General features: G+C 66.3%; 47 protein-coding genes (2 of these 47 only partly in view). 26 read left to right on the top strand and 21 right to left on the bottom strand.

Translation table 11 applies throughout. From position 1 onward, the window contains the following. The 3 genes from FHS47_RS12840 to putA all read right to left on the bottom strand — a co-directional run. A protein-coding gene (locus FHS47_RS12840; RefSeq protein WP_167028454.1) for a hypothetical protein crosses the window boundary here: on the bottom strand, positions 1-376 show its 5' portion. 176 nt of this gene lie to the left of the window's left edge; only the first 376 of its 552 coding nucleotides appear in the window; its start codon is at positions 374-376; its stop codon lies off the left edge, out of view. Between the two features lie 117 nt (positions 377-493). After that, entirely contained in the window at positions 494-1,429 is a 936-nt protein-coding gene (locus tag FHS47_RS12835; RefSeq protein ID WP_208381989.1) for a 2OG-Fe(II) oxygenase, read from the bottom strand. A gap of 1,205 nt (positions 1,430-2,634) precedes the next feature. Next, a complete protein-coding gene (gene putA, locus FHS47_RS12830) occupies positions 2,635-5,787 on the bottom strand; it encodes a bifunctional proline dehydrogenase/L-glutamate gamma-semialdehyde dehydrogenase PutA (RefSeq protein WP_167028448.1) in 3,153 nt (1,050 codons plus the stop codon). 147 nt (positions 5,788-5,934) lie between these two features. On the opposite strand from putA, the gene FHS47_RS12825 reads away from it, so the two are divergent. Genes FHS47_RS12825 through FHS47_RS12810 form a run of 5 tightly spaced genes read left to right on the top strand, consistent with a single transcriptional unit; the run spans position 5,935 to position 10,040 of the window. Beyond that, complete coding sequence (locus tag FHS47_RS12825) at positions 5,935-6,417, top strand: DUF2244 domain-containing protein (RefSeq protein WP_193569829.1); 483 nt, start codon at positions 5,935-5,937, stop codon at positions 6,415-6,417. 20 nt (positions 6,418-6,437) lie between these two features. Further along, positions 6,438-7,346 carry a cytochrome c oxidase subunit II gene (gene coxB, locus FHS47_RS12820; RefSeq protein ID WP_167028445.1) on the top strand — a complete coding sequence of 303 codons (909 nt, stop codon included), beginning with the start codon at positions 6,438-6,440 and terminating at the stop codon, positions 7,344-7,346. A gap of 27 nt (positions 7,347-7,373) precedes the next feature. After that, positions 7,374-8,987 carry a cytochrome c oxidase subunit I gene (gene ctaD / locus FHS47_RS12815; RefSeq protein WP_167028442.1) on the top strand — a complete coding sequence of 538 codons (1,614 nt, stop codon included), beginning with the start codon at positions 7,374-7,376 and terminating at the stop codon, positions 8,985-8,987. Between the two features lie 3 nt (positions 8,988-8,990). Further along, a complete protein-coding gene (locus tag FHS47_RS19940; RefSeq protein ID WP_282097578.1) occupies positions 8,991-9,116 on the top strand; it encodes a hypothetical protein in 126 nt (41 codons plus the stop codon). Positions 9,117-9,149: 33 nt separating this feature from the next. Next, positions 9,150-10,040, top strand: coding sequence for a cytochrome c oxidase subunit 3 (locus FHS47_RS12810; protein WP_167028439.1), 891 nt, complete (start codon positions 9,150-9,152; stop codon positions 10,038-10,040). A gap of 47 nt (positions 10,041-10,087) precedes the next feature. Here FHS47_RS12810 and FHS47_RS12805 read toward each other — a convergent pair whose 3' ends face one another. The 3 genes from FHS47_RS12805 to polA form a co-directional block, all read right to left on the bottom strand. Beyond that, complete coding sequence (locus FHS47_RS12805; protein WP_167028436.1) at positions 10,088-11,800, bottom strand: hypothetical protein; 1,713 nt, start codon at positions 11,798-11,800, stop codon at positions 10,088-10,090. 11 nt (positions 11,801-11,811) lie between these two features. Continuing rightward, positions 11,812-13,728 (bottom strand): hypothetical protein, encoded by a 1,917-nt coding sequence (locus tag FHS47_RS12800; protein ID WP_167028433.1) that lies wholly within the window; start codon positions 13,726-13,728, stop codon positions 11,812-11,814. Between the two features lie 511 nt (positions 13,729-14,239). After that, on the bottom strand, positions 14,240-16,969 hold the full coding sequence (polA, locus tag FHS47_RS12795) for a DNA polymerase I (protein WP_167028431.1): 2,730 nt from the start codon (positions 16,967-16,969) through the stop codon (positions 14,240-14,242). 116 nt (positions 16,970-17,085) lie between these two features. Here polA and FHS47_RS12790 point away from each other — a divergent pair, with 116 nt between their 5' ends. Next, positions 17,086-17,619: a DUF2782 domain-containing protein gene (locus tag FHS47_RS12790; RefSeq protein WP_167028427.1), complete on the top strand. Its 534-nt coding sequence runs from the start codon at positions 17,086-17,088 to the stop codon at positions 17,617-17,619. 111 nt (positions 17,620-17,730) lie between these two features. On the opposite strand, the gene FHS47_RS12785 is transcribed toward FHS47_RS12790, so the two are convergent. Then, on the bottom strand, positions 17,731-18,429 hold the full coding sequence (locus tag FHS47_RS12785) for a glutathione S-transferase (RefSeq protein ID WP_167028424.1): 699 nt from the start codon (positions 18,427-18,429) through the stop codon (positions 17,731-17,733). 153 nt (positions 18,430-18,582) lie between these two features. Here FHS47_RS12785 and FHS47_RS12780 point away from each other — a divergent pair, with 153 nt between their 5' ends. Beyond that, positions 18,583-19,542 (top strand): bile acid:sodium symporter family protein, encoded by a 960-nt coding sequence (locus FHS47_RS12780; protein WP_167028421.1) that lies wholly within the window; start codon positions 18,583-18,585, stop codon positions 19,540-19,542. 134 nt (positions 19,543-19,676) lie between these two features. Here FHS47_RS12780 and purH read toward each other — a convergent pair whose 3' ends face one another. The 3 genes from purH to FHS47_RS12765 all read right to left on the bottom strand — a co-directional run bounded on the left by purH (position 19,677) and on the right by FHS47_RS12765 (position 22,597). Then, on the bottom strand, positions 19,677-21,266 hold the full coding sequence (gene purH / locus FHS47_RS12775) for a bifunctional phosphoribosylaminoimidazolecarboxamide formyltransferase/IMP cyclohydrolase (RefSeq protein WP_167028418.1): 1,590 nt from the start codon (positions 21,264-21,266) through the stop codon (positions 19,677-19,679). 57 nt (positions 21,267-21,323) lie between these two features. Next, positions 21,324-21,557, bottom strand: coding sequence for a helix-turn-helix domain-containing protein (locus FHS47_RS12770; protein ID WP_167028415.1), 234 nt, complete (start codon positions 21,555-21,557; stop codon positions 21,324-21,326). Positions 21,558-21,781: 224 nt separating this feature from the next. Continuing rightward, positions 21,782-22,597 carry a zinc-ribbon and DUF3426 domain-containing protein gene (locus FHS47_RS12765; protein ID WP_167028412.1) on the bottom strand — a complete coding sequence of 272 codons (816 nt, stop codon included), beginning with the start codon at positions 22,595-22,597 and terminating at the stop codon, positions 21,782-21,784. A gap of 75 nt (positions 22,598-22,672) precedes the next feature. On the opposite strand from FHS47_RS12765, the gene prmA reads away from it, so the two are divergent. Beyond that, positions 22,673-23,572 carry a 50S ribosomal protein L11 methyltransferase gene (gene prmA, locus FHS47_RS12760; protein ID WP_167028409.1) on the top strand — a complete coding sequence of 300 codons (900 nt, stop codon included), beginning with the start codon at positions 22,673-22,675 and terminating at the stop codon, positions 23,570-23,572. A 50-nt stretch (positions 23,573-23,622) separates the two neighbouring features. Here the strand turns inward: prmA and accC are convergent, their stop codons facing one another. The 7 genes from accC to cutA form a co-directional block, all read right to left on the bottom strand. Then, the gene (gene accC / locus FHS47_RS12755) at positions 23,623-24,990 is read right to left on the bottom strand and encodes an acetyl-CoA carboxylase biotin carboxylase subunit (protein WP_167028406.1); all 1,368 of its coding nucleotides are present in this window, start codon (positions 24,988-24,990) and stop codon (positions 23,623-23,625) included. Between the two features lie 11 nt (positions 24,991-25,001). Beyond that, positions 25,002-25,463 (bottom strand): acetyl-CoA carboxylase biotin carboxyl carrier protein, encoded by a 462-nt coding sequence (gene accB / locus FHS47_RS12750; RefSeq protein WP_167028403.1) that lies wholly within the window; start codon positions 25,461-25,463, stop codon positions 25,002-25,004. A gap of 53 nt (positions 25,464-25,516) precedes the next feature. Beyond that, entirely contained in the window at positions 25,517-25,966 is a 450-nt protein-coding gene (gene aroQ / locus FHS47_RS12745) for a type II 3-dehydroquinate dehydratase (protein ID WP_167028400.1), read from the bottom strand. A gap of 143 nt (positions 25,967-26,109) precedes the next feature. Further along, positions 26,110-26,664, bottom strand: coding sequence for a DUF1415 domain-containing protein (locus FHS47_RS12740; RefSeq protein ID WP_167028397.1), 555 nt, complete (start codon positions 26,662-26,664; stop codon positions 26,110-26,112). Beyond that, the gene (locus tag FHS47_RS12735; protein WP_167028394.1) at positions 26,661-27,200 is read right to left on the bottom strand and encodes a TlpA disulfide reductase family protein; all 540 of its coding nucleotides are present in this window, start codon (positions 27,198-27,200) and stop codon (positions 26,661-26,663) included. Before FHS47_RS12735 ends, FHS47_RS12740 begins: the two co-directional genes overlap by 4 nt. Continuing rightward, positions 27,197-29,428 (bottom strand): protein-disulfide reductase DsbD, encoded by a 2,232-nt coding sequence (locus FHS47_RS12730; protein WP_208381988.1) that lies wholly within the window; start codon positions 29,426-29,428, stop codon positions 27,197-27,199. Before FHS47_RS12730 ends, FHS47_RS12735 begins: the two co-directional genes overlap by 4 nt. A 49-nt stretch (positions 29,429-29,477) precedes the next feature. Beyond that, on the bottom strand, positions 29,478-29,822 hold the full coding sequence (gene cutA / locus FHS47_RS12725) for a divalent-cation tolerance protein CutA (protein WP_167028391.1): 345 nt from the start codon (positions 29,820-29,822) through the stop codon (positions 29,478-29,480). A gap of 197 nt (positions 29,823-30,019) precedes the next feature. Here cutA and groES point away from each other — a divergent pair, with 197 nt between their 5' ends. The 3 genes from groES (at position 30,020) to FHS47_RS12710 (ending at position 33,242) form a co-directional block, all read left to right on the top strand. Then, positions 30,020-30,313 carry a co-chaperone GroES gene (gene groES / locus FHS47_RS12720; protein WP_167028388.1) on the top strand — a complete coding sequence of 98 codons (294 nt, stop codon included), beginning with the start codon at positions 30,020-30,022 and terminating at the stop codon, positions 30,311-30,313. A gap of 102 nt (positions 30,314-30,415) precedes the next feature. Continuing rightward, entirely contained in the window at positions 30,416-32,059 is a 1,644-nt protein-coding gene (gene groL / locus FHS47_RS12715) for a chaperonin GroEL (RefSeq protein WP_167028385.1), read from the top strand. Between the two features lie 880 nt (positions 32,060-32,939). After that, on the top strand, positions 32,940-33,242 hold the full coding sequence (locus FHS47_RS12710) for a 2Fe-2S iron-sulfur cluster-binding protein (protein WP_167028382.1): 303 nt from the start codon (positions 32,940-32,942) through the stop codon (positions 33,240-33,242). A gap of 5 nt (positions 33,243-33,247) precedes the next feature. Here the strand turns inward: FHS47_RS12710 and FHS47_RS12705 are convergent, their stop codons facing one another. Next, positions 33,248-35,143 carry an LTA synthase family protein gene (locus tag FHS47_RS12705; RefSeq protein ID WP_167028379.1) on the bottom strand — a complete coding sequence of 632 codons (1,896 nt, stop codon included), beginning with the start codon at positions 35,141-35,143 and terminating at the stop codon, positions 33,248-33,250. A gap of 165 nt (positions 35,144-35,308) precedes the next feature. Between FHS47_RS12705 and glnE the strand changes: the two genes are divergently transcribed. From glnE to FHS47_RS12685, 4 genes are all read left to right on the top strand, one after another. Continuing rightward, positions 35,309-38,206: a bifunctional [glutamate--ammonia ligase]-adenylyl-L-tyrosine phosphorylase/[glutamate--ammonia-ligase] adenylyltransferase gene (gene glnE / locus FHS47_RS12700; RefSeq protein ID WP_167028376.1), complete on the top strand. Its 2,898-nt coding sequence runs from the start codon at positions 35,309-35,311 to the stop codon at positions 38,204-38,206. Between the two features lie 49 nt (positions 38,207-38,255). Then, the gene (locus tag FHS47_RS12695) at positions 38,256-39,188 is read left to right on the top strand and encodes a nucleoside hydrolase (protein WP_167028373.1); all 933 of its coding nucleotides are present in this window, start codon (positions 38,256-38,258) and stop codon (positions 39,186-39,188) included. 86 nt (positions 39,189-39,274) lie between these two features. Then, positions 39,275-39,520: a type B 50S ribosomal protein L31 gene (locus FHS47_RS12690; RefSeq protein WP_090056306.1), complete on the top strand. Its 246-nt coding sequence runs from the start codon at positions 39,275-39,277 to the stop codon at positions 39,518-39,520. Positions 39,521-39,785: 265 nt separating this feature from the next. Further along, entirely contained in the window at positions 39,786-41,081 is a 1,296-nt protein-coding gene (locus tag FHS47_RS12685; RefSeq protein ID WP_167028370.1) for a citrate synthase, read from the top strand. Positions 41,082-41,136: 55 nt separating this feature from the next. Here FHS47_RS12685 and FHS47_RS12680 read toward each other — a convergent pair whose 3' ends face one another. Both FHS47_RS12680 and FHS47_RS12675 read right to left on the bottom strand, forming a co-directional pair. Beyond that, a complete protein-coding gene (locus FHS47_RS12680) occupies positions 41,137-41,793 on the bottom strand; it encodes a hypothetical protein (protein ID WP_167028367.1) in 657 nt (218 codons plus the stop codon). A gap of 57 nt (positions 41,794-41,850) precedes the next feature. Next, positions 41,851-44,409 carry a penicillin-binding protein 1A gene (locus FHS47_RS12675; RefSeq protein ID WP_167028364.1) on the bottom strand — a complete coding sequence of 853 codons (2,559 nt, stop codon included), beginning with the start codon at positions 44,407-44,409 and terminating at the stop codon, positions 41,851-41,853. A 236-nt stretch (positions 44,410-44,645) separates the two neighbouring features. Here FHS47_RS12675 and FHS47_RS12670 point away from each other — a divergent pair, with 236 nt between their 5' ends. From FHS47_RS12670 to FHS47_RS12620, 11 genes are all read left to right on the top strand, one after another. Next, positions 44,646-45,704, top strand: coding sequence for a pilus assembly protein PilM (locus FHS47_RS12670; protein ID WP_167028361.1), 1,059 nt, complete (start codon positions 44,646-44,648; stop codon positions 45,702-45,704). After that, entirely contained in the window at positions 45,704-46,459 is a 756-nt protein-coding gene (locus tag FHS47_RS12665) for a PilN domain-containing protein (protein ID WP_167028358.1), read from the top strand. The genes FHS47_RS12670 and FHS47_RS12665 overlap by 1 nt, the downstream gene beginning before the upstream one ends. Beyond that, on the top strand, positions 46,456-47,112 hold the full coding sequence (gene pilO / locus FHS47_RS12660) for a type 4a pilus biogenesis protein PilO (RefSeq protein WP_167028356.1): 657 nt from the start codon (positions 46,456-46,458) through the stop codon (positions 47,110-47,112). Before FHS47_RS12665 ends, pilO begins: the two co-directional genes overlap by 4 nt. Continuing rightward, complete coding sequence (locus tag FHS47_RS12655; protein WP_167028353.1) at positions 47,112-47,639, top strand: pilus assembly protein PilP; 528 nt, start codon at positions 47,112-47,114, stop codon at positions 47,637-47,639. The genes pilO and FHS47_RS12655 overlap by 1 nt, the downstream gene beginning before the upstream one ends. A gap of 91 nt (positions 47,640-47,730) precedes the next feature. Further along, positions 47,731-49,935 carry a type IV pilus secretin family protein gene (pilQ, locus tag FHS47_RS12650; protein ID WP_247741469.1) on the top strand — a complete coding sequence of 735 codons (2,205 nt, stop codon included), beginning with the start codon at positions 47,731-47,733 and terminating at the stop codon, positions 49,933-49,935. A gap of 592 nt (positions 49,936-50,527) precedes the next feature. Next, a complete protein-coding gene (locus FHS47_RS12645) occupies positions 50,528-51,520 on the top strand; it encodes a MoxR family ATPase (RefSeq protein WP_167028347.1) in 993 nt (330 codons plus the stop codon). Beyond that, entirely contained in the window at positions 51,517-52,437 is a 921-nt protein-coding gene (locus tag FHS47_RS12640; protein WP_167028344.1) for a DUF58 domain-containing protein, read from the top strand. Before FHS47_RS12645 ends, FHS47_RS12640 begins: the two co-directional genes overlap by 4 nt. Next, the gene (locus FHS47_RS12635; protein WP_167028341.1) at positions 52,437-52,919 is read left to right on the top strand and encodes a DUF4381 domain-containing protein; all 483 of its coding nucleotides are present in this window, start codon (positions 52,437-52,439) and stop codon (positions 52,917-52,919) included. Before FHS47_RS12640 ends, FHS47_RS12635 begins: the two co-directional genes overlap by 1 nt. After that, the gene (locus FHS47_RS12630) at positions 52,912-53,892 is read left to right on the top strand and encodes a VWA domain-containing protein (RefSeq protein WP_167030104.1); all 981 of its coding nucleotides are present in this window, start codon (positions 52,912-52,914) and stop codon (positions 53,890-53,892) included. Before FHS47_RS12635 ends, FHS47_RS12630 begins: the two co-directional genes overlap by 8 nt. Continuing rightward, positions 53,889-55,784: a tetratricopeptide repeat protein gene (locus FHS47_RS12625; protein ID WP_167028338.1), complete on the top strand. Its 1,896-nt coding sequence runs from the start codon at positions 53,889-53,891 to the stop codon at positions 55,782-55,784. The genes FHS47_RS12630 and FHS47_RS12625 overlap by 4 nt, the downstream gene beginning before the upstream one ends. Before the next feature lie 2 nt (positions 55,785-55,786). Continuing rightward, positions 55,787-57,487 carry a BatD family protein gene (locus FHS47_RS12620; protein WP_167028335.1) on the top strand — a complete coding sequence of 567 codons (1,701 nt, stop codon included), beginning with the start codon at positions 55,787-55,789 and terminating at the stop codon, positions 57,485-57,487. Between the two features lie 6 nt (positions 57,488-57,493). Here the strand turns inward: FHS47_RS12620 and FHS47_RS12615 are convergent, their stop codons facing one another. Next, positions 57,494-57,671, bottom strand: the final stretch of a protein-coding gene (locus FHS47_RS12615; protein ID WP_167028332.1) for an O-acetyl-ADP-ribose deacetylase. Its footprint extends 329 nt past the window's final position; 178 of the gene's 507 nt are visible here — the last part of the coding sequence; its start codon lies beyond the right edge, outside the window; it ends in the stop codon at positions 57,494-57,496.

The following is a 57,671-nucleotide window of genomic DNA, read 5'->3' as shown; positions in this document are numbered from 1 at the left end:
AAAACGGGCTGCCCGCGTCCTTGCCGTAGAGCATGAAGAGCGAACGGATGTTCGTCTCCGACGTCGGCGGCAAGACAAGAGAGAACGTGATGCGGCTCCAGGGTTGGTCGAAATGCAGCATGAGGTTCGCGAGCGTCCAGTCCTCATGGGCTCCCAGCACCATGCCCGAAGTCAGTTCGTCGTCCTGCTCGGCCGGGCGCACGACGGCCACGCCTCCCAGAGGAAGCTCCACCCGGAAATGATCGAGAACGAGCGGATTTTCCGGCGAGATCTGCTGCGGGGGAAGGTGGTCGAAGCTTTCGCTGGCGCTTTGCGCTGCGGTGGTGGAACAGGTAAAGACGGCCATCGTTGCGATGGCCAGGTTTTTCAGCTGCATGCTTTTCTGGCTCTCCTGAAAACAAAACCTGTCGCGACGCGCGATGCGCTCGAGGCAGCAGGAAAGCGTATCTGCTGCCGTATTTGTGCACTGCACGAATACGGCAGCGCGGGGCGATTACCGCGAGGCTGAAATGCGTCGGCGGTAGCGTACGTACAGGCGCTTCATCAGATAGAGGATGTGACCCGCGATTCCCTTGTCCTGAGCCTGGAGAAGACGTCCGTTCTCTTCGTACAGATTCTTCATGTGCGAGTCGCGCACCGAGATCAGCTCGCGCAGGGTGGCCACGTCGGACTCGGTTAGCGTATGACCGGCACTGAAGTGCTCCGGAAGCTGCCGGTTGACGTAATGCGTGGTGTGCCGCTCTGCCGTTTCCTCGGCCGGGCGGTCCTTGGTGTAGAAGTACAGCGCGATGGACTTTCGCGACAGGTCGGGCCTGTCGGCGGGCAGTCGGATCGGATCGAATCCGTGCCAGCTCGATTCGGTGGTTTCGAAGATGACGCAGCGATTGAACAGCGGCGTCACGCGCACGGATGGCTGGGGGTCGGCGTAGGGATCACGGTACAGCTCCAGGAGGCCGCCCCAGTCCGTCTGCCATTCCCGGTTGAGATAGACGATGAGGTTGAGCCGGCGATGCCAGCGCTCGCTTGGATGGTAGTTGAAGTCGATGTGGGCACTGAGCGGCTGTCCATTGCGATTCTCGTGAGTGCCGCCGCCAAGGTAGAAGGGGTCGTACAGGAGTCCCTCTATGCCGGTGATCCGCCCGATGTAGGCAAGGAACTCAGGTGTCTGGATAACTTCGTCGAGCCGGCGATAGGCCGGTCCCAACTGCGGCATGGCGTCGACGGTCGACTTGCCACCCGGACGACCGTCGTCACCGATGTAATTCCCCTTCTCGAACGCGGGAAATTCACGCAGCAATTCGTCGGCGAACGTGGGCTCCAGGAAATCGTCGATGACCACGTGACGAAACGGCTGCGCTTCGGCGAACGTGCGCGCGTGGTTCCCTTCGCTCTGACGGACCGAGGGATTGACGATGGCTTCGTGACTCACTTGGAAGGTTCCGCTCCTGGATGCTTTCGACATTGTAGAGCTTGAGAATGGCTCTTCGCAGGACTTATCACGGGCTCGGCTTTGCCATCGCGTCACGCTCGGGGCATAGCGGCAGGAGCCCTCGGCCGTCGCCCTCGTCGCTACGCTGCGGTGTCGCTTGGGAAAGGAGGGCCGCTGCGCGGCCAGTGTCCTATGGCTTGCGCCCCGGCGCGCACGGACGGTCGGCGGGGTTTTCCGACTCGACATCCCTGTCTCGGCGGAAAAGGCCGGCCATCCTGGCCGGCCCCCTTCGGGCCTTGTCCGCCGACCGCCCTCACCTCCGCTACCCGCGCCGAGGGCGACGGCCGAGGGCTCCTTCGGACACCGGGGTGTTGTGCAAGGAAAGCCAGCGCGCTCTTGTCGGCGGCAGGACTTCGATATTTTTCGTCCGGCAACCTTTTCTTCGTGAGCAGTGAACGCAGTAGATATTCCTACTCGCCTCGCTTGCGCGCCTCCTGCGACAACCGCTCGTACTCATCCCATTCCTTCATTCGTGCCGGGTAGTCGTTCCGCTCCTTCTCGCAATATACGTCGAGCTTCGAAGGTGTTTCCTTCTCAGCACATCTAAGAACGCACTGATCGCACATAAATCGGCATAAGAGGCGACGGTTTGCTACCTGCGGAGACGATTGCACTGGGATACGCCGCAACCAGTGCAAATGATGGAAGCAGAACATTTTTTGCGGGATGGCCGGCGTCACGCGCTGGGCATGAGACCCTTACAAAGAGCGACAAGACGTTTGTCGTCTGGCGCCCAGCCAAGGCGGATTGTGCTTCCTTTTGAGTTGACCCAGCGCCCGGAAGAGCTCTCGGTCGTTCCCCTCGGCGCGGGTAGCGGAGGTGAGGGCGGTTGGCGGACAAGGCCCGCAGGGGACCGGCCAGGATGGCCGGTCTTTTCCGCCGAGACAGGGATGTCGAGTCGGAAAACCCCGCCGACCGTCCGTGCGCGCCGGGGCGAAGCAATAAGACACTGGCCGCGCAGCGGCCCTCTTTTCCCAAGCGACACCGCAGCGTAGCGCCGAGGGGAATGGCCGAGGGCTCTCGCCGCCACGCTCAGGCCCCAATGCGATGGCGAAGCCGAGCCCCACGCAGCGAACCTTTCGCAGAGCGTGAAGAAAAAAGGCCACGCTCTCGCGAGCGTGGCCTTGCTTTCCAGTGAGCGAGATTTACTCGCCGATCGTCAGCAGCGAAGCGTTGCCGCCGGCGGCCGTGGTGTTGATGGTGAGCGTGCGCTCGCCCGCGAAGCGGAGCAGATAATGCGGACCGCCGGCCTTCGGGCCGGTGCCCGAGAGGCCTTCGCCACCGAACGGCTGCACACCGACCACCGCGCCGATCTGGTTACGGTTGACGTAGCAGTTGCCGACGCGGGCACGGCTCTGGATGAACTCGATGGTGTCGTCGATGCGGCTGTGCACGCCCAGCGTGAGGCCGAAGCCCGTGCCGTTGATCTGGTCGACCACCTTCTCGAGTTCGGAGCCCTTCCAGCGGATCACGTGCAGCACCGGCCCGAAGATCTCGCGGGTGAGCGTTGCCAGCGAAGGGATCTCGTATGCGCGCGGTGCGAAGAACGTGCCGTGCGCCGTGCTTTCCGGCAGCGGCACTTCGGCGATCTTTTTCGCCTCGCGCTCCATGCGCTCGACGTGCTCGACAAGGATCTTGCGCGCGTCCTCGTCGATCACCGGGCCGACGTCGGTCGAGAGCAGGCCCGGATCGCCGACCTTCAGCTCGGCCATGGCGCCGGCGAGCATGTCGATGACCTTGTCGGCGATGTCTTCCTGCACGAACAGCACGCGCGCGGCGGAGCAGCGCTGGCCGGCCGACTGGAAGGCGGAGGCGATCACGTCCTTCACGATCTGCTCGGGCAGGGCGGAGGAGTCGGCGATCATGGCGTTCTGGCCGCCGGTCTCGGCCACCAGGGCGGCGATCGGCGCGTTGCGCGCGGCAAGCGCGCGGTTGATCGCCCAGGCCGTTTCCGTGGAGCCGGTGAAGGCCACGCCGGACACGCGCGGATCGCGGGTAAGCGCCGCACCCACGGTGGCGCCGTCGCCCGGCAGGTATTGCAGCACGTCGGTCGGGACGCCGGCGGCGTGCAGCAGCTTCACGGCTTCATGGCCGATGAGCGAGGTCTGCTCCGCCGGCTTGGCGATAACCGAATTGCCGGCGGCGAGAGCCGCGGCCACCTGGCCGAGGAAGATGGCCAGCGGGAAGTTCCACGGGCTGATGCACACGAAGACGCCACGCCCGTTGAGGAACAGCTGGTTGCTTTCGCCGGTGGGACCGGGGAGCTGCTCCGGCTGGCCGAACAGGCGGCGCGCCATGGTGGCGTAGTAGCGCAGGAAGTCGGCGGCCTCGCGGATCTCGGCGATGGCGTCGGGCAGGCTCTTGCCCGCCTCGCGCACGCACAGCGCGATGAATTCGGCGCGGTTGTGCTCGAGCTGTTCGGCAGCATGCTCGAGGATCGCCGCGCGGCTTGCCGCCGGAAGGCGGTCCCAGCCCGGCTGCGCCTTCACGGCGGCGGCCAGTGCCTTGTCGACCATGCCGGCGTCGGCGTTCTCCACGGTGCCGACGATGCGGCGGCGATCGGAGGGGTCGGTCACCTCGATCCTCGTGCCGGAGACGGCGCCGCCGGCGACCAGCGGCGCGGCATTCCAGGGGCCGCTGTGGCGGTTCACGGCATCGGCGAGTTCGTTGAGCTCGTTGTCGTTAGCGAAGTTCATGCCCATGGAGTTCTTCCGAAGTTCACCGTAGAGATTGACCGGCAGGGGGATGCGCGGGTGGGGGATGGACGCGAAGCCGCGGACGATCTCGCAAGGGTCGGCCACGAGATCGCGCACCGGCACGCTCTCGTCCACCACGCGGTTCACGAAGCTGGTGTTCGCGCCGTTCTCGAGCAGGCGGCGCACCAGGTACGGCAAGAGATCCTCGTGGCTGCCCACGGGGGCGTATACGCGGCAGGGGACGTTGAGCTTGTCCTTGCCGATCACTTCCGCATAGAGGTCGGCGCCCATGCCGTGCAGGCGCTGGTTTTCGTACGGACGGCCCTGGGCGATATGGTGGATCGCCGCGATGGTATGGGCGTTGTGCGTGGCGAACTGCGGATAGATCGCGTCGGTGCCGGCGGCGAACAGGCGGCGCGCGCAGGCGAGGTAGGACACGTCGGTGTTGGGCTTGCGCGTGTACACCGGGTACCCGGGCAGGCCGCCTTCCTGGGCGCGCTTGATCTCGGCGTCCCAATAGGCGCCCTTCACCAGCCGCACGAACCAGCGGCGGCCGGTGGCGCGGGCCTTTTCGGTCACCCAGTCGATGACGAACGGCGCGCGCTTCTGGTACGCCTGGATCACGATGCCGAGACCGTTCCAGCCTTCGAGCGACGGGTGTTCGAAGACGTCGCCGATGATGTCGAGCGAGAGTTCGAGGCGGTCGGCTTCCTCGGCGTCCACCGAAAGCGCGATGCCGTTCTTGAACGCGAGCTGCGAGAGTTCGAGGAGCTTCGCGCCGAGTTCGGCACGGGCGCGGGCGCGATTGCCCACCTCGTAGCGCGGGTGCAGCGCGGAAAGCTTCACCGAGATCGACGGGGCTTCCAGGTTGTTCGGGAACGGGCCGCGTGCGCCGAGCGCGTTGATGGCGTCGCGGTAGTCCTGCTGGTAGCGCTCCGCGGTGGCCTGGGTGAGGGCCGACTCGCCGAGCATGTCGTACGAATAGCGATAAACCGCGTGTTCCTTTTCGCTGGAGCGGTCCAGTGCTTCCTTGATGGTACGGCCCATGACGAACTGGTGGCCCATGATCCGCATGGCCTGGCGCACGGCAAGGCGCACCACCGGCTCGCCCGCGCGGCCGACCAGACGGCGCAGGGCGGACGTGAAGTCGTGGCGGGTTTCCTCGGCGAGGTTCACCAGGTGGCCGGTGAGCATCAGGCCCCACGTGGAAGCGTTGACGAACAGCGACTCGCTCTGGCCAAGGTGCTTCTTCCAGTCCGCTTCGCCGAGCTTGTCGCGGATGAGCTTGTCGGCCGTGGCCTTGTCGGGAATGCGCAGCAGCGCCTCGGCAACACACATCAGCAGCACGCCTTCCTCCGAGGAAAGGTCGTACTGGCGCATGAAGGATTCCACCGCGCTCTGGTCCTTGGCCCGCGCGCGAACTCGCGTGACCAGGCCGGCCGCCACGTCGATGACTTTTTCGCGCTCGGTCGGCGGCAACGTGGCCTGGGCCAGCAGGTCGTTCACGGCCTCGGTTTCGTCGCGCAGCCAGGCGGCGGTGATGCGCGCTCGTGCCGGCTCTGCGCCGGCCGGAAGTTCGGGACTGAGGATGGTCGGGTTCACGTGGGCGTGTGGGGGGCGAGGAAGACCGCCCATTGTAGGGGAGCAAGCCCCTTCGTGTGTTATTGCGGGGTCTTACGGATGCGACAACTTGTCCCCGGCATCCCTGGCGCCCTATCATCCCAATGTTCCAGGCACGCTTAGGCTCCCATGATCGTGCTTCGACCGACCGCCGCGGGTCACCCGCGCGTGTTGTGGCTGCGGCCCAACCGTGCGCTGGACAGGCGCGGTCTGCGTCGACTGATCATCGGCCTTGCGGCGATGGCCCTGGCGACGGCGACACTCGGTGCGTGGCAGGGGAACGTGTTCGCTCCCTTCTTCGCTCTGCTGGAGGCCTTCGTCGTGGGTTTCGCGCTTGGCGCGGCCTGGCGGGCCGGCGGCAGGGGTGAGCGCATCGCGATCGGTCCGGATACGCTGGAGGTGCGTGCCGTGCCGGGACGACGGACGGTCCGCTTCCAGACATACTGGGTGCGGGTCGGGCTGAAACCGGGGGACGGACGACAGCGTCTGTTGCTCACGTCGCACGGCAACGAGCTGGAAATCGGGGCCTTCCTTGGGGAAGAGGAAAGGACCGAGGTGTCAAGGAAACTCATGGTGCTGCTGTCCGAAGTCTCTGGCCAGACGCGCAGGTAGGTTCAACAAAGGTGCAAGACATGACATCTGGCGGCATCGGACGATCTGTATCGGCGTGGGCGGCGGGCGCCTTCGCGCTGTTCGGGGGAGCGGCGTGGGCCAATCCCGAACCGAACCAGCTGAACATGACCAAGGGCGTGGCCGAGTGGTCGCCCTATGCCATGCACATGGTGGCCCTGTGGGTCTGCGTCGTGATCGGCATCGTCGTCTTCGGCGCCATGTTCATCGCGATGTTCCGCTTCCGTAAGTCGCGCGGCGCCGTCGCCGAGAAGTGGTCGCACAGCACCAAGCTCGAAGTGGTCTGGACGGTCATCCCCGTCATCATCCTCATCTTCCTGGCCCACCTGGCCACCGGCGGCCTGACCTCGTTCGCCGACACCACGAATTCCGAGATGACCATCAAGGTCACCGGTTACCAGTGGAAGTGGCGCTACGACTACGTGGATTACAAAGGCAAGGGCGTCGACAAGGTCGGCTTCATGTCGAAGCTGGAGGAAACCTCCAATCGCACCCGCCAGCTGAAGTCCAATCTCGACCCGGCGAAGATCCAGGTCGACGGCTACGCCACCTACCTGCTCGACGTGGACAAGCCGCTGGTCGTTCCCACCGACACCAAGATCCGCTTCGTCATCGTCGGCGGCGACGTCATCCACTCCTGGTGGGTGCCGGCGCTGGGCTGGAAGATGGACGCGATCCCCGGCATCGCCAACGCGGCCTGGACAAAGATCAAGGAGCCCGGTGTCTACCGCGGCCAGTGCGCCGAACTCTGCGGCCAGGACCACGGCTTCATGCCCATCGTGGTGAAGGCCGTGCCCAAGGCCGAGTTCGAACAGTGGCTGGCGGCGCAGGAAGACGAGGCCAAGGTGCAGAAGGCCGCGCAGACCGCGCAGACCGCCCCGGCAGCTCCCGCCCCGGCCCCCCAGGGTTAACCCGAACGTTTAGGTAGAGGTAAGGCCATGGCGCACGCAGCCACCCACGACCACCACGATCACCACGGGGCCCCCAAGGGGTTCTTCCAGCGTTGGGTGATGTCCACGAACCACAAGGACATCGGCACGCTGTATCTGATCTTCTCGCTGACGATGTTCTTCATCGGCGGCGCCTTCGCGATGGTTATCCGCGCGGAGTTGTTCAAGCCGGGCATGCAGCTCGTGCAGCCGTATTTCTTCAATGAAATGACGACGATGCACGCGCTGGTGATGATCTTCGGCGCCATCATGCCGTCGTTCGTGGGCCTTGCGAACTGGATGATCCCGCTCATGGTCGGCGCGCCGGACATGGCGTTGCCGCGCATGAACAACCTGTCGTTCTGGATCATGCCCTTCGCGTTCCTGCTCCTGCTGTCCACGTTGTTCATGCCCGGCGGTGGCCCCGCCGGCGGCTGGACGATGTATCCGCCGTTGTCGCTCCAGGGCGAGTCGGTGGCTTATGTGATCTTCGCCGTCCACCTCATGGGCATCAGTTCGATCATGGGCGCGATCAACATCATCGCCACCATCCTCAACATGCGCGCTCCGGGCATGGACCTGCTGAAGATGCCGGTGTTCGTGTGGAGCTGGCTGATCACGGCGTTCCTCCTGATCGCGGTGATGCCGGTGCTCGCGGGTGCCGTCACCATGCTGCTGACGGACAAGTACTTCGGCACCAACTTCTTCAATGCCGCCGGCGGCGGCGATCCGGTGCTGTTCCAGCACATCTTCTGGTTCTTCGGGCATCCCGAGGTGTACATCATGATCCTGCCGGCGTTCGGGATCATCTCGGAGATCATCCCCACCTTCGCCCGCAAGCCGATCTTCGGCTACCGCGCGATGGTGTTCGCCATCGCCTCCATCGCCTTCCTCTCGTTCATCGTCTGGGCGCACCACATGTTCGCCGTGGGCCTGCCGATGGGCGCCGAGATCTTCTTCATGTACGCCACGATGCTGATCGCGGTGCCCACGGGCGTGAAGGTGTTCAACTGGGTGTCCACGATGTGGGGCGGCTCGATGACCTTCGAGACGCCGATGCTGTTCTCGATCGCCTTCGTGATCCTGTTCACCATCGGCGGTTTCTCGGGCCTCATGCTCGCGCTGGCCCCGGCGGACTTCCAGTACCACGACACGTACTTCGTGGTGGCGCACTTCCACTACGTGCTGGTGACCGGCGCCGCCTTCTCGATCATGGCCGCCGCGTATTACTGGCTGCCGAAGTGGTCGGGCAACATGTACAGCGAGACCTGGGGCAAGATCCACTTCTGGTCGAGCGTCATCTCGGTCAACGTGCTGTTCTTCCCGCAGCACTTCCTGGGCCTTGCCGGCATGCCGCGCCGCATTCCGGACTACAACGTGGCCTTCGCCAACTTCAACATGATCAGCTCCATCGGCGGCTTCTGGTTCGGCGCCTCGCAGCTGATCTTCCTGGGCGTGGTCATCCACTGCGTGTTCTTCTCGAAGAAGAAGGCGGCCGACCGCTCGTGGGAAGGCGCGAAGGGCCTGGAGTGGACGGTACCGTCGCCGGCGCCGTTCCACACGTTCGACGTTCCGCCGGTCATCCATGACGACGAACTCGCCCACGGCAACACGGAACACTGACCGATGCAGGACACGACGGAAGCCGCATTCGAGGCGCGCCGCAAGCGCGCCCGTCGTACCGCCCTGCTGGCGGGCGGTTTCGCGGTAGCGGTGTTCGTGCTCTCCATCGTGCAGATGCTGAAGGTCTGACCGGCCAAACCAAGATATCCACGGGAAACCACCATGGGTCACCAGCAACAAGACGTCTACTTCGTACCGAGCAAGAGCTACTGGCCCATCGTGGCCGCGGTCTCCATGTTCGTCACCGTGTTCGGTGCCGCGCATTGGCTGAACGCGCAGCCGGGCCAGGGCGGCTTCGGCAAGCCGCTCTTCTGGGTCGGCATCGCCATGATCCTGGGCATGTTCTTCGGCTGGTTCCGCTCGGTGATCAACGAATCGATGGCCGGCAACTACAACGGCCAGGTGGACCGCTCGTTCCGCATGGGCATGATGTGGTTCATCTTCTCCGAAGTGATGTTCTTCGGCGCCTTCTTCGGCGCGCTGTTCTATGCCCGCATCTTCTCGGTGCCGTGGCTGGGCGGCGAAGGCCATGGCGTGCTCACCCACCAGTTCGTCTGGCAAGGGTATGAAGCCGCATGGGGTGCCAGTGGCGGTGGCGGTCCGGAGAAGATCGGCGGTGCGTTCCAGACGATCGGCGCCTGGGGCCTTCCGCTGCTCAACACGCTGATCCTGCTGTCCTCGGGTGTAACGATCACCATTGCGCACCACGCGCTCAAGGCGGGCCATCGCAAGGCGCTGCTGATCGGCCTCGGTGCCACGGTGCTGCTGGGCTGCCTGTTCCTGTGGTTCCAGGCGCACGAGTACGCGGAAGCGTACGAGCACTTCAACCTCACGCTGGGCAGCGGCGTGTACGGCGCCACGTTCTTCATGCTCACGGGCTTCCACGGCATGCACGTGACCCTGGGCACGATCATGCTGGCGATCATCTGGGTGCGCTGCGCGAAGGGCCACTTCACGAAGGACGACCACTTCGGCTTCGAGGCCGTGGCGTGGTACTGGCACTTCGTCGACGTGGTCTGGCTGGCGCTCTTCCTCTTCGTCTACGTGCTCTGATCCGAAAGAACCCGCCGCGAGGCGGGTTTTTTTCATCCCCCCGGGGCTCAGCCCACCTCGAACACGCAATCGAACAGGATCGCGCAGGCGCAGGTGCCGACCTCGGCGACGTTCGCCGAGGCCACGATGCCGCCCAGGCGCCGCGCGGCGGCGACGGGGTCCGCGCCGACGGGCGAATTGTCCAGGGATTGCGCAACGACGACTACGCCCCAGGTACCGCGCGTGGCGATCCTGGGCAACGCCAGTGTGGCGCTGTAGTACTGCGATCGCGCCTTCCAGCGGGACGGGTCGAGCTTTCGCTTGTCCACGCAGATACCTGCGAGGTAGCAGTCCCCGGAAGCCGCAGCGACCGTCACGCGAACGATCTCGGGCCCGGTCAGCGTGAGCGTCTGGGCCACCCCCGGCGGACCCGAGGTCACCGCCTGTTCGACAGCCACGCCGTTCGCGCTGTAGGCCGTAGCGTGCACCGGCTTGTCCGAAGGCACGGCCTCGACCTCGACATGCGTGCTCGGCGGGCACGCAATGCTGATGCCCGATGGCGTCGGCAGGCGCAGCCAGCTGCCTTCGAGCACGGTGGCGTCTTCGCCGCTCCAGAGCCGGAAGACGCTGGTGACGTAGGGGAATCCTATCTGCGCGATCCCTTCCACTTGCGGCTTGAATCCGTGCACGCAGATTGGAGTGGCGGTGTAACCGATGCGGGCATCGTATTTTTCGCAGGGACCGCCGGTGAGCATGACGCGCTTGACGGTGCTGTCGGGATCGGCCAGGGGGAAATAGTGCGCCACGACGAAGTATGCCTCGTCCTTGCGCGAAGCCGCGGACCACAGTTCGGCGCATGTCGTGACCGTTCCACCCGGCGCGTAGGTCGGCCGGTCGGTGAACACGCGCTTCCCGATCAACACGTGTTCGTTCGGTCTGTCTTCGGTGCTCGTCCCATGAGTGATGCCCGCCGTGGTGTGGCGCGCATAATCCCAACGCGCCTTCGTGCTCCATTGCCTTCCCGGGAACGGCATGCGCGGCAGCTTCGCCTCGGCACCCATCTGCTCGTGTGTCGTCAGCGCGCCCGACGCCGGGACGTCGGTCGTTCGTTGTCCCCAACGCGTGGGATCTTCTGCATCGGACAGCGCGGCGGCGGTCCAGGCGGCGGCGGCGGCGCTTGTCAGTATCGCCGTCGCCGGACTTGGCGCTGTCCATGTGAACACATAGAACGCAGGCCCGCAGTAGAGCACTTCCAGGGAGGCGGCGAGGTAGTTGCTGATCGACAACCACGGCTGGATCACATCGTTGCCGGTCTCGTCGCCATAGACGTGGGCATTGGACAGGGCCATCGCCCTACCGTCCACTGTGTCGAAGCAGATGCCGCCAAGCGTGCCGTAACCCGTGGGAAAGGAATGGAAGTCACTCAGCACCGTTGTCGACGTGCCGCCGACCAGGGGGTCTTCCTTGTCGCCTCCGCGGCCCCCGGTGGGTGTCTTTTGTGATGGTCCCGCGGCAATGCGCCACAACTTCCACTCCTCCACATCGGTGGGATAACCGCCCACCTCCGCCGGTACCGGCTCGCTCCCAGCGGCGCGCACCGCGGCCTCGCCGGCGTGCTTCGTGCGAACGTGGTAGCGGAGCGCGGCCACCATGCGGGGTTTGCCCGCAACGTGTTTCAGCCCCACCCCAACACAGACGATATTCGGGTCGTCGGCAAGGCGCTGGCCTTCGGTGGCGGCGACATCGGCCAGCGCGAGCATGCCCGAGTGCTTCTTCTTCATGATCTGTCTCCTCAGGCAAAGCGGATGCCGAGTTGCGTCATGACGTCTTCGATCCGGCAGGCCAGCGCCGACGATCCGTCGTCGGTCACCGGTCCCCCGTGGTTGAGAGCGACGATCGCGTTCGTCCCCCGCTGGAGCCAGAGCGACCCCGAGTCGCCTGCGCACGAGAGGCCGTCGGTGGTGTCTTCGTCTTGCGAAATCGTGAGTTGGTTGAGAAGGAAGATCGAACTGCCGTCATGGTTCAGCCGTGGCGCAACCGGTATGACGTTCGTGATGAGTGCGCCGATGCCGATGCCGCTGCGCGCGCCGCTCTTGTAAACGCGCAAGGCATCCTTCGCCGCCGGGTCGTCCGGATGGTCGTGGAGGTTCTGCAGGAGCGCGTTGATCTGGGCATTGGACAAGACCGTTCCCGGACTGTCGAAATGCCCGCCCAGTCCCACAATCGGCATGGCCGTGTAGAACTCGCCCGGCTGTGCATCGAGGAACGAGAACACGTCGGGCGACAAGGTGCGGCTGCCGTTGAGCGCGGCGACGGCGGCATCGATGGAGCCAGGATCGTTGGGGCCGGGCGGGATGGACGGCCTGGCGTCGAGGGCGTTGAGCACGGAACGCGTCATGGTACCGATCACCACGCTGTCCGCACGGTTGGCGAGGTCGGCCACGGCGGAAGCGGCGGCGGCCAGCGACAGGATGATCGCGACGATAGCCAGCAATACCTTCCACCATGGATCGTCGTAGGGAATGGGTCCGTACTGCCCTGCAAACGGCGCTCGATAGGCCACCGTGTAGTCCATGACGGTGGGCCACGCGAAGAAGCTCAAGTCGGGGCCGCAGCCCTTCGTCCAGTCCTCGCAATGGCATCCCCCGTCGCCGGCGCAGCAGCGCGAGAGGTCCCGCCATATCGCGCAGATATCCACCTCTTTGCCTTCCAGGAAAGCACGCAGCCGTTCGCGGATACGTTCCAGTTCGGACTGGTCGCAGCACGTGCCCGCGCCGCCGTCGCGGCCATCATGCAGGCGGCGTGCGCGACCCATCGCACGTTTGAACGTGCCGTAGTCCACCACCAGGTGCCGGATGTTCGCGGTCAGCGTGCCCACGTCGCATCGCGCCACAAACGTGCCGGTCGCGTCGTCGTATGTGGTGCGCGATACCTGGATAGGAGCCTTCGCCTTGGGGCTTATGAGCGCGATGTCCTCCGCGCCGGCATCGCTGTCGACCTGGACCTCGACCATATGCTTTCGCACCTGCGCCCGCGATACATCCACCTTGAAGTAGATGAGCCGCGAGGCACCGGGAAGCAACGCACCGACGGCGACGCGGCCATTGACGACACGCTGCCCCACGGATGACTGCTCGTCGGGCGTCCAGGCGTCCACGACGTCCACGCCGCCCGCATGCAACCATGCGCGGGACCGGTCGCTGAGCCCGACGCGTGCGGAAACCGGCCACGCGAGGCCGAAGATATTGGTGATGCGGACGGCCATGAAGTAGCGTCCGAGGGTCGCTTCGAAAATGCCTTCCGGCATCGCCTGCATCGTCTCCGGCCGGATCGCGAACGGTGGCACGGGTTGCGACACCGCCCCCAGCTTGTCGAGCCTGACGACCAGGTCATTGAAATCGCGATCGCTGCCCTCGGTGGTGTTGTCTTCGGAGCGCACGATGTATTCGAGACGCACGCCGGAGACGGAAGAGGTCGCCTGCAACACGCTTCGCGACCAGTTGCCGTCGTCGTCACGGTGTTCTATCCGCAGACTCCAGGGAGCGCTGCCCGAATCAAAGACTTGCGTGCTGGCGCCGGGTGCGCCGGGCAGCGTGTTCGTGCCTGCCTGGGTTCCTTCGGCGACGACACGCTGCGCCCAATCGGCATCCTTCGAAAGGACGGTGATGCGCCAGTCGCCCACAAAGCTGAGTGTCGTGATATCGGTCATGCGTTCGCCCTCCCTCCGACGACGCGATGAACGATTCCCCCGATCAGATTCAAGCGCGAATCGCGCGCGACGGACATCCCGCATGCGGCCAATGCGCGAAAGGCGTAGACAAAATCGGAAAAAGAAACATGGGTCGTCATGGCGCGACGACGATGTCGTGGCGAAAAACCCGAAGGCCCGGCTCGGCGCAAGGAAAAAAAAGCCCCGAGAGCCAGGGGAGCTCTCGGGGCCCGGAGGACGACCGGACCCAGGGGAAGATCGGGCCGTCCGCAGGGTGACTCCAGGGAGGTGGAGTCCACCGATGGGACGCCGTTGCGTGCGTCCGTATGTATTGACGTTTGGGCGGGCCGGAAGTTGCAGCCTGGCCGGGCGAAAGTCAGTATCCGTTCAGTAAAGAGTTAAGAGTGAACCGTTAGCTGCCGCCGCTTGCCGGAGGGATGAGGCTCGATTTAGCGTTCACGGTTCACGGTTCACGGTTCACGGTTCACGGTTCACGGTTCACGGTTCACGCTCAATGCGCTTCGTCCCAGTTCGCGCCCACGCCGATATCGACCTGGAGCGGGACGCTCAGGGTGGCGGCCCCCGACATGCGCTGCTCGATGCCGGCCCGGACTTCGTCGACGGCGTCTGCCCGAACCTCGAAAACCAGTTCGTCGTGCACCTGCATGAGGAGACGCACGTCGTCGCGCGGCTCGATCCAGGCGGCGACGGCGATCATGGCGCGCTTGATGATGTCGGCGGCGGTGCCCTGCATGGGGGCGTTGATGGCCGCGCGCTCGGCACCCGCGCGGAACGCCTGGTTCCGTGACTTGAGGTTTTCCAGGTACAGGCGCCGCCCGAACAGGGTCTGGACGTAGCCGTCGCGATGCGCCTGTTCCCGCGTGGCGTCCATGAACGCGCGTACGCCCGGATAACGGGAGAAATAGCGGCCCATGTAATCGGAGGCCTCGCCGCGGTCGACGCCCAGCTGGCGGGCCAGTCCGAACGAGCTCATGCCGTACATCAGCCCGAAGTTGATGGCCTTCGCGGCGCGGCGCTGGTTCGCGGTGACTTCCGCGGCGGGAACGCCGAACACCTCGGCCGCCGTGGCGCGGTGCACGTCGCCGCCTTCCTGGAAGGCACGGACGAGGCCCTCGTCCTTGGACAGGTGGGCCATGATGCGCAGTTCGATCTGCGAATAGTCCGCCGCCAGGATGCGCCAGCCCTCCGGTGCGATGAATGCCTGACGGATGCGCCGGCCTTCTTCGGTGCGGACGGGGATGTTCTGCAGGTTCGGGTCCGAGGAACTGATGCGGCCCGTGGCCACGGCGCCCTGGTGATAGCTGGTGTGCACGCGGCCCGTGCGTGGATTGACGATGCCGGCAAGCTTGTCGGTGTAGGTGGAGCGCAGCTTCGCCAATCCGCGGTATTCGAGGATGAGTCGCGGCAGTTCGTGCATGTCGGCGATGGCTTCCAGGGCTTCCTCGTTGGTGGAGGGTTGGCCCTTCGGCGTCTTGATCTTGGCGGCGAGCCCCAGCTCGTCGAACAGCACGGCCTGGAGCTGCTTCGGCGAGTCCATGTTGAAATCATGGCCGGCCGACGCGTACGCCTGCTGCTGCAGTTCGACCATGCGCTTGCCGAGTTGCTGGCTTTGCAGGCGAAGCTCGTTCGCGTCGATGAGCACGCCCGTGCGCTCCATCTTGGCCAGCACCGGCACAAGGGGAATCTCGATGTCGGTGTACACCGAGCGCAGCGAAGGCTCGGCTTCCAATTGCGGCCACAATGCCTGGTGCAGTCGCAGGGTGATGTCGGCGTCCTCGGCCGCGTAGCGGCACGCGGTGTCGCAATCCACCTGCGAGAACGGTATCTGCTTCGCGCCCTTACCCGCGACCTCTTCGTATTTGATCGTGGTGTAGCCGAGGTAGCGCGATGCGAGGGAGTCCATGTCGTGCCGCGTCGCCGTGGCGTTCAGCACGTAGGACTCGAGCATGGTGTCGTGCGCCAGGCCGCGCAGGGCAATACCGTAATGCGAGAGGATGTTGATGTCGTACTTGCCGTGCTGGCCGACCTTCGGCCGTGTCGGATCTTCGAAGATAGGCTTCAGCGCACCGAGTACATGTTCCGGCGACAGCTGCGTGGGCGCCCCCGGGAAGTCGTGCGCCAACGGTACATAAGCGGCCTTTCCGGGCTCGACCGCGAGCGACAGACCCACGATGTCGGCCTGCATCGCGTCGATGTTCGTGGTTTCGGTGTCGAACGCGATCAGCGGCGCCGTTTCGAGTTTCTCGAGCCACGCCGCGAAGCGGCTTTCGGTCAGCACGAGTTCGTATTCGCCTTCCCCGGCGAAACCGGGCGTTACCGCCGAGGCCGCAGGTGCCGACGAGGAGGCGGTGGCAGCGGGCGCAGGGGCGGCGGTGTCGGCCGTGTCCAGATCCTTCAGCGCGGCCTTGAAGTCGTAGCGTGTATAAAGCTCGCGCAAGGCCTCGACGTCGCGCTCGCGCATGTGGAGGTCGGTCGGGCCGTGATCGAGCGGCACGTCCGTGCGGATCGTGACCAGTTCGCGAGACAGGGGAAGGCGGGGGATCGCCGCGCGCAGGTTCTCGCCGATCTTGCCGCCGATCTTGTCGGCGTTGGCGAGCAGCGCATCGAGGCTGCCGTATTCGCCCAGCCACTTGGCGGCCGTCTTGGGCCCGCACTTCTCGACACCGGGCACGTTGTCGATGCTGTCGCCCATGAGGGTGAGGTAGTCGACGATCTGCTCCGGCCGCACGCCGAACTTCTCCACGACGCCGTCGATGTCCATCGTGGTGTTGCTCATGGTGTTGATCAGCACGATGTGCGCGCCGACCATCTGGGCGAAGTCTTTGTCGCCTGTGGAGATGATGGTGTCGATGCCCTGTTCCGCGGCCTGGCGGGCCAGGGTGCCGATGACATCGTCGGCTTCCACGCCCGGTACGCAGAGGATCGGAAAGCCCAGCGCTCCCACGATCTTCATCATCGGTTCGATCTGTGCGCGCAGCTCGTCGGGCATCGAGGGGCGGTTGGCCTTGTACTGGGGATAGAGGTCGTCGCGGAAGGTTCGCCCTGGGGCGTCGCATACGAAGGCCACGTAGTCCGACCCGGCCTTCATCGTCGTGCGCAGCATGTTGACGATGCCGAACAGCGCACCCGTGGGCTCGCCGAAGGTGTTGGTCAGGGGAGGCAGCGCGTGGAAGGCGCGATACAGGTACGAGGACCCGTCGATGAGGGTGAGCGTAGGCATCCCCGGATTCTCTCACGGCCGCGCGCGAACCGTCCGTGTGCGAGGCCTTGTCCGGCATCAATGTCCGTACATATCGGAATTGCTATCCTCCTCGTCCCGAAAGGAGGACTTCCCCCATGAACCGCTTGCATGCCCTCGCCGCCGCGCTCGCGCTGGTCCTGGCCGTACCCGTCGCCGCGCAGGACGCCTCCTCGTTCAAGCCGGCCCCGCCGCCGCCAGGCCTGAACGATCCGGGCGTGAAGGCCGGCGAGCCCGACCGCTCGGGGCAGAAGCCCATCGAGCGCCCTGTGCCCTACGACCAGGCGCAGGACGGGAAGACCACCCCGGCCACGTCGGACGCCAATCGGAGCCAGTCCGGGTCCGCCGTGGCCCTGCCGTCCATGCAGGACAACGGGGGCGTCGATGCGCAGGGCAACCCGCCGCCGACGCTGAGCCGGTCTTACGACCGCGAAGGCACCCATGTCGACGAGTTCACCATGGGCGGCAAGCCATACATGGTGGTGGTGACGCCGAAGAACGGCGTGCCCCAGACCTACATGCTCGACCAGTCCGGCAAGCCCATCCACGATCCGAAGAACGGCCCGGTGAGCCCGGTGTTCTACAAGGTCTACGAATGGGGCAAGGCACCGAAGCCGGCCGGTTCGGACTGAGACTAGGCTCTGTGGGAGCCAAGCAAGCTTTTTTGTGGGAGCCGCTTCAGCGGCAATGGGTGCTCGCGACAAGGTGGCCCGCTGCCGCGGCATAGCCGGCTCCCACATGGCTCAGCCGTCCAACTCGGGGTAGTGCCTGAAGATGCCGTTCGTGTTGAACGGCACGCGCCTCTCGGAGGCGAGATAGGCGGCGACATTTGGCCGATCGGCCACGCGCTTCGCCAAGTCGCGCAGCAGCGGCACCTTCTGCTTCTTCATGGCTTTCGGGAAGGCATATTCCAGTCCCGCCATGATCTGGAACAGCGACAGGTCCACGTAGGAATGGCTGCGTAGCGGGTATCTTCCACCGCCGCGGTCCACCGCTTTCTCGAAGTAATGGAGGAACTTCGGAATGCGCGACTCACGGAAGTCCTTCGCACGCTTTTTCGCTTCCTCGCGCTGGTCTTCGTAATAGAGGGAGCCCGCCACCGGATGATGCACGTCGTGCGCCTCGGCCACGAGGTCGGTGATGGTCAGTTCCAGCTGGTGCGCATAGATGCGCGCGGATTCGCTGTCCGGTACTAGGTCATGCCGTGGTCCGAGGTACTGCAGGATGTTGGCCACCTGCGCGATCACGAGGCGCCCCGACACGAGGAAGGGCGGTGCGAAGGGCAGGGCGCCCGCGTGCTCGCCTTCGAGGAACGGGGTCATGACGTCGTCGCCCTCGACGCGGGCCACGTCGGTGTAAGCGGCGCCGGCATCCTCGAGGCACAGGCGCACGAACTCGCCACGGCCCTGCAGGCCCGTCCAGTAATACAGCTGGTAGCTCATCGCGCTCCCTCCTGCCGTAAAGCCCCCGAGCCTGCCATCGCCACGCTGAAGCAAAAGTGAGGGCCGGCGGGCAGTGCGGTGGGAAGCGCATCCCACATTTACTTTGGGGCACGGAAGGGTTGCAATGCCTGCTTTCGCCGATCGTTCTGCCGCATGCGCCGCTTCCTTCCCGATGGTTTCACCCTTTCCCTCGTCCTGACGGTCGCACTGGCCAGCCTGCTGCCCTGCCGCGGTGCGGTGGCCGACGTCTTCGAGATCGTCACCGACCTCGCCATCGCGCTGCTGTTCTTCCTGCACGGTGCCAAGCTGCCTCGCGAAGCCGTGCTGGCGGGCACGAAGAACTGGCGCCTTCATGCGACGGTGCTTGCCAGCACATTCGTCCTTTTCCCGGTACTGGGGCTCGTGCTGCGACCGGTGCTCGCGCCCCTGGTCACGCCGGACCTCTACCTCGGCATCCTGTTCCTGTGCACGCTGCCGTCCACGGTGCAGTCGTCCATCGCCTTCACGTCGATCGCCCGCGGCAACGTACCCGCGGCGGTGGTAGCGGCGTCGGCGTCGAGCCTGCTCGGTATTTTCATCTCGCCGTTGCTGGTCGGCCTGTTGATCGCCGGCACCGGACATGGCGGGATGTCGTGGCATTCGGTGGGCGCGATCGTGGTGCAGCTCTTCATTCCGTTCGCCGCCGGGCAGATCGCGCAGCGCTGGATCGGCGGCTGGGTGCGTGCGCACGCCAGGCTGCTCGGCTTCGTCGACCGGGGGTCGATCCTGCTGGTGGTCTATACGGCCTTCAGCGCAGCGGTGCTGCAGGGACTATGGCACCGCTTGCCGCCGCCGGTACTCGGCGGGCTTGTCGTCGCGAACGCGGTGTTGCTTGCGTTTGCGTTGCTGGCGACGCGCTATGGCTCGCGTGCGCTGGGCTTCTCCCGCGAAGACGAGATCACCATCGTCTTCTGCGGTTCGAAGAAAAGCCTGGCCGCCGGCGTGCCGATCGCCAAGGTGCTGTTCGCAGGACATCCGTTGGGCATGATCGTGCTGCCGATCATGCTGTTCCATCAGATCCAGTTGATGGTCTGCGCGGTGCTGGCGCGCCGCTACGCGTCGCGCTCATCGTAGGAGCGCGCCCTGCGCGCGACATGTTTTTGCGCCTGTCTTCAAGCTAGCGCGCTAGCTCCAAGGCATGGCCTCAAAACATGTCGCGCGCAGGGCGCGCTCCTACAGTTCAGTGGCTGAATTGGCGCAATCCTGGCTCAATGCCGGAAGTGGCGCACTCCGGTGAACACCATGGCCATGTCGTGTTCGTCGGCGGCGGCGATCACTTCGTTATCGCGCATCGAGCCACCGGGCTGGATCACCGCACGAATGCCCGCGGCGGCCGCGGCATCGATGCCGTCGCGGAATGGGAAGAATGCGTCGGAAGCCATGGCGCTGCCGGGCACCACGAGGCCGGCTTCCTCGGCCTTCAGGCCGGCGATCTTCGCGCTGACCACGCGGCTCATCTGTCCGGCACCGATGCCGATGGTGCGGTGGTCTTTCGCGTAGACGATCGCGTTGGACTTCACCATTTTCGCGACACGCCAGGCAAATAACATGTCGTCGAGCTCGGCCGGCGTGGGTTGCCGCTTGCTCACGACCTTGAGTTCGTCGCGGCCCACCTGGCGATGATCGGCGGTCTGCACGAGCAGGCCCGAGCCCACGCGCTTCACGTCGTGCGTGTTGCGCCCGTCGCCCATGGGGATTTCCAGCACGCGCACGTTGGCCTTCTTCGCGGCTTCGGCCACTGCGTCCTCGGCCACCTGTGGTGCGATCAGCACTTCGACGAACTGCCGCTTCAGGATCGTTCTGGCCGTTTCCGCGTCGAGCGGACGGTTGAAGGCGATGATGCCGCCGAAGGCGGAGGTGGGATCGGTGGCGTAAGCCAGTTCATAGGCCGCCAGGGGATCGGCGGCCACGGCCACACCGCACGGGTTGGCGTGCTTCACGATCACGCAGGCCGGCGCGTCGAACTGGCGCACGCATTCCCAGGCGGCATCGGCGTCGGCGATGTTGTTGAACGAGAGTTCCTTGCCCTGGAGCTGGCGGAAGGTGGCCAGCGTGCCCGGCGCCGGATAGAGGTCGCGGTAGAAGGCGCCCGCCTGGTGCGGGTTTTCGCCGTAGCGCAGGTCCATGACCTTCACGAAGCGGCCGTTCGACTGGGCCGGGAATTCGGCGCGGCCGGCGATGGCCGTGTGCGTCTCGTCGAGGCTGAGGCCGGAGAGGTAGTCGCTGATGGCGCCGTCGTAGTCCGACACCCGGTTGAACGCGGCGACCGCGAGGCGGAAGCGCGTGGCGCGCGAGAGGCCGCCCTTGGTTTCGATTTCCGCCAAGGCCTCGTCGTACTGCGCGGGATCGGTGAGCACGCCCACGTCGTTCCAGTTCTTCGCCGCCGCGCGAAGCATCGCCGGGCCGCCGATGTCGATGTTCTCGATGGCGTCTTCCAGCGTGCAGGCCGGATCGGCCACGGTGCGCTCGAAGGGATAGAGGTTGAGCACGAGAAGATCGATGGGAACGATGCCGTGTTCGGCCATCACCGCGTCGTCGGTGCCGCGGCGGCCGAGCAGGCCGCCATGCACGCGCGGATGCAGCGTCTTCACGCGGCCAGCCATGATTTCGGGGAAGCCGGTGAGGTCGCCCACGTCGCGGACGGGAATGCCGGCCTCGCGCAGCGCCTTGGCGGAGCCGCCGGTGGAGAGGATTTCAATGTTCGCGGCGGCGAGGCGCCGGGCGAGTTCGGTCAGGCCCTGCTTGTCGGAAACGCTGACGAGCGCGCGGCGGACGGGAACGAGATCGGGCGTGGGCATGGGCAATCCGGGGAGGAAAGCGCGCCATTATAGCCGCCCGGGCGGACGGCGGCCGGATCAGGAGATGCCGTGGGCGGCCAGCTTCTTGCGCAGGGTGGCGCGGTTGATGCCGAGCGCCGCGGCGGCGCGGCTCTGGTTGCCGTCGTGGAAGGAGAGCACTTCGCGCAGGAGGGGGCCTTCGACCTCGCGGATGACGAGGGCATGCAGGCCTTCGCCGCACTCCGTGTCGCCGATGTCGGCCAGGTAACGACGTACCGTGCGGCTGACGCATTCGCTGAGGGCGCTCTGCATGGAGGTTTCGTTTGCAGCCTCGGCAGCAGTCAGTCTCACAGCGTTCAAGGCATTCCCCTCTCGCAGGCCGGGGCGAATGCTCCGGTCGGTTCTTGTCGTATCGTCGCTTGGGTGGCGGCCCGGACACACCTCGTCGGGGTGGGTCGGACGTCGCGAAGGGGACCGAGTGTACTCGCCCCGGACGACGAAGTGCAGGCTTGCAAAAAGAAAATTTTTCGAACGGCTCAGTCGAACGTGAACGCGAAAGCGACGGCCTTCTGGCCCGGGTCTTGCACTTCGAACACCATCGCCGTGGTTGCGCCGGCAGCCAGTCCGCGCGCCCGCGCGCCCGCGTCACCCACGTAGTCTTCGGGCCGGAAGCGGCGCATCGCGAGATGCTTTCCGTCGGCGTCCGAAAGCACGATGGTCACCACTGGATACGGCTGCGCGAATGCGGCATCGTTTCGCACGCTGGCGGTGATGAGCAGGCCGTCGTTCACGGAGGGATGTTTTTCCACGTCGCGAGCGAGAAGGCGAAGGCGTTCGGGTGCGGACACCAGCGGCAGGCGGCATCCAAGGAACGCGCAGCCGGTTTCGATCAGCGGGCCCACCGTGGGATCGGCGATGAGCGCGTCGCGCTTCGCCCATGCGAGCTGCATGCCGAGGCCAACGACGAGCACCATGCACACGGCGACCCACGCCGCGGTACGCCAGGAACGCCGCCGTGGCTTCGCGAAGCGCGGCGTGAAGGTCAACTGCGAGAAGTCTTCGCCGATGTCTTCCGCCACGGCGGGCTCGGATGCCGTCTCGGGTGGCTCGTCGACGGGCTCGGGTGCCGCCGGGCGCGGGCGGAACACCGCCACGTCGGCCAGCGGCGGGTCCTGGTCCAGCGCGTGTTCGGCAAGCCGGGTGAACGGTTCCGGTGGAAGGTGCGCCGCAAGGGTGCCCAGCGCGTTGAAGACCGCGTCGCAGTGGCCGCAGCGCAGGCACCCGCAAGCGGGAACCAGCTGTTCCGCTTCCAGCTTGTAGACCGTGAGGCATTCCGGGCACTGCGTATACATCCTTGAAGTCTAGCGCGCGGTGCCCGTGCGCGCCCGGTAGAATCGTGGACCCGCCCTCCGGTACTGGCCCCCACGATGCCCTGGCTCGAACTTTCCCTCACGATCCGTGCCGCCGAGCAGCCGCGTGTCGAAGCCGCGCTCGAAGATCTCGGCGCCCTGTCCATCACCTTGCAGGACGCCGATGCCGAGACGCCCGACGAGGAGGCCATCTTCGAACCGGGGGTGGGCGAGATCCCGCTGTGGAACCAGATCGTCCTGAATGCGCTGTTCGACGCCGACGCCGACAAGCGCGGCCTTACCGCGGCCATCGCCGACGACTTGCCCTTCATCGAACCCGCGCAGATCGGCTGGCGCATGGTGGAAGACCAGGACTGGGAGCGCGCGTGGATGGACCAGTTCAAGCCGATGCCGTTCGGGCGCCGGCTGTGGGTGTACCCATGGAACATCGAGCCGCCCGAGGATGGCGGCATCGTGGTCGTGCGTCTCGACCCCGGCCTGGCCTTCGGCACGGGTACGCATCCCACCACCGCGATGTGCCTGGAATGGCTCGACGGCCAGCAACTGGCGGGCAAGCACGTGCTCGACTACGGCTGCGGTTCCGGCATCCTCGCCATCGCGGCCTTGAAGCTGGGCGCTTCACGCGCCATCGGCATCGACAACGATCCGCAGGCTTTGCTCGCCTCGCGCGACAATGCGGAGCGCAACGGAGTGCACGGCGATCTGGACGTCTATCTGCCCGGCGAAGCGCCGGAGGCGCTGGCCGATGTGCTGGTGGCGAATATCCTCGCCGGCCCGCTCGGCGAACTCGCACCCACCTTCGCCGCCGCGGTGAAGCCCGGCGCGCCGTTCGCGCTATCGGGCATCCTGCACGGCCAGCACGAGGAACTGCTGGCGCGCTACGCCGAGTGGTTCGAGGGGCTGGAAGTGCGCACGCTGGAGGACTGGGTGCGGATCAGCGGATTCCGTAAAGTGTGAACCGTGAACCGTGAGCTCTACGTTCTAGCGCACGGTTCACTGTTCACTGTTCACGCCCCTGCGGGCGGTGTTTCCTTCTGCTCGGCCATGCGTTTTTCCAGATAGTGGATGTTCTGTCCACCCTGCTGGAAGCCGACGTCGGCCATGATGCGCTGCTGCAGTGGGATATTGCATTTCACGCCTTCGATCACCGTTTCCGCCAGGGCCATGCGCATGCGAGCGATGGCGGTGGCGCGATCCGGGCCGTGCACGATGATCTTGCCGATCATCGAGTCGTAGTTGGGCGGAATGCGATAGCCGTCGTAGAGGTGCGTGTCCACGCGCACGCCGGGGCCGCCCGGCGCCTCGAAACGCTTCACCGTGCCGGGGCTGGGCATGAAGGTGTCCGGGTCCTCGGCGTTCACGCGGCACTCGATGGCATGGCCGGTGAGCACGACGTCTTCCTGGCGAATGGACAGCTTGTGGCCGCTGGCGATCAGCAGCTGCTCGCGCACGAGGTCGATGCCGGTCACGAGTTCCGTCACCGGATGCTCCACCTGGATGCGGGTGTTCATCTCGATGAAGTAGAAGCGGCCGTTTTCGAACAGGAACTCGAACGTGCCTGCGCCGCGATAGCCGATGCGGACGCACGCGTCGACGCACACCTTGCCGATCTGCTCGCGCAGTTCAGGCGTGATGCCAGGCGCCGGCGCTTCCTCCACCACCTTCTGGTGGCGGCGCTGCATGGAGCAGTCGCGTTCGCCGAGGTGGATGGCGTTGCCCTGGCCGTCGGCGAGCACCTGGATTTCCACGTGGCGCGGATTTTCCAGGAATTTCTCCATGTAGACCTGATCGTTGCTGAAAGCCGCCTTGGCTTCCTGCTTCGTCATCACGATGGAGTTGGCGAGGTGGGCCTCGGTGCGCACCACGCGCATGCCGCGGCCGCCGCCGCCGCCCGCGGCCTTGATGATCACGGGATAGCCGATCTCGCGGGCGATGCGGATGTTCTCGTCCACGTCGTCGCCGAGCGGGCCGCCGGAACCCGGCACGCACGGCACGCCCGCGGCCTTCATGGCGCGGATGGCTTCCACCTTGTCGCCCATCAGGCGGATCACGTCAGCCGTGGGGCCGATGAAGACGAAGCCCGACTTCTCCACCTGCTCGGCGAAGTTGGCGTTTTCCGACAGGAAGCCGTACCCCGGATGGATCGCGCCGGCGTCGGTGATTTCCGCCGCGGCGATGATCGCCGGAATGTTGAGGTAGCTCTCGGCCGAGGGACCCGGGCCGATACATACCGATTCGTCGGCGAGGCCGACGTGCTTGAGGTTGCGATCGACGGTGGAATGCACCGCGACCGTCTTGATGCCGAGCGCGTTGCACGCGCGCAGCACCCGCAGCGCGATTTCGCCGCGGTTGGCAATGACGACCTTCTCGAGCATGCGTCGTGGCCTCAGGCGATGACGAACATGGGTTCGTCGAATTCCACCGGCTGGCCGTTCTCGACCAGGATGGCGACGACGGTACCGGCAACGTCGGCCTCGATCTGGTTGAACATCTTCATGGCTTCGATGATGCCCAGCGTCTCGCCGGCCTTCACCTGCTGGCCGATGCTGGCGAACGCCGGAGCGCCCGGCGTCGAGGCGGCATAGAAGGTGCCCACCATCGGGGCCTTCACCACATGGCCCGGCGGCAGGCCGGGTTCGGCGGCGGGGGCGGACGGCGCGGCAGCCGGTGCGGCCGCGGCGGGTGCCGGCGCCACGGGCGCGGCGATCATCTGCGGCGCGGCCACGGCGACGCCGCCCTTCGGCACGCGCGAGAGACGGACCACTTCCTCGCCTTCCTTGATTTCCAGTTCGGCGAGGTTGGATTCCTCGAGCAGGTCGATGAGTTTCTTGATCTTGCGCAGGTCCATGGGACAAACCTTCTGGTGGTTGGGCGGGCGCGCCAGGCGCGCCACGAAAGGATTCAGACCGCTGGGACGGCGAGTCGGAGCAGGACGGCTTCCAGTGCCAGACGGTAGCTGTCGCCCCCGAAACCGCAGATCGTGCCGGCCGCGATGTCCGACACATAGGAGTGGTGGCGGAACGGCTCGCGGGCGTGCGGATTCGACAGGTGGATTTCGATGAACGGAATGGCGACCCCGGCCAGCGCGTCGCGCAGGGCGATCGAGGTGTGGGTGAAGGCCGCCGGATTCAGCAGGATCCACGCCGTGCCCTCGTCGCGCGCCTGGTGGATGCGGCCCACCAGTTCGTGCTCCGCGTTCGACTGGAACCAGCCCAGGTCGTGTCCGGCTGCCTGGGCGCGGGTCTGGAGCGACGTATTGATGTCGGCCAGGGTCTCGCGGCCGTACACCGAGGGTTCGCGCACTCCGAGCAGATTGAGGTTGGGTCCGTGCAGGACGAGGATCCTGGCCACTGTTCACCTTTTAGCGGGTCCGGCTCCCCCGGTTCGCGGCGCAGTGTGCGCCTGTCGCCGCAGGTTGTCCAGTTCGATGGAGTTCGGCGCAGTTCGCTGGAGATCGAGACTTTCCACACGCAGCCGTATGGAAACGGACGCTCCTACGGGTGCTGGAAAAGCTTCCGCCAACCCTCGTGCCCCAGCTTCTCCAGCGTTTCCATGTTCGTTTCGAAGATCGCGGCGGCGTCGGGGAACGCGGCCACCGCGCGGTCGATGCTGGCTTCGCGCAACAGGTGCAGGGTCGGGAAGGGCGAGCGGTTGGTGTAGTTGGTGATGTCGTCGGCCGCCGTGCCCTCGAACTGGAAATCCGGATGGAAGCTGGCCACCTGGATATCCCCTTCCAGCTGCAGGTCGGCCACCGTGGCGTCTGCGACCTCCAGGAATTCGTTGAAATCCATGAAATCGGCGAGCACGCAGGGGTGGATCAGGAGCGTGGTGTCCACCGCCTCGGGATCGGTGTCGCGCAGCAGTTCGAGCTCGCGCACCAGGTCGGCGTGCAGTTGCAGCGGTTGCTGCGCGTCGCTTACGACATACCTCACCTGTCCCTTCCGCTGCACCGCCTTGGCGAAGGGACACAGATTGAGGCCGATGACGGCGCGTTCCAGCCAGAGGCGCGTGGCCTCGATGGCTTCGTCGCGAGTGGGCGGGGTATTCATGGTGGTGTCCCTAGCCATTCGTCGAGTTCCTCCTGGCTGAAGGTGCCCAGCTTGCGCCGCACGATACGCCCATCGGTACCGATGAGAACGCTATAAGGCAGCACACGGCGCGTGTTGCCGAACGACAGCGAGCCGCCCGGCGCATCCGTATCGGCAAGCAGTACGGGGTAAGCCACCGGACGCACGGCGAGAAAACCGCGCACGGCCCCCGCGGTGTCTTCGGCGACACCGACGACGGCCACGTTCCGGTCGCGATAACGCGCGGCGTTCTCGCTCAGCAAGGGCATCTCGCGCCGGCAGGGCGCGCACCAGGTGGCCCAGAAGTTCACCAGCACGCGCTTGCCGCGCCAGTCGGTAAGCTGGCGCGGCTTGCCGTCGACCGTGAGGAAGGTAGCGTCGGGCGGAAAGTCGCCCACGTCGGCCACCGTAAGGCCCTGCGGCGGCGGCGGATGGAGCCGCCGGTGTTCGAGATAGAGGCCTGTCGCCGCCGCGGCGACGGCCAGGGCGACGATCCAGGGCGTCGGACCGCGGATCATGGGCGGGCGGCTGCCTCGAGCGCTTTCTCCACGGTGTCGTAGGTGAGCACGGTGGACAGCTTCGTGCCTTCGCCGCCGCCCTTCGGGTACACCACATAGAGCGGCACGCCCACGGAGTGGTACTGCTCGAGGAAGGCGGCGATGGTGGCGTTCACGTCGGTCCAGTCGCCCTTCATGTACACGGTGCCGGTACGTTTCAGGAGGGCGCGGAAGGCGTCGGTATCCAGCACCGCATGCTCGTTGGCCTTGCAGGTGATGCACCAGTCGGCGGTCATGTCGACCAGCACCGGCGTGCCGGCGGCGCGCAATTCGGCGAGTTTCGCGGGCGAGTAGGGCACCGAACCGTCGGCCGCCGTCGTGACGGTTTGCGGTGCAGGCAGCCCGTGCACCATCCAGAGCGCGGCGGCGGCGCCGATGGCGAGCACGCCCGTGAACGCCCAGGACAGCGCCCGGCCGCCGCGGCTGCGGCCGTACCACCACAGTGCCATGGCCAGCAGCACGCCACCGGCCAGCACGAGCGCGGCGGCATCCGCACCGCGCTGCTTCGTCAGCACCCACAACAGCCACACCGCAGTGAGGTACATCGGGAAGGCCAGTGCCTGCTTCAGCGTTTCCATCCAGCGTCCCGGTCGCGGCAGAAGTCGCGCGACCGCGGGCACGAAGCCGATCACGAGGAAGGGCAGCGCGAGGCCCAGGCCCAGCGCAAGGAAGATCAGGAAGGCCACGGTCAACGGCGCGGCGAAAGCGAAGGCGATGGCCGAGCCCATGAACGGCGCCGTGCACGGGCTGGCAACCACCACGGCGAGCACGCCGGTGAAGAAGTCGCCCGAACGGCCCGAACGCGCGGCCAGCCCGCTGCCCACACCGCCCAGCGAACCGCCGATCTCAAACACGCCGGACATCGACAAGCCCACAGCGAGCATCACGTAGACGAGCACACCGATGGCCAGCGGCTGCTGGAACTGCGCGCCCCATTGGATGCCGTGGCCCGCGGCGCGGATGCCGACGATGATCAGGCCGAGCACGGCGAAGGCCACGAGCACGCCGGCCGTGTACCAGAGCGCGTGGCGGCGTGCGGCCGCATGGCTCTCGCCACTTTCCAGCACGGTGACCGCCTTCAGCGAAAGGACGGGCAGCACGCAGGGCATGAGGTTCAGCACCAGACCGCCGAGGAGTGCGAGACCGATGGCGGCGATGAATCCGACCGGCGCATCGCCGCCCGGCGCCATGCCCGGCGGGGGCGGCGTCGGGGCCACCTCGGCGGGAGCGGCGGTGGGCTGAGGGGTCTCGGTGGCGCTGCCGACCGAGGCCGTTCCGGCAGCGAGGTCCACGTTCACGCGGCGCTTCATCACCGGATAGCAGATGCCGTTTTCCAGGCAGCCCTGGTAGGACACGTCCACGGCCAGGGAGGTGGCCTTCGCGGCCCCTTCCAGGGGTACGGGCAGTTCCACCTGGTCGAAGTAGACGATGGTGTCGCCGAAGTGCTCGTCGTGGTGCGCGGTGCCGCTGGGCCATTCCGGTTCACCGGCGCTCACGCCGGCCGGAGAGACCACGGCGATCTGCGTCTTGTCGCGATACAGGTAGTAGTCCTTCGGCATCGTCCAGCGCAGCAGGAGACTGCCGTGGTCCTTCACCAGCGCCTCGAAGCGGAAGGCCTGCTCGGCGGGCAGGGGCTGTGCTTCGCTACCCTGCGTGCCCGCAGTGGGCGCTCCGAGCAGCGCCGCGGCATTGGCGGGCGGCGTGGCGGCTGCCGTCGTGGGGATGGTGGACGGTGCCCCGATCGCCAGCGTCAGATGCTCGGTGTTCGGCGGGTAGCAGATCTTCGGCTCCACCTCGTGGCAGCCCTGGTACTGGACGTTAAGCGCGATCGTCTTTGCACCGGCGTCGGCCAGGGTGTAGGGCACCGTGGCCTCGATGTCGCCGTGGTAGATCTCGACGTCGCCCAGGTACTCGTCGTGCTCCTTCAGGCCGGCGGGAAGCTTCGGCTCTCCGAGCTTCACCGCCGCCGGGTCCGCCGCGGCGATCTTGATCCGGCCCCGGTAGAGGTAATAGTCCGGCGCGATGCGCCAATGGAGCTTCACCGTGCCCGGTTGGCTGGCGTCCGTCGTGAGATGGAAGGCCTGGGTGACAGGCAGGAGTTCCTGCTCGTCCTGAGCGAGGGCCGGAAGGGTGGCGAACAGGCCGAGGCCGGCGGCGAGGAGCAGCGCGCGGCGGACAACAGACATCATGTCGACTCCATGGATCGATACGGCGACGAAACCGCGACAACGTCGGTCATTATGACCGGGCGATTCCGGATTGGCTTGCACGCGTCTCGGCTTCCAGCCAGGCGAGGTAAGGTGCGTGGCCTTCCACCAGGGGGAGGGCGACCACCTCGGGGACCTCGTAGGGATGGTTGGCGAGGACGAAGGCTTCGACCTCGGCGAAGGCCTCGCGGACCGTTTTCACGATCAGCAGGTCTTCGCCGTCGGTGACCACCTCGCCTTTCCAGCGGTAGGTGGACCGCATGCCCGGCAGGTGGTTCACGCAGGCGGCAAGCCCTGCCTTGACGAGGCCGCGCGCCAGGGCGGCGGCGGGTTCGCCTTGCGGACAGGCGATAAGGATGGCGACGGGCTGGGACATGACGGCCATTGTGCCCCCCGGCCGCGTCTTTTTTGCACCGGTGCCCTTGAACGGGTATCGCGCGGCGCCATCTGTCGGTGATCGAAGGGCCTTCCTGATGGGCGGGACCTTTGGCTAAAATTCTGGCACTCACCCTGGTCAAGTGCTAACAGGGTGTACTAATTTCCTTGTCTGTCAATCACATGGTTGGAGAAGTCATGAGCAAACTGCGCCCGCTGCACGATCGCGTCATCGTCAAGCGTCTCGAGGAAGAGCGTGTTTCGGCCGGTGGCATCGTCATCCCCGACAGCGCCACCGAGAAGCCGACCCGCGGCAAGGTCATCGCCGCCGGTAATGGCCGCATCCTGGAAAACGGCTCGGTCCGTCCGATGTCGGTGAAGGAAGGCGAGACCGTCCTGTTCGGCAAGTACGCCGGCCAGGAAATCAAGATCGACGGCGAAGAGCTGGTCTTCCTGAAGGAAGACGACATCGTGGCGATTCTCGAGGCGTGAACCGTGAAGAGTGAACCGTGAACCGTAACTGGTTGACGTTCGCCTTCCCGCTCCTCCGCTCTTACTTACTGTTTACCTTCTTACTCTTTACGGAATTCAATCATGGCAGCTAAAGAAGTCCGCTTCAGCGAAGACGTGCGCTCGCGCATGCTCAAGGGTGTGAACACCCTCGCCAACGCCGTCAAGGTCACCCTCGGCCCGAAGGGTCGCAATGTCGTGCTCGAGAAGAGCTTCGGCGCGCCCACCGTCACCAAGGACGGCGTCTCGGTCGCCAAGGAAATCGAGCTTGCCGACAAGTACGAGAACATCGGCGCGCAGATCGTGAAGGAAGCCGCCTCGAAGACGTCCGACGTTGCCGGTGACGGCACCACCACCGCGACCGTCCTCGCCCAGGCGTTCATCCAGGAAGGCCTGAAGGCCGTTGCCGCCGGCATCAATCCGATGGACCTGAAGCGCGGTATCGACCAGGCCGTCGCCGCCGCCGTCGGCGAGCTGAAGAACCTTTCGAACCCCACCGCCGACGACAAGGCCATCGCCCAGGTCGGCACCATCTCCGCCAACTCCGACGCCGACATCGGCGACATCATCGCCAACGCGATGAAGAAGGTGGGCAAGGAAGGCGTGATCACGGTCGAGGAAGGCTCGGGCCTCGAGAACGAACTCGACGTCGTCGAAGGCATGCAGTTCGACCGCGGCTACCTGTCGCCGTACTTCATCAACAACCAGCAGTCGCAGCAGGTTGAGCTGGACGATCCGTTCATCCTCATCCACGACAAGAAGATCTCGAACGTCCGCGAACTCCTGCCGGTGCTCGAGGCTGTCGCCAAGGCTGCCAAGCCGCTGCTGATCGTCGCCGAGGAAGTCGAGGGCGAAGCCCTGGCCACCCTCGTCGTCAACACGATCCGCGGCATCGTGAAGGTCGCCGCCGTCAAGGCGCCGGGCTTCGGTGACCGTCGCAAGGCCATCCTCGAAGACATCGCGCAGCTCACGGGCGGCACGGTCATCTCCGAGGAAGTGGGTCTGGCGCTCGACAAGGCCACGATCAACGATCTGGGCCGCGCCAAGCGCGTCGTGATCACCAAGGAAAACACCACGATCATCGACGGTGCCGGCGATGCCGAAGGCATCCAGTCGCGCATCAAGCAGATCAAGGCGCAGATCGAAGAGACCTCTTCGGACTACGACCGCGAGAAGCTGCAGGAGCGCGTGGCGAAGCTGGCCGGCGGCGTGGCCGTCATCAAGGTTGGCGCCGCGACGGAAGTCGAGATGAAGGAAAAGAAGGCCCGCGTCGAAGACGCCCTGCACGCGACGCGTGCGGCCGTCGAGGAAGGCGTGGTTCCGGGCGGCGGCGTGGCCCTGATCCGTTCGCTCAAGGCGCTGGAAGGCCTGAAGGGCAAGAACCAGGACCAGGATCTCGGCATCGCCATTACCCGTCGCGCGCTGGAAGCGCCGCTGCGCGCCATCGTCGCCAACGCCGGCGAAGAGCCGTCGGTGGTGCTCAACAAGGTGAAGGACGGCCAGGGTAACTTCGGCTACAACGCCGCTAACGGCGAGTTCGGCGACATGATCGCCTTCGGCATCCTGGATCCGACCAAGGTGACCCGTTCGGCCCTGCAGTTCGCGGCCTCGGTCGCCGGCTCGATCATCACGACCGAAGCGGCCGTGACCGAGCTGCCGAAGAAGGACGAAGGCCACGCCCACGGCGGTCCGGGCGGCATGGGTGGCATGGGCGGCATGGACTTCTAAGTCCCGCTCTCCATCTGTGCGTTCCAAGCGAAGGAGTCCCGCGCAAGCGGGGCTCCTTCGTCGTTTAAGTCCCCGCGCTCGGTCGGCCTTCCCGCCCGTTTTCAAGCTGGACGAGTGGCTGGTAGCTCCGGTCGGAGTGAACGACACGCGTGGGGGCTCGCTCGCCCGGCGTGGTCAAAGCGCATTGCACCTGAGCGTCTCGCACGGGCCCTTGGTGTCCACCCTCGCTGCTCAGACAAGTCCTCCGCGTTCGAAAAGGAAGGCCGCCGCCGCGGCCCATGTACTTATCGGCCTGCGGCCGCTCACTTGTGCGGAACTCGCCTCGAGGATGGACACCAAGGACCCTTCCGGTCGGCGCGGTGGAGTGATGGGAAAGCACAGGCGTTCGATACGGTAGCCTGCGCGAGCGATGCTTGAGGTGTGACACGGTGCCCGAGAAGGGACCGTCCACGAAATGCCTCACCGAGACTTGCTGGGCGATGCGACGCTGTGCCGCTCACGGTGCCTGCCGTCTATGCCGTTCCGCTTTCCGGGCACTCTGCCTCAGGTATTGGGAGAGTCTTCGGTGTCCACCCTCGAGGCGAGTTCCGCACAAGAGAGCGGCCGAAGGCCAGATAGGTAAACGGGCCGCGCAAGCGGCCCCTCCTTTACGAACGCGGAGGACCTGTCTGAGCAGCGAGGGTGGACATCGAAGGCTCTGGCCTCACCGTTCGAGTCGGAGGTGGATTTGGATGCCACAAAACTCTTCGCTATCCGTGACGATGTTCGAATCTTGCCGGCCAGCGGGCGAGATTCATGACGCTGTCATTTGAGCGGGAGTACTTCTGACTTCGCGGGCATTCCGCTGGAGAACTCCATCGACCAGGGACGGGACCAGGACATGAAATACAAAGTGAAACTGGAAAATGCGGAAGAAGGGCTCAATGCCACCATAGAAGTGCCCGATGATGAGTACATTTTGGATGTGGCTGAAAAGCAAGGAATAGATCTGCACAGGGGATGCAGATCCGGCAGCTGCTCCAGTTGCGTCGCGAAATTAATAATCGGGAAGGTAGAACAGGGCGAACAAAACTTTCTCGACGATGATCAAATAAAGAAAGGGTATGTATTGACTTGCGTTGCATACCCCCGGTCCGATTTAACTTTGCGGACGCATTGTGAGGAGGAATTATTATTAACCTAGGGCGACTACTGCCCCGCGCCCGTGGCCGCACCTTGCTCGATCGCACTCTGTCGCTGTGCGATGGCGCCCGCATCGGGCGCCGCATACTGCGCCAGTAGTGGGTCAAGCTTCCGCTTCAGTCGCAGCATCGCCACATTGCCCATCGAGATGTCGGCGTACTTCTGCATGGGGTCTTCCACAGGCGTCGGGGCTTCCGGTGCGTGCGTGAGCGCGGCGAGCTTGGGTGCGACCACCTGGGTGAGGGCGAAGTAAGCGTCGTCGTGCACGCCTGCCTGTTCGAGTAGCTTGCCCGGCAGCATCCACGCGGCGACATCTTCCTTCGCCGGCGCGGGGCCGTCGCCGTGCGCGTCGATGAGGATGTAAGGCACCGTCTGGTTGAACATGCTGGTGCCGCCCGCGAAGCCCACCTTGTCGAAGGTTTCCGTGAGGGCCGGCAGGTGGTCGCCGTAGAACAGCAGCAGGGTCGGCCGCTCGCGATGTTTCAGCAGATCGGCGAGCCTGCCAAGTTCCGCGTCGGCGTGGCGCATGTGGTAGACGTAATTGCGGAACTGAAGCTTCGCCTCATTGCTGATGCCCTCTGGCGCCGGAATGGCATCGCGCTCCTTGGTATCGATGTTGGCGGAGTTGTCGTACGGCCCGTGCGCTTCCATGCTGATGGCGAAGACGAAGCGCGGCGGCCCCGAATCGCGGAGCTGGGTCATGATCTCGTCGGTCATGGCGCTGTCCGCCATGTAGGCGCCGTCCTTCCGGTAATCCTTTGGGAAGTCCGGCTGCGACACGAAGCGGTCGAACCCCAGCGACTTGAAGGCCGCTGTGCGGTTCCAGAACCCTGCGTCGTTGCCGTGCACCGCGATGGTTTCGTAGCCGTGCGAACGGAGCGTGCGCACCATGCTCGGAACCACGCCGCTGTGCATCTGCAGGTAGGGGAACTGCATGTCGGGGAAGTAGCGCAGCGAGAGCCCGGTGAGCACCTCGAACTCGGTGCGGATCGTGCCGCCACCGTAGGTCGGCACGTGCAGTTGGCCACTGCTGGCATGTTTGGCCAGGCGGTGGAGGTTCGGTGCGAACTGTTCGCCTTGCATGCCGCGGATGACAGAGGGATCGAAGAACGATTCGCTCTGTACCACCACGATGTCGGGTGTCTGCCGCTGGTTCTCGGCTGCCGCGCTCATGTACCGGCGCAGGTCGCTGTCGTTATCGGCGATGAAGCGACCAGCTTCGGCGGCGTCGGGTTTCGCTTTTTTCTTTCCGGCGTTCTGCAGGCGGAACTGCATGATCGTGGTGACCACGCCGTTGTAATGCGCGTTACCTGCCGCCGACCACGGCTGGAGACCCAGGCGGTCCTTGTCGTACAGCGCGGACCACGCGGGTGTGCCCGCCAGTAGCGTGCCGATCAAGGTCACAAGCGCCACGCCGGCGACGAGACGGCGCCCGCGCGTGCGCCGCGCGAACAGCGGTGGCTCGAAGCGGGCGGCGAGAACGACAAGGCCGATCACCGCCAGGATGGCCAGATAGGGAAGCGGGTTCGACGGCAGGTAGCCGCCAAGGAGGTGCGCGCCGCCGTTCTTCAACTGCCCAACCATGCGGAAGTCCGAGGGGAGCAGCGGGGAGCCCAGGTTCTTCATCTTGATGTCGCTCACCACGAGCACGGCGCCTTGCGCCATGAACGCGATGCCGAACGAGAGCCAGGGGCGGCGGGTGAGTACCAATAGCAGACCGGCCAGAAGCAGGCCCGGGAACGCGTTGGCCAGCAGGTGCAACGGGCGCGAGGACCACTCCAGGCTGGCCACGCCGGGATTGCCGTCCAGGAAGCCGGTATAGAGGACGAAGGCGACAGCGAGGCACAGCGGCAATGCCACGCGCCCCGCAATATCTCGCCAATGGTTGGAATCGGCCGTCATCACATCCTCTTAGCAGTCGCGTCCGCGCCTTCAGGGCATGGGACTGTAACGTAGCTGACATGAATGCGTTGTCCCGGGAATGGGAAGGGTTCATGCGCCGTTGCGGCTGGCCCGGCGGGTGCCTGACGGGGCGCGGCTTAGGCGCAGGCCATGGCCTGAGGCACAATGCGGCGGATGACCACTCCAGTCCCAGCCCGGCGTGAGAGCGACCCGCTGCGCACGCTTATCGACCAGCGCTACGCCGACCTCATGGCGGCCTGCCGCGTGGCCCGCATTCCTGTCCACGACGACGCCGGCGTCGCCGAGCGGATCCGACGCACACTGCTCGCTTCGGACTTCGCCTTCGACATACTGCGACGGCAGCCGGAGTTGCTTTCGCCGGCCGGCCTGGAGCGCCTTCGTGCGAATGCCGACGCTGCTACGCGCGGCGCGACGCTCGAACTTCCCGACGACGAAGAGCGCTGCATGGCCGTGCTCCGCCGGTTCCGGCACGCGGAGGCGGTTCGCATCGTCTTCCGTGACGTGAACGACCTGGACGAGCTGGACGACACGCTTTCTTCGACCAGCGCGCTCTATGAAACGTTGCTCGAGGTTGCCCTGCGCTGGTCGGAAGCGTCGCTGCATGCGCGTTACGGGCGCCCGCGCGACGCCTCGGGCCGGGCCCAGCGCATGGTGATCCTCGGTTTCGGAAAGCTCGGCGGCAACGAGCTGAATTTTTCCTCGGACATCGACCTCGTGCTCGCCTATGCCTCGGGTGGGGAAACGGACGGCTCGCGCCCGCTCGACAACGGCGAATACTTCGTACGCGAGGCGAGGCAGCTCGTGCGGTTGCTTGCCGAGCCCACGGTGGACGGCATTTGCGCGCGGGTGGACCTTCGCCTTCGTCCGTTCGGGCAGTCCGGACGCCTGGCCCTGCCGTTCTCGGCGATGGAGCAGTACTACCAGCGCGAAGGAAGGGACTGGGAGCGATACGCCTGGATCAAGGCACGCCCGGTCGCCGGCGACCGCGTGGCGGGGCGCGAATTGCAGGACATGCTTCGTCCGTTCGTCTACCGACGTTATCTCGACTACACGGCTTTCGCCGGCCTGCGCGAGATGAAGGCACTGATCGACGCCGAGGTAGCCCGCAAGGACCTGGCGGGCAACCTCAAGCTAGGCCCCGGCGGCATCCGCGAGATTGAATTCATCGTGCAGCTCACGCAGATGATCCGCGGTGGGCGCGACCCGGCATTGCGTGTGCGCGGGCTCTTGCCCGCGCTGCGCGCGTGCGAGGCGCGCGGGTACATTCCGGCGTCGCGCGCGAAGTCGTTGCGGGCGTCGTACGTCTTCCTGCGTCGGCTGGAGAATCGCGTGCAGATGCTGCGCGATGCGCAGACGCACGATATTCCGGACGACGAGTTGTCGCGCGAACGGCTCGCGCTCGGCATGGGGCACGCCTCCTGGGACGAGCTGGCGGTGGAACTGGCGAAGCATCGCGACGCGGTGTCCGCCGAATTCGCGGCGGTGCTCATGCCCGACGCGGGGGACAGGGCTTCCGTCCCGGTTGCAGATGTCGCGCTGTGGAAGGCGGCGCGCGACGAAACCTTGACCGACGCCATGATGGAGGCCGCGGGTTTCGTGCCGGGCCGCGAGGTTACCGACGAACTGGTGAAGCTTCCCCGCGCGGCGTCCGTGCGGTCGATGTCCGCGCGGTCGGCGGAACGCCTGGAGCGCCTGATGCCCCAGCTGATCGACGCGGCACACCAATCCGTGGCGCCCGCGGCCAGTCTCCTTCGCCTTCTTCGCCTCGTGCAGGCGGTGGCGCGCCGTTCGTCCTACCTTGCGCTGCTCGACGAGCAACCGAATGCGCGCCGGCGCGTCGCCACCGTCTTCGCCGACAGCGCGTTCCTCGCGGAGCGGGTGATCGCACAGCCCTTGTTGCTCGACGACGTGCTGGACCCGCGTATCGATCAGCTGCCGCTGAAGCGTGCCGACATCTCCGCCGAGATCGCGCGGACCCTCGGCGCGCTTGACGAGCGCGACGCGGAACGGGAGCTCGAACGCATCAACGAATTCCGCTCCAGCATCGCCTTCCGGCTGGGGTTGGCCTTCAACGACGGCCGCGCGGACGCAACCGCCACGGCGCGCCGTCTCGCGGGTCTGGCCGAAGCCGTGATCGCGGCGATCGTCGCGCTCGCCACGCGCGAACTCACGGCGCAGCACGGCCGGCTTCCCGGCGAAGGCAGCGGCTTCGCCGTACTTGGATACGGTAGCCTGGGCGGAGAAGAACTCGGTTTTGCGTCCGATCTCGACCTCGTTTTCGTATACGACGGAAAGCGCGCGAACGCGATGAGCGACGGTCCGCGTCCCGTGGACGGCACGCGCTGGTACCAGCGCCTCGCACAGCGCGTCATGCACTGGCTGAGCGCGCAGACGCACGCAGGGCATCTCTACGAAGTGGACACGCGCCTGCGCCCCGATGGTTCGAAGGGCCTGCTCGTGGCCAGTGTGGACGCCTTCGAGGCCTACCAGCGCGATCGCGCATGGACGTGGGAGCACCAGGCGTTGTTGCGTGCACGCCCCGTGGCGGGCGATCCCGTCATCGGCGAAGCGCTTGCAGCCATTCGCCGCGACATCCTCGCCACCCCGCGCGATTCGGAGCGCGTCCGCGCCGAGGTCGGCGCGATGCGTGCGCGCTGGCGAGGCGAGCGCGACCGGTCGGATGCCACGCGTATCGACCTCAAGCAGGGCAGGGGCGCACTGATCGACATCGAGTTCATCCTGCAGGGCATGGTGCTTGCGCATGCGTCGTCGCATCCGTCGATCCTGGATACGCCGGCCAGTAGCGTGCTGATCGATACGCTTCGCGACGCGGGGCTGCTGTCCGGAACGCAGGCCGACACGCTGCACGTCGCCCACGCAGACCTGTTGCAGGCCGGACTTGCATGCACGCTCGACCTGCGCTCCCGCATCGCGGCGCGCACACCGGCCCTGGAAGCCCTCTGCGCCGGCGTGGAGCAGGTCACGCGCGAACTCGGCTTCGACTTCGGCGCGCGTACCGAGCCGGCGGCGCAGGGTGCCTGATCCGTCGGCGGGCGCTATGCTGTGCGCCCTTCACGGAAAGCCATCGACGATGACCCGAGTTCCGTTGCTGATCGACACCGACCCCGGCGTGGACGACGCGCTGGCCATCCTCATGGCGCACGAACACGCGGACGTGGCCGCGCTGACCGTCGCCGCCGGCAACGTTGGTCTCGGTCATACCGTGCGTAATGCCCGTACCCTTGTCGAACTGCTTGGCGCGCGCACGCCCGTGTTCGCCGGCTGTCCCTCGCCCCTCGTACGCGAGCCCGACGAAGATGCCGCCTTCGTGCACGGCGCGGACGGATTCGGCGACGTGGGCTTCGCCGAGCCGGCGCACCTCGCCGAGGCCGAGCACGCGGCGCTGGCCTTGCTCAGGCTCACCCGCGAGCGTCCGGGCGAACTCACCCTCGTCGCCCTCGGGCCCCTCACCAACCTGGCGCTCGCCGTGCGCCTGGATCCGACCCTGCCGGAGCGCGTGAAGCGGCTGGTGATCATGGGCGGCGCCGTGACCGGCCATGGCAACACGGGCAAGGTGCCGGCCGAGTTCAACATCGGGTTCGACCCGGAAGCCGCGCACGTGGTCTTCGAGGCGTTCCCGATGTTCGATCTCGTGGACTGGGAAGCCACGGTGCGCCATGCGTTCCCGGACGACCTCTACGAGCGCTGGGTTGCCTCGGGCGATCGCCGCGCCGCCTTCTTCGAGAAGATCTTCGGCACCGCCCGGCGCTTCAACGCCGAACACGAGCGCACCGGCTTCATCGCGGCCGACGCGCTGGCGATGGCCGTGGCACTGGATCCCGCCATCGTGGAGCGGGCGGAAACCCGCCACGTGGCCGTGGAACTGGACGGGCGGCTCACCCGCGGCGCCACCGTGGTGGACTGGCATCGCCGGCTGGGCGGCAAGGCCAATGCCAGGATCGTGCTGGAGGTGGACCAGGCCCGCTTCGGCGACCTGATAGCCCGGGCCCTGGGCGTTCCCTGATTCCCCGGCTTCCGGCCGGTTGCCAAGCGGCCGGGCGCTGGCTACAATGCCGCTCTTTTCACCCCGCTATTTCTCAGGTTCAAGCCATGAAAGAGAACATCCACCCGAACTACCAGCCGGTGGTCTTCCAGGACCTCTCGTCCGACTTCGCGTTCCTGACGCGTTCGACCATGTCCAGCAAGGAAACCGTCAAGTGGGAAGACGGTAACGAATATCCCGTGATCAAGCTCGATATCACCAGCCACTCGCACCCGTTCTACACGGGCAAGCAGAAGACGCTGGACGTCGGCGGCCGCGTCGACAAGTTCCGTCAGCGCTACGGCAAGAAGTAAGACCGCTTTACATCCGCGCGCCGCCTGCGGGGTGGCGTTTCGCGAGGATCGAGGACACGGGGCGAGCCGAGGCTTGCCCCGTGTCTTTTTGCGTCCCGCGCACACGAACCTCTAACGGACGTTTGAACTACCTCTGTGCGATAATGGGGAACTTCGGCCGCACGCAGTGGCCGGTACGACGCCTTCCCCCAAGGTGCCGTTTCCCAAAATCCCTACGTCGTTTCGCCTGGCGAAGCGGCGGGAACAGAGAGAAGAGGAGCTCGCCGTGTCCGACGCCAAAACCGTCAAATTGGTCGATGAATCCAACAAGCCCGTGAGCGAACTGCCGGTCATCGGCGGCACGCTCGGCGCCGAGTGCGTCGACATCGGCACGCTGTACAAGGACACCGGCTACTTCACGTACGATCCGGGCTATGGCAGCACCGCCAGCACCAAGAGCGCCATTACCTACATCGACGGCGACAAGGGCGTGCTGCTTTATCGCGGCTACCCGATCGAACAGCTGGCCGAGAAGTCCACCTTCCTCGAAACCTCGTACCTTCTGCTCAATGGCGAACTGCCGAGCAAGGATCAGTTCGCGAAGTTCGAGCACGACATCACGCATCACTCGATGATGCACGAGAACCTGAAGTTCTTCCTGCGCGGCTTCAATCACGACGCGCACCCGATGGCCATGCTCGCCGGCTCCATCGCCTCGCTGTCGGCGTTCTACCACGACAAGCTCGACGTCGATAACCCGGAAGACCGCAAGCTCGCCGCCATCCGCCTCATCGCGAAGATGCCGACGATCTCCGCCGCCATCTACCGTCACTCGATCGGCTGGCCCACGCGCTATCCGCGCAACAACCTCGAGTACGTCACGCGCTTCCTGCACATGATGTTCGAAGTGCCGAGCGAGCCGCTGGAACTGAATCCGGTGGTGGCCAAGGCGCTCGACCTGCTCTTCATCCTGCACGCCGACCACGAGCAGAACGCCTCCACGTCCACGGTGCGCCTCGTCGGTTCGACCGGTGCCAATCCGTATGCATCGATCGCTGCGGGCATCACCGCCCTGTGGGGCCCCGCACACGGTGGCGCGAACGAGGCCGTGCTCAAGCAGCTCGAGGAAATCGGTTCGGCCGACAAGGTCGAGACGGCGGTCAAGCGCGCGAAGGACAAGAACGATTCCTTCCGCCTGATGGGCTTCGGCCATCGCGTGTACAAGAACTTCGACCCGCGCGCGAAGATCATCCGCGAAATGTGCCACAAGGTGCTGAACGAGCTGGGCGTGAACGACCCGCTGCTCGACGTGGCCATGAAGCTGGAAGAGGCTGCGCTGAAGGACGATTATTTCGTCGAGCGCAAGCTGTATCCGAACGTCGACTTCTACTCGGGCATCATCTACAAGGCCCTGGGCATCCCCACCGAGATGTTCACCGTCATGTTCGCCATCGCGCGTACGTCCGGTTGGATCTCGCACTGGATCGAGCAGCACGAAACCCCGGGATCGCGCATCGGCCGCCCGCGCCAGATCTACACCGGCGCCGACGTTCGCGACTACGTTTCGAGCGACAAGCGCTAAAAAAAGGAGCCCCGCGAAAGCGGGGCTCTTTTTATGTGGCGGCTCCCTAAAAAGCTCACATCGACGCGTTGAACGCCTCGATGTCTTCTTCCGCCAGCAACTCCTGCACCATCGCCGCTGTGGCACGGCGCATGGGGCGCTCGTCCACGCGGTCGAGCGGGGCCTGACGCAGCGCGTCGAGTGGCAGCACGGTCAGGTCGAACGGTATGCCGTCCGCGCCGAACAGCAGCACGGGGTGTTCGCTTTGCTCCGTGGGCGACCAGCGCAGGCGGCGTGTCTGCACTTCCAGCGGAATGCCCTGTTCGCGCAGGAACAGGCCGGGTGCGTCGGGGTCGTCGCTGAAGACATGCAGGCACACGGCGGAGTGTTCGTCCGCGGTGCCTTCCAGCACGGCGCCCACGAGGCGCGCATCGAAACCGCGGAGAAAGCGCAACGCTTCCACGGCAGCCTCGCGGCGTGCGCGCAGGGCCTGCGGTTGCGTGTCGCCGTGGAAGAGGCGCTGGTGCTCGCGCAGCGCGTCCTCGATCTCGTTGTTGCGGGGAAGGGCCTGCGTATCGACGATGCCGAGCCGTTCGGCCGCCTTCAGCTTCGCGTGGTGGAAGTCACGGATGCCATGCTCGCTCATCAGGCGTGCCGCCTCCTGGGCGACGAGGACGCGATTGCGCTGCGTCCGGTCCTGGGCATGGATCCTGTGGTGTTCGCCTCGTGCCATGACTCACCCCCGTGTGGTGTGTGCGTATGTCAGGCGCGCGTCGGTGCGTGGCGCGCGTCAGAAGATGTCGTAGGCGTGTTCCTGCTGTTCCTCCTGTTGCTTCTGCGTCGCCTGCTCGCGAAGACGGTCGACGTCTTCAACCTTCATGATCTCGTTCATGCCGCCCGGCGAGGGAAGTCCCGAACCCGGGTCGATCTGCACCGTGGCGATGCCCGGCGGCATGGCGAGGGAATGGGAAGGCTTGTCCTTGAGGACCGCGCCCATGTAATCCATCCAGATCGGCAGCGCCGCCTTGGCGCCGAACTCGCCGCGCCCCAGCGAACTGAAGTCGTCGAAGCCGACCCACACCGCGGTGGACACGTCGCCGTTGAAACCGACGAACCAGGCGTCGCGATGGTCGTTCGTGGAACCGGTCTTGCCCGCGATGTCGTCACGGCCGAGGGCCTTGGCCGCGGCACCGGTGCCGCGCTTCACCACGTCCTGCATGAGCGAGGTCACGAGGTAGTCGTTGCGCACGTCGATCACGTGCGGCGCCAGCTTCGGTGCCTCCGAAGCATCGGCATGCGCATCCGCCGGCAGCACGGCGTCGCCGGTGCCGCTGCCCGCTGCGGTGCCGGCGGTCGCGGGCTTGGCGGGAATGAGCGCCGTGGACGCCTGCGTCGGCGGACCGGGCGGCGTGGGATTGAGCAGACGCTCCTGGCAGTCGGCGCAGGCGCGTTCCGGGTTGGCCACGTACACCGGATTGCCGTCGCGATCGTCGATGCGCGAGATGAAATAAGGCGTGACCAGATAACCGCCGTTGGCGAACACGGCATAGCCGCGCGCCATGCTCATGGGCGACACCGAGGCCGTGCCCAGCGCCAGTGAGAGGTTCTGCGGCAGCGCGTCCGGCGTGAAGCCGAAGCGTGTCATGTAGTCGCGCGCATAGCGCAGGCCGATCGCGTCGAGCAGGCGCACCGAGACAAGGTTCTTCGACTTCACCAGGGCCTCGCGCAGGCGCATGGGGCCGTCGAACTTGCCGTCGTCGTTCGAAGGAGTCCACATGCCGTCCGGGCGGGAAGGGTCGGGGAAGGCCACGGGCGCGTCGTTCACGATCGACGCGGGCGTGAACCCGCGGTCGAAGGCGGCCGAATAAAGATAGGGCTTGAAGCTGGAGCCCGGCTGGCGGGCCGCCATGACGGCGCGGTTGAACTTCGAGCGCACGAAGCTGAAGCCACCGACGAGCGCCCGTACCGCACCGTCTTCCGGATCCAGCGAGACCAGCGCCGCCTGCACGGCGGGAATCTGGGTAAGGCGCCATTCGAGCTTCGGCTCGGGCTTGGGCGCGCTGGCGTCGGTGGCGACGTCTTCGTTGACCTCGTCCTTGGCGGCATGGAACAGCCGCACCACGTCGCCGCGCTTCAGCACCGCGTCCACCCGGGTCGGCGCCGCGCCGGCGCGGCCTTCATTCACGTAAGGCCGGGCCCAGGCCATGGACTCCAGGCTGAGCGTGACGGTTTCCTTGGGCGAGAGGTACACCTTCGCCTCCTTCGCGCCTGTCTCCGTGACAATGCCGGGAATCATGCCAGCCACGCTTGTGTAGCCGGCGAGAACGCGGTCGTAATCGTCCGGGCCGGCCTGGGCCGGCAGCTCCTCGTGGCCCTCGGGGCCGCGGTAGCCGTGCCTGCGGTCATAGGCGGAGAGCCTGCCGCGCAGCGCCTCATTGGCCGCGGCCTGGCTGTCGCTGGGCACCGTGGTGTGCACGACATAACCCTCGGTGAGGGCGTCGTTGCCGAGCTTCTCCAGCACCTGCTGGCGAACCATCTCGGCAAGGTAAGGTGCATCCACCTCGATCTGCTGTTCGTGCGGGAACGCGTCGTTCGGTTCCTGGATGGCCTGGTCGTATTCCGCCTGGGTAATGAAGCGGTTGCTCAGCATCTGCCCAAGCACCCAGTTGCGCCGCGCGAGCAGCCGCTTGGGATTGTTGAGGGGGTTGACCACGGACGGCAGCTGGAAGGTGGAGGCCAGCGCCGCGCACTCGGCCACGGTCAGCTGGTCGAGCGTCTTGCCGTAGTAATAGGCAGCCGCGGCCGCCAGGCCGTACGAACGGTGCCCGAGGAACATCTTGTTGATATAGAGCTCGAGAATCTGGTCCTTGCTGAGCTCGTTCTCCATGCGCAGGGCGATGAACATCTCCGTGAGCTTGCGCGAATAGAGCTTCTCGGGGCTCAGGAAGAAGTTGCGTGCCACCTGCTGCGTGATGGTGGATCCGCCGGGGCCCTTGTCGCCGCCGGACACGATCACGTGGATGCCGGCACGCGCGATGCCATGCCAGTCCACGCCGGGGTGGCTGTAGAAATCGGCGTCTTCCGCCGACAGCACGGCGTTCTTCAGCCGCGCGGGTACGTCGGCGATATGCACCGGAATACGCCGGGTTTCACCGAAAGAGGCAATAAGGCGCCCGTCGGAACTCAGCACGCGCAGGGGCACCTGCATGTGGTAATCGCGAAGCACCGCCACGGACGGCAGGCGCGGGGCGAGCAGCCAGTAGGCGACGCCCACGGCGCCAACCACGAAAAGGATGCCGGCCAGGGCCAGGTACAGCGCATAGCGCAGCAGACGCTTGAGGATTCGCATGGAGGGGAAGGGGTCACCGCCTTGTGGGTCGGGCCCGAGTATAGAGCCAAGCCGCCGATCGGGCGGGGGCCCCGGAATTCGACCGGGTGTTAAGGGCGTCCGCTAACCCGGTGACTGGATTTGTGAATTAGTGCCGGTAAGGCCCCCCTTGCGCCCGTTGCCAATCCGTTAAGGTTTAGGTTTAATGCCTTCGCGCCGAAGACCAATTCCGACAAGGCGCGGGGAAGGGGGACATCGTGGGGCTCTTTACACCGAAGGCGGCGCCGTTGATCGGCGTCGATATCAGTTCGACTGCGGTAAAGCTGCTTCAACTCAGCCAGGCCGGCGGGCGCTATCGCGTGGAGCACTACGCGGTGGAGCCCCTGCCGCCGAACGCGGTGGTGGAAAAGAACATCGTCGAGGTCGAGGCGGTGGGCGAGGCCATTCGCCGTGCCCTGGCCCGCTCCGGCTCCAAGAGCCGGCACGCCGCGGCCGCGGTAGCCGGGTCCGCCGTGATCACCCGCGTCATCCCCATGTCGGCCGACCTTTCCGAGGACGACCTCGAAGGGCAGATCCAGGTCGAGGCCAATCAGTACATTCCCTACCCGATCGAGGAAGTGAGCCTCGATTTCGAGGTGCTGGGCCCCGTTCGCGACAATCCCGAGATGAATAACGTGCTCCTGGCCGCGTCGCGCACGGAGAACGTGGACATGCGCATCGCGGCGCTGGACCTGGGGGGGCTGACCGCCCGGGTCATCGACGTCGAGGCATTCGCCATGGAGAACGCCTTCGGCATGGTGGCGGACCAGCTGGCGGTGTCCCGCGACGCCCTGGTGGCCGTCGTGGACATCGGCGCCACCATGACCACCCTGGCGGTGCTGAAGAATCAGCGCACCATCTATTCCCGCGAGCAGGTCTTCGGCGGCAAGCAGCTCACCGACGAGATCATGCGGCGCTACGGCCTCTCCTACGAGGAAGCCGGCCGCGCCAAGCGCAAGGGCGGTCTGCCGGAGTCCTACGAAGCCGAGGCCCTCGAACCGTTCAAGGAGTCACTGGTGCAGCAGGTGAGCCGCCTGCTCCAGTTCTTCTTCGCCGGCAGCGAGTACAGCCGCGTCGACCAGGTGGTGCTGGCCGGCGGCTGCGCCGCCATCGACGGCATCACGGAACTTCTCGAACAGCAGTTGGGTGTGCCTTGCGTGGTTGCCAATCCGCTGGCCCGCATGTCGCTGTCGAGCAAGGTACAGGCCCAGACCCTCGCCCAGGACGCCCCCGCCCTGATGATCGCCGTCGGCCTGGCCATGAGGAGCTTCGACTGATGGCACGCATAAACCTGCTCCCCTGGCGCGCCGAGCGCCGCAAGCAGCGCGAGAGGGAGTTCTACATCCAGCTTGGCCTCGCCTTCGGTGCCGCGCTCGTGGTGCTGATCGCCTGGTCGTTCTGGATGGATGCCCGCATCGACAACCAGGGCGACCGGAACACCTACCTGCAAGGCGAGATCAAGCAGCTCGACGACCGCATCGCGAAGATCAAGGACCTTGAGAAGGTTCGCGCCGACCTGCTCCAGCGCAAGCAGATCATCGAGCAGTTGCAGGCCAACCGCTCGCAGATGGTCCACCTGTTCGACGAGCTGGTGAAGACGATTCCCGCCAGCGCGCGCCTTTCGGGCATGAAGCAGTCGGCCCAGTCGATGTCGCTGGACGGTGTGGCGCAGTCGAACTCCAGCGTGGCCGAGTACATGCGCAACATCGAAGGCTCGCCGTGGATGGGGCACGTCGATCTGCGCAAGACGGAAAACACGCACGACGGCTCGCGCATGCCGTATCGCTTCGGCCTCGACGTGCGCCTGAACAGCCCGGCGGACACAGCCGCTGATGCGGCGCCCGCCGCTGCCGGAGCGGCCGCGACCGCACCGGCCGGTTCGGCCGCCGTGCCGGCACCGCTGGTCCAGGCCGCCCAATCCGCGACCGGCACGCCGGCACCCGCCGCCGCGAACCAGGCGCCTGCCGCCCCCGCCGCGGCCGCGCCGGCCACACCGCCTGCCGCGTCCGCGCCCGCAGGAGCCAAGCCATGAAATTCCTTGACGATCTGCGCAACCTCGATCGCCACAACGTCGGTGGCTGGCCGAAGTCGATCAAGCTCTTCTTCACCGGCCTCGTATTCGTGGTGGTCCTGCTCGCCGGCTGGTATTTCCAGATCAGCTCCCAGCAGGATGACCTGACCAATGCCGAGAGCCAGGAAGAGCAGCTGAAAACCGAGTTCTCGGCCAAGCAGGCGAAGTCCGCCAATCTGGAAGCCCTGGAACAGCAGCTGGCCGACATGCAGGACATGCTGCGCACCCTGCTGCGCCAGTTGCCCAGCAAAACCGAGATGCCCGAGCTGCTCATCGACATCTCGCAGACGGCACTGGCCGCCGGCATCGAGAACGAACTGTTCCAGCCCGGTCCGGAAACGCCGAAGGACTTCTACGCCGAGAAGCCGATCACCCTGCGCATGGTGGGCACCTACCACCAGTTCGGCACCTTCATCAGCGGCGTGGCCTCGCTGCCGCGCGTCGTCATCCTGACACTGCATGACGTATCGCTGAGCCCGAAAGACGCGGGCAAGGACGGCAAGGGCGGTTCCGGCCTCCTGGTCCTGCAGGGCACGGTGAAGACCTACCGTTACCTCGACGACGACGAACAGCCGAAGAAGCCGGCGACGACGGCGAAGGGGAAGAAAAAGTGATGACCCGCCCTTCTGCCATCCTGCGTTCCCTCGGCCTCGGCGCGTTCGCGCTGCTGGCCCTCGCCGGCTGCACGCGCGGCACATCCGACCTGCGCGAGTGGGTCGATGCAGAAAAGCACAAGAAAGGCGTGCCGATTCCGCCGCTGCCGGTCATCCGCACGTTCGAGACATTCGCCTACCAGGACCAGGGCGCCCGCGATCCGTTCAGCCCCAGCACGGCCGAAATGGACACGGCGGCCTCCAATGGACCGCGGCCCGACGAGAACCGTCCGAAGGAGCCCCTGGAAATGTTTTCCCTGGACAGCCTGAAGATGGTTGGCACGGTTGGTGCTGGTTCCAGGCTCGAGGCACTCGTGAAAGATCCCGGCGGCGTGATCCACCGGGTTCACCGTAATGAATACATGGGGCAAGCCTACGGCCGGGTCACGGCCGTCGGGGAGGACCGTATCGATCTGGTCGAGCTGGTGCCGAACGGCGCCGGCGGTTGGATGGAGCGTCCGGCAAGCATCGCGGTCGGTGAGAAATAAGAACTCGGGGATGACGCACATGACGACCAAACTCAATCATCTGCCGGGTAGCGCGCGCCACCGGCCGCGGCGCTGGATCCTCGGCGCCGCGATGGCTCTCGCGGGAGCCTTCGCCGGCAATGCCGCGGCGGCGAACGCGCTGCAGAAGGTCAGCTACGACGCCCAGCCCGGCGGCCGCGTGGAGCTGACCCTGGCGTTCTCCGAACGGGCACCGGAGCCGAAGGTCTTCACGACCAGCAACCCGCCCCGCATCGCCATCGACCTGCCCGACACCGCCAACGCCTTCAGCACGCGCCACATCGACATCGGCAAGGGCGCGACCTCGGGCGTTTCGGTCATATCCGCCGGCGGCCGCACCCGCGTCACCGTCGAGCTGTTCCGGGATTCCGCCTACAAGACCCGCGTCGACGGCAAGAACCTCGTGGTCACCGTCAACAACGGTCCGACCGGCGCCACGACCACCACGGCCATCGTCTCGGATCCGACCAAGGCGTTGCCGTCCAGCGCCGGCACGCCGCTGTCGAACATCGACTTCCGCCGCGGCCAGAACGGCGAAGGCCGCGTGCTGGTGACCCTCGGCTCGGCCACATCCACGCCGGAGATGCACCGCGAAGGCGACCATGTCGTGGTGAGCCTGCCGGGCACCTCGCTGCCGCCGAAGCTCAACCAGCGCCTCGACGTGCTCGATTTCGCCACGCCGGTGCAGTCGATCGAACCCAGCTCCCGTCCGGGCGGCGCCCGCCTCGACATCCGTACCCGGGGCGAGGTCGAAGTGTCGGCTTACCAGAACGGCACCGAGTACGCCGTGGAAGTCGCACCGAAGAAGGTCGCCGCGCCGACGGGCAAGGCCGCGAAGGGTCAGGAACCGACGTATTCGGGCTCCCGCCTGACCTTCAATTTCCAGGATATCCCCGTCCGCTCGGCCCTGCAGCTCATCGCCGACGAAGCCAAGCTCAACCTCGTCGCCTCCGACAGCGTGGGCGGCAGCGTCACCCTGCGTCTCGTGAACACCCCGTGGGACCAGGCACTGGACGTAATCCTGCGCGCCAAGGGGCTGGACAAGCGTCGTAGCGGCAACGTCGTGTGGATCGCTCCACAGGCCGAGCTGGCCAATTACGAGCAGAGCCTCGCCGACGCCCGCCAGAAGGCCGAAGACTCCGCCGAACTGGTGTCCGACTACATTCCGATCAGCTACGGAAAGGCCGAAGACATCGCCAAGCTGCTCACCCAGGGCAGCCTGCAGGGCGGTGGCGGTTCCAGCGGCGGCAGCAGCCGTGGATTCCTTTCGCCGCGCGGCAGCGTCTCCTTCGACGACCGCACGAACACCCTGCTCATCAACGACACGCCCGACAAGATCCGCGACCTGCGTGAACTCATCGGCACGCTCGACCGCCCGGTGCAGCAGGTGCTGATCGAGTCGCGCATCGTCGTGGCCACTGACCAGTTCAGTCGCGAACTGGGCGTCCGCTGGGGCGCACAGGGTTTCAATCACAACAACGCCAATCAGATCATCGGCACCACGCCGGATCTGAGCAGCGGTGGCACCGGCACGACCGGCGGCGGCACCGGCGGTCTCGTGACCAGCGTCCGCAACAGCGACGTGAACTACGCCAATGCGGTCAATCAGTACATCGCCAACGGTTCGACCGGCACGTTGCCGACCCGCCAGCCGTATACGCTCCCTGGCGGCTACAACGTGAACCTTCCGGTCTCCAATCCGGCTGGCAGCATCGGCCTTGCGATCCTCGGTGCCAACTACATGGTCGATCTGGAGTTGTCGGCAGCACAGACGGAAGGCCGCAGCGAAGTCGTCTCCAGTCCTCGCGTCATCACGGCGAACCAGCAGGAAGCCGTCATCAAGCAGGGTACGCAGATCGGTTACGTGACCTACCAGGCTTCGGGATCCGGCGGCGGCGCGCAGAACGCTACCGTGCAGTTCAAGGATGCCGTGCTCGAACTGCGCGTGACGCCCACCATCACCGCCGACAGCCGCGTCTACCTGAAGATCAACGTGAAGAAGGACGCCCTCGCCGGCAACACGCCGTCGCCGGGCGGTGGCTTTGTTCCGTCGATCGACACCCGGGAAATCAATACGTCGGTGCTCGTGGACAACGGGCAGACCGTGGTTCTGGGCGGCATCTACGAGATCACCAAGACGAACACCACCAACAAGGTGCCCGGTCTGGGCGATATCCCAGGCCTCGGTGTGCTGTTCCGCCGCACCAACCGCGGCAACAACAAGGCCGAGCTGCTGATCTTCGTCACGCCGCGCATCCTGAGCGATACGTTGCAGTAAGCCGTACCGCTCTCCGAATCGAACGCCCGCCTCGCGCGGGCGTTTTTTTTGGTTGGTATGTGAAACGATGCCCCGATAAAGGCCGTCCGAGGTGGCAACTGGCTGAGCGTGCGGGTGGGCCAGGCGATGCTGTCCCGCCCGCAGCGGCTGCCTTCGGCTGTGCCGGCTCTCCGGACACGTCGCCTCAGGTATGGGGAGAGTCTTCGGTGTCCATCCTCGAGGCGAGTTCCGCACAAGAGAGCGGCCGAAGGCCAGATAGGTAAACGGGCCGCGCCAGCGGCCCCTCCCTTTCGAACGCGGAGGACCTGTCTGAGCAGCGAGGGTGGACACCGAAGGCTCTGGCCTCACCGTCAAAGCTGACGGCGGCGCCAGCCGCTAGGGCACATGCATTCGCCTTGGCGAATGAACTGCTACATCGAGACAGCCTCACCGGACTTCCGCGAGAACCGTTTTTCCGGCCGAAAGAAGCCGGAGTCACACGCTCGCAAGGCCGTGTGGCTGCGGGGAGAGTGAGGGCCGATGACCTCCGGCCCTAAACTTATTGGCGGTGCTGTGGTCTGATCGGGCCTTCACCTTGTCCGGAATGCCCACGATGTCCGCTACGCCAATTGCTGCCACGCCGCTCCAGGACGCCTTCGTCCGCCTGCGCGAGGACCTGGCCAAGGGCATCATCGGTCAGCCGCACCTGGTCGAATGCCTGCTCATCGCCCTGCTGGCCGACGGGCACCTGCTGGTGGAGGGCGCCCCCGGGCTGGCCAAGACCACGGCGATCAAGGCGCTGGCCACCCGTGTGGAAGCCGATTTCCACCGCATCCAGTTCACGCCGGACCTGCTGCCGGCCGATCTCACCGGCACCGACATCTTCCGGCCGCAGACGGGCAGCTTCGAGTTCGAGCGCGGTCCGCTGTTCCACAACATCGTGCTGGCCGACGAGATCAACCGCGCGCCGGCGAAGGTGCAGTCGGCGCTGCTGGAAGCCATGGCCGAGCGGCAGATCACCATCGGGCGGCGCACCTGGCCGTTGCCGGACCTGTTCATGGTCATGGCCACGCAGAACCCCATCGAGCAGGAAGGCACCTTCGCGCTGCCGGAAGCCCAGCTGGACCGCTTCCTCATGCATGTGACCATCGGTTACCCCGATGCCGACGCGGAACTGGCCATCCTCCGTCTTGCGCGCGAACAGGCGCGCGAGACATTGCATCCCGCCGCCAGGCCGGCGCACATGCTGCGCCCCGACGACGTGTTCGCGGCACGCGAGGCGGTGCTGGCCGTGCACATGGCGGAGCCGCTGGAGCTCTACATCACGCAATTGGTGGTCGCATCGCGCGATGCCGGGCGCTACGGCCAGGAGCTGGCCCGCTGGATCGCCTGGGGCGCCAGCCCGCGTGCCACGATCGCGCTCGATCGCTGTGCCCGTGCGCATGCATGGCTGGCCGGCCGCGACTATGTCGTGCCGGACGACATCCACGCCATCGCGCACGAGGTACTACGGCACCGCGTGTTGCCGAGCTACGAGGCGGAAGCCGAAGGCGTGCGCATCGACACCGTGATCGACCGCCTGCTGGACCTCGTGCCGCTGCCGTGAGCGTCGTGGCCCCCATCGCCGATGGGCGCGTCCATGTGTCGCTCCCGGAACTCATCGCCCTGCGTTCGCGCGTGGCGCGCGCGCCCGCACCGCCGGTGACCTCGCGCGTGCAGCGCAGCGGGCAGCGGCCCAGTCGTCTGCACGGCCGCGGCATGGATTACGCCGAATCGCGCGTGTACCAGGCCGGCGACGATGTGCGCCGAATGGACTGGCGCCTCACCGCGCGAAGCGGCGTGGCGCATACCAAGCTGTTCCAGGAAGAAAGGGAAGGGCGGTTGCTCATCCTGCTCGACACGAACGCCAGCATGCGCTTCGGCACGCGCACCCGCTTCAAATCGGTACAGGCGGCACGGGCCGCCGCCATGGCCGCGTGGTACGCCGTGCGCGGTGCCGACCGCGTGGGCGTGCTGGCTTTCGGCGGACAGCGCCAGCTGTTGCGCCCGCAGGGCGGATCGCGTGGGGCACTGGCCGTGGCCGGTGCGCTTGCCGCGTGGGATGCGCTGCCGCCCGGCGAAGACGAGTCGTTGTCGGCGGCGTTGCAGCGCGCCGGCCGGCTCATGCACGGGGCCTCCCGCGTGTTGCTCGTGAGCGACGGTTTCGCGGTGGATGCGGCGGCGCGTGGGCGCATGCTCGGCCTCGTCGCCAAGGCCGAGGTCGCGGTGCTCACCGTCGCCGATCCGCTGGAACTGTCCGAACCACCGGCGGGCCGTTATCCCTTCGCCCATCGTGGCGTGCACTACGACGTGGTGTTACAGGGCGAACGCCAACGCAGCGATTTCGCGCGCAGCCTGGGCGAGGGCCACCGTCGCCTGGACGAACTCTGCGACGGCCTCGGGATTCGCCATCGCACCCTCGACACAAGCGCCGATCCACTCGATGCCGTCGTGGCCCTGCTCGGCACGGCAAGGGCACGCTGATGCCAGGCAACGGTCCCGAACTGCGCGACATCCACGTGCCGCACGTGTCCATGTGGTGGCCACTCGCCCCAGGTTGGTGGCTGCTCCTGGCGCTGTTGCTGGTGGCTGCGATCGCGCTCACCTTCTTCCTGCGCCGGCGCGCGGCGTGGCGGCGCTTTGTCGATGCGTCGCTTGCCGATCTGCGCGCTGCAACGGCACGGTATGCGGACGACGGCGATACGCTCGCCTTCGCCGCCACGGCGAGCCAGCTCGTCCGCCGCGTGGCGCGCTTCCGCGATCCGCACAGCGCGACGCTGTCCGGCGCCGCATGGCATCAGGCGCTTGCCGCCATCGCGCCGGATCGGGACGTGTCGCGCCTTACGGCATTGGATGAAGCGAAATACCGCCCGGTGGCGGACATCGACGTGCGCGAGACGGCAGCCGCCGTCGAGGCATGGGTGCGCAAGGCACTGGACAGGAGGCGGCCGCATGTCGCTGCCTGAGTTCGCTTGGCCCTGGATGTTCCTCGCGCTCCCGCTGCCCTGGGTGCTGCGCCATGTGCTGCGTCCGCTGAAGCCGGCGCAGGCGTTGAACCTGCCACAGCCGGGCCTGTCCCTCGTACAGTCGTCGCTCGCTCGCGCCCCCTTCGCGGCGACACTGTTGCTGGCGCTCGCATGGTTGAGCCTCGTGGTGGCCGCGGCGCGTCCGCAGCACCTGGGGCCGCCCGAGCCGCAGCGCCGCAGCGGCCGCGCGCTCATGATGGCGGTGGATCTTTCCGGCAGCATGTCGCTCGACGACATGCAACTGGCGGGGCGGCAGGTGACGCGGTTCGCCGCCGTGGAAGCGATCGCCGGCGATTTCATCGACCGTCGCGCCGGCGACGAACTGGGCCTGATCCTGTTCGGTTCGCAGGCCTACCTCGTCACGCCGCTCACATACGACCTGGATGCCGTGCGCGCACAGCTGCATGGTGCCGTCGTGGGTCTTCCTGGGCGGGAAACCGCCATCGGCGATGCCCTCGCCGTTGCCGTGAAGCGCCTTGCCGACATGCCGGAAGCGGCGCGCGTGGTCGTGCTGCTGACCGACGGCGTGAACAACGCCGGTTCCATCGCGCCGCGCGAAGCGGCACGTGCAGCCAAGGCGGCCGGGGTACGCGTGTACACCATCGGTATCGGAGCGAATGCGATGCGTGTGCCCGATTTCTTCGGGACCCGCGTCGTCAATCCTTCCGCCGACCTGGACGTGGGCATGCTCACCGACATCGCGAACCAGACCGGCGGGCGCTTCTTCCGCGCCACCGACACGGATCAGCTGGCGGCTGCCTATCGCGCCATCGACGAACTGGAGCCCGTGCCGCAGCAAGGTGCCGCGTTGCGGCCCCGCTTCGAACTCTTCCGCTGGCCACTGCTCGCGGCGCTGGTCCTTTTTGGCCTGGCCGTGCTGCCTCGCTACGTGGGACGAAGGGCCGTCGCATGAAGACGTGGCTTGCCGATTTCCATTTCCTCGAGCCGCGCTGGCTCTGGCTGCTGCTTCTCGTTCCCGTGCTCGCCTGGATCGGAAGCCGGCGCAAGGCGGGAGAACGCATGCTCGCCCGCCTCGCCGATCCCGCCCTGCTGCCTTACCTGCTCGACGGTACGCCGTCCGCGTCGCGCGGGCCGGTCGCGGCATTCGTCTGTGCCGCGGTGCTGGCCGTGCTGGCGCTGGCCGGCCCCACCTGGGACAGACAATCGCAGCCGCTGTTCGCCGAGCGTTCCGCGCAGGTCGTCGTCGTGTCGATGTCGCCCCACATGCTCTCGCACGATGTCGTTCCCGATCGCCTGAGCCGTGCGCGCTACAAGGTACGTGAGCTGTACGCCGCCAATCGCGGTGGCATGAACGCGCTGGTGGCGTACACGGGCGAAGCTTTCACCGTGGCGCCGCTCACGACGGACGCGCACAGCGTGGACGACCTCCTCGCCGCCCTGGCACCGGACACCATGCCGGTGGATGGCGACGATCCCGCCAAGGCGATCGATCTGGCAGCCGATCTCATCCACCACGCGGACCTCCGCGGCGGTTCCATCGTACTGGTGACCGACCGGGCCGATGCCGCCGCCACGGCCGCGGCGCGCCGCGCACGTTCGGCGGGTAACCGCGTTTCGGTGCTCGGCATCGGCACCGCACGCGGCGGCCCCATCGCGACCGACGACGGTGGGTTCCTGAAGGATGCGCGCGGGAACATCGTGATGGCACCGCGCGACGATGCGTCGCTTGCCGCCGTGGCGGACGCGGGAGGCGGGCGTTTCGTCGCCGTTGCCGACGATGCTTCCGACGTGACCGCCCTGGCCGGCCTTGCGCGCGGCGAAGGTGACGGCAAGGCCGTGGAAGGCGCCGCGTCGGGCCAATGGCAGGACCGCGGCCCATGGTTGCTGCTGCCCTTGTTGCCCATCGTGGCGCTCGCCTTCCGGCGCGGGTGGCTGCTCGTGTTCGCCCTCGCATTGCTGCCACTGTCGCCCGCGCACGCGGATGGCGTCACCGATGCCTTCCGCACGCGCGACCAGCAAGCCGCCCGTGCGCTCGCCGCAGGCGACGCGCATCGCGCACAGGCCCTTGCGGAAGATCCCGCGTTGCGCGGTGTCGCCGCATATCGTGCGGGCGATTACGCGGCGGCTGAGGCGTCCCTCGCGCAGCGCGGCGATAGCGACTCGCAGTACAACCTCGGCAACGCGCTGGCGAAGCAGCAACGCTACGAGGACGCGCTGGCCGCCTACGATCGCGCGCTGAAAGCGAATCCGCATAACGAGGATGCCGCCGCGAACCGCAAGGCCGTGGCCGACTTCCTGAAGAAACAGCAGGAAGAGAAAAAGCAGAACCAGGACAAGCAGGGCGGCAAGGGCGGTCAGGACAAGGATCCGAAAGACCAGTCGGGCGACCGGAACCAGCAGCAGGGTCAGCAGGACGGCAAAGACGGCAAGCAGGGCGAACAAGGCAAGCAGTCCGGTGCCGACGGCAACGAGAACGGTCAACAGCAGGGCAATCAGGACAAGGCCGGCGAGGGCGAAGGCGGCGATCGCAGCAAGGACAACGGTAAGGCGCAGGCGCCGCAGGGCGACGCCGAGGCGAAATCGCAGGCGGAGCGCGCACAGGCGCAGGAAGCACAGCAGGCGCTCAAGCAGAAGATGGACGAGGCCCTTGCCGCCAAGAAGGCAGAGCAGGACAACGGCAAGGAGCACGACCTCGGCGCCGTCTCCAGCGACGATGCGTCCTCGAAGCTGCCTGCCGATGTGCGGCGTGCGCTGATGCGCGTGCCCGACGACCCGGGCGGTCTGCTACGGAGGAAGTTCATGCTCGAATACCAACGCCGCCATGGCGCGGAGCCGGAAGAATGAACATGCGCAGGATTCTGCTCGGCATCGTGCTGGGATGTTTGCCGTGGCTTGCCTGGGCGCAGGCCGCGGCGCCGGTGGCCTCGCTCGACCGCAGCAAGGTCGGTGTGGGCGAGACGGTCACGCTCAATATCGAGATAGCCGACCAGACGACGGAGTCGCCGGACCTTTCTCCGCTCACGCCGGATTTCGTGGTGCTCGGTACGTCCACGAACCACACCTTGAGCATCGTCAACGGCAGGCGCGAGTCGCGCACCATCCTGGGCATCGCATTGCGCCCGCGGCGCGAGGGCCATCTCACCGTTCCTCCCCTCAGCATCGGCGGACAGCAGACGCAGCCTGTGTCGCTGGACGTGGTGGCTTCCAATGACACCGGTCCCGCAGCGGCCGACCGGCCCGTGGTGCTGGAAGGCACGGCCGATCCGACCAAGGCCTACGTGGGCCAGCAGATCGACTACACCTTGCGCCTCTATTTCGCGGTGAACCTCGCCGACGGGCAGTTGGGCGATCCCTCCGCCGAAGGCGCCGAGGTGCGGCGCATCGGCCAGGACGCGAATTACCAGGCGATGCGGGGCGGCCGCCGGTTCAATGTCGTCGAACGGCACTACGCCATCTTTCCGCAGCACGCCGGCACGCTCGAGATCCAGCCGCCCACGTTCCAGGGCACGGCCGTGGACCCCACCGACGCCAACTCTTTCTTCGGCGCCGGCGAACCGGTGAACGCCGTTGCCGAAAAGCTTCGCGTCGAGGTGAAGGGCCGTCCGGCGTCCGCCACCGACGGCGCCTGGATTCCGGCGCGCGACCTGAAGCTCGCGCTCGACGGATTGCCGCCCGACGGCAAGGCACGCGTCGGTCAGCCGATCACGCTCACCATGCGGTTGAGCGCCACCGGCATGCCGTTCGAAGCCCTGCCGGCGCTGTCGTTGCCCACACTGGATGGCGCCGACGTCTATCCCGACAAGGCGGTGACCGGCGGCGGCGTCAGCGGCCCCTGGGTAACCGGCCGCCGCCAGCAGGGCTTCGCGGTGGTTCCCACCCGGCCGGGCACGTTGCATATCCCGGCCACCACGCTGCACTGGTGGAACGTGATCACGGACAAGGCGGAAGTCGCCACGGTCCCCGCGCACGACATCGTGGTGGCGCCGGGGAGCGCGGCGGGTGCCGCACCGTCCGCCAACCCGGCCGCGAAGTCGCCCGTAGGCGATACGCCGGTGCCTGCGCCTGCCGCCGCCACCGCGACGTCGTCCGTTCCTGTGGCCGGCGATGCGATTCCCTGGCGATGGTTGTTCGTGGGCGCGCTCGCGCTGTGGTTGCTGACGCTTGCCGCATGGTTCGTGGTCGCCCGGCGTCACCGCTCGCGCAAGCCGGCGGCCACGCCCGCCGATGCCGAGGCACCCTTGCGCGAACGCGCGGCGCACAAGCGGTTCCTGGAGGTGGCGGCCGGTTCCGATCCGGCGGCCATCGAGCGAGGTCTGCTGCAATGGGCTCGCGCCGTCCGCCCGGCCGTCCGTTCGCTGGGCAGTCTGTCGGACCAGCTTCATGAAGGGCCGCAGACGCAGGCCATCGCGGCGTTGCAGCGTGCGCGTTTTGCGGACGGTCCCGTTCCGGGTGCGGCGCTGCGCGAGGCCTTCGCCAAGGGGTTCGACTGGAAGGTGTCGCCACCTGCCGATTCTGCTCCGGGCCTGCCGCCGCTCTATCCCCGGTAAGGCCGACTACAGCAAGGCGCGATAGATGCCGGTCATCCTCGCGCCGAAGGTGCAGAAGACCACGCGCCCGGGGGTCCATTCGGCGTTACGAATCGTCGTCATGGCGATCTCCGCCGCCGCTTCGGCCGGGTAGCCATAGATACCCGCGCTGATCGCAGGGAAGGCGATCGAATCGTGGCCCAAC

The sequence above is a fragment of the Luteibacter sp. SG786 genome (genome assembly GCF_011759605.1).
In the GTDB taxonomy this organism is placed as follows: domain Bacteria; phylum Pseudomonadota; class Gammaproteobacteria; order Xanthomonadales; family Rhodanobacteraceae; genus Luteibacter.
The sequence above is the reverse complement of the archived record's forward strand: the minus strand, read 5'-3'. Positions and strand labels throughout refer to the sequence as shown.

Coding starts and splice junctions, on each gene's coding strand:
- FHS47_RS12675 (WP_167028364.1), bottom strand. CDS start 44,409: ATGCGAATCCTCAAGCGTCTGCTGCGCTATGCGCTGTACCTGGCCCTG.
- cutA (WP_167028391.1), bottom strand. CDS start 29,822: ATGTCCCAGCCCGTCGCCATCCTTATCGCCTGTCCGCAAGGCGAACCC.
- FHS47_RS12800 (WP_167028433.1), bottom strand. CDS start 13,728: ATGACCGATATCACGACACTCAGCTTTGTGGGCGACTGGCGCATCACC.
- FHS47_RS12620 (WP_167028335.1), top strand. CDS start 55,787: ATGCGCAGGATTCTGCTCGGCATCGTGCTGGGATGTTTGCCGTGGCTT.
- FHS47_RS12705 (WP_167028379.1), bottom strand. CDS start 35,143: ATGACGGCCGATTCCAACCATTGGCGAGATATTGCGGGGCGCGTGGCA.
- groL (WP_167028385.1), top strand. CDS start 30,416: ATGGCAGCTAAAGAAGTCCGCTTCAGCGAAGACGTGCGCTCGCGCATG.
- FHS47_RS12680 (WP_167028367.1), bottom strand. CDS start 41,793: ATGGCACGAGGCGAACACCACAGGATCCATGCCCAGGACCGGACGCAG.
- FHS47_RS12695 (WP_167028373.1), top strand. CDS start 38,256: ATGACCCGAGTTCCGTTGCTGATCGACACCGACCCCGGCGTGGACGAC.
- FHS47_RS12805 (WP_167028436.1), bottom strand. CDS start 11,800: ATGAAGAAGAAGCACTCGGGCATGCTCGCGCTGGCCGATGTCGCCGCC.
- ctaD (WP_167028442.1), top strand. CDS start 7,374: ATGGCGCACGCAGCCACCCACGACCACCACGATCACCACGGGGCCCCC.
- FHS47_RS12665 (WP_167028358.1), top strand. CDS start 45,704: ATGGCACGCATAAACCTGCTCCCCTGGCGCGCCGAGCGCCGCAAGCAG.
- accB (WP_167028403.1), bottom strand. CDS start 25,463: ATGGACCTGCGCAAGATCAAGAAACTCATCGACCTGCTCGAGGAATCC.
- FHS47_RS12770 (WP_167028415.1), bottom strand. CDS start 21,557: ATGCAGAGCGCCCTCAGCGAATGCGTCAGCCGCACGGTACGTCGTTAC.
- FHS47_RS12730 (WP_208381988.1), bottom strand. CDS start 29,428: ATGATGTCTGTTGTCCGCCGCGCGCTGCTCCTCGCCGCCGGCCTCGGC.
- FHS47_RS12735 (WP_167028394.1), bottom strand. CDS start 27,200: ATGATCCGCGGTCCGACGCCCTGGATCGTCGCCCTGGCCGTCGCCGCG.
- accC (WP_167028406.1), bottom strand. CDS start 24,990: ATGCTCGAGAAGGTCGTCATTGCCAACCGCGGCGAAATCGCGCTGCGG.
- FHS47_RS12710 (WP_167028382.1), top strand. CDS start 32,940: ATGAAATACAAAGTGAAACTGGAAAATGCGGAAGAAGGGCTCAATGCC.
- FHS47_RS19940 (WP_282097578.1), top strand. CDS start 8,991: ATGCAGGACACGACGGAAGCCGCATTCGAGGCGCGCCGCAAGCGCGCC.
- pilQ (WP_247741469.1), top strand. CDS start 47,731: ATGGCTCTCGCGGGAGCCTTCGCCGGCAATGCCGCGGCGGCGAACGCG.
- FHS47_RS12810 (WP_167028439.1), top strand. CDS start 9,150: ATGGGTCACCAGCAACAAGACGTCTACTTCGTACCGAGCAAGAGCTAC.
- pilO (WP_167028356.1), top strand. CDS start 46,456: ATGAAATTCCTTGACGATCTGCGCAACCTCGATCGCCACAACGTCGGT.
- FHS47_RS12790 (WP_167028427.1), top strand. CDS start 17,086: ATGAACCGCTTGCATGCCCTCGCCGCCGCGCTCGCGCTGGTCCTGGCC.
- FHS47_RS12655 (WP_167028353.1), top strand. CDS start 47,112: ATGACCCGCCCTTCTGCCATCCTGCGTTCCCTCGGCCTCGGCGCGTTC.
- FHS47_RS12740 (WP_167028397.1), bottom strand. CDS start 26,664: ATGAATACCCCGCCCACTCGCGACGAAGCCATCGAGGCCACGCGCCTC.
- polA (WP_167028431.1), bottom strand. CDS start 16,969: ATGCCTACGCTCACCCTCATCGACGGGTCCTCGTACCTGTATCGCGCC.
- FHS47_RS12765 (WP_167028412.1), bottom strand. CDS start 22,597: ATGTATACGCAGTGCCCGGAATGCCTCACGGTCTACAAGCTGGAAGCG.
- FHS47_RS12690 (WP_090056306.1), top strand. CDS start 39,275: ATGAAAGAGAACATCCACCCGAACTACCAGCCGGTGGTCTTCCAGGAC.
- FHS47_RS12645 (WP_167028347.1), top strand. CDS start 50,528: ATGTCCGCTACGCCAATTGCTGCCACGCCGCTCCAGGACGCCTTCGTC.
- prmA (WP_167028409.1), top strand. CDS start 22,673: ATGCCCTGGCTCGAACTTTCCCTCACGATCCGTGCCGCCGAGCAGCCG.
- FHS47_RS12635 (WP_167028341.1), top strand. CDS start 52,437: ATGCCAGGCAACGGTCCCGAACTGCGCGACATCCACGTGCCGCACGTG.
- FHS47_RS12785 (WP_167028424.1), bottom strand. CDS start 18,429: ATGAGCTACCAGCTGTATTACTGGACGGGCCTGCAGGGCCGTGGCGAG.
- purH (WP_167028418.1), bottom strand. CDS start 21,266: ATGCCCACGCCCGATCTCGTTCCCGTCCGCCGCGCGCTCGTCAGCGTT.
- glnE (WP_167028376.1), top strand. CDS start 35,309: ATGCGGCGGATGACCACTCCAGTCCCAGCCCGGCGTGAGAGCGACCCG.
- FHS47_RS12625 (WP_167028338.1), top strand. CDS start 53,889: ATGAAGACGTGGCTTGCCGATTTCCATTTCCTCGAGCCGCGCTGGCTC.
- groES (WP_167028388.1), top strand. CDS start 30,020: ATGAGCAAACTGCGCCCGCTGCACGATCGCGTCATCGTCAAGCGTCTC.
- FHS47_RS12780 (WP_167028421.1), top strand. CDS start 18,583: ATGCGCCGCTTCCTTCCCGATGGTTTCACCCTTTCCCTCGTCCTGACG.
- coxB (WP_167028445.1), top strand. CDS start 6,438: ATGACATCTGGCGGCATCGGACGATCTGTATCGGCGTGGGCGGCGGGC.
- FHS47_RS12825 (WP_193569829.1), top strand. CDS start 5,935: ATGATCGTGCTTCGACCGACCGCCGCGGGTCACCCGCGCGTGTTGTGG.